Below are 42,963 nucleotides of genomic sequence, written 5' to 3' on the forward strand. Positions count from 1 at the left end.
GACCGAGATCGTGCAGCTGGAGCGCGTGGTGATCGTCGGCAAGCGCGCCGACGTGCCGGTCGTCGCGCAGCTTCCCCGCGTCGTGATCACCGGCCGCAGCACGGCGGCCGCCGATGCGCAGCTGGCCGAGGCCAGCGTGCTGAAAGCGAAGATGGTCTAAGCGCTGGCTTCGCTGCTGTCACCGGGCCCGCCTTGTGCGGGCCCTTTTCATTGCTAGGCCTCGAAGGGATGACCCTCGGCCCGCAGCCGGCGCAGGCCGCTGTCCAGATGGGCGCGCGCGCTTTGCGCATCGCCCTCTCGCATCTGCTCATAGGTGTGTTGCGCGATCGCGTGCGGCACCGGCTTGAGCGCCCGCCCGCTGCTCATGGCCTTGAGTTGGACCTCGGCAGCCCGCTCCAGATAGTAGAGATCGTCCCAGGCCTCGGCGATGCTGGGGCCGCCCACCATCACGCCATGGTTCTTCAGAAACAGGATGTCAGCCGTGCCCATGGCTGCGGCGATGCGGTCGCCCTCGCAGGCGTCGAGCGCCAGGCCGTTGTAGTGCTCGTCCACCGCCGTGCGACCGTAGAACTTCAGCGAGGTCTGGCCTGCCCATAGCAGCGGCGGGCCCTCCAGCATGGCCAGCGCGGTGGCATGGGGCATGTGCGTGTGGAAGGCGGCGCGCAGGCGCGGCTGGGCGCGGTGCAGCCGCGCGTGGATATAGAAGGCCGTGGCCTCGGGCTGGCCCTGGCCGGCGACGACATGACCATCGACATGGCAGACCAGCAGCCGCGAGGCGGTGATCTCGGCGAAGGCGTAGCCGTAGGGGTTGACCAGGAAGAGCTCGTCGTGGCCGGGCAGCAGGGCCGAGAAGTGGTTGCAGATGCCTTCCTCCAGTCCGTGCCGGGCGGCCAGCTGGAAGCAGGCTGCCAGCTCGATGCGGGCCTGGCGAACCGCGTCGGTTTCTTCCAATGCGAGGTGCACGGCGGGCGCGCCGCCGGTTGTGATCGTATGAGCCATGGCTTGATGCCTCCCTCGATCACCAGTCTAGCGAAGCGAACAGCGCTGGCACTTCGTCCAGCCGTGCCAGGGTCGCGTCGGGTGTGTAGTCGGGCAGCAGTCGGCGGCCGGTGCCGCGATCGATCCAGACGCATCGAAAGCCGATATCACGCGCTGCCGCATGGTCCAGGTGCGGGCTGGCGCAGATGTGGACCACCTCGTCCTTGCCGATGCCCAGCGCCTCGTGCGCGTGCTCGAACAGCCGGGGCGCCGGCTTGTAGGCACCGGCCTGCTGGGCCGTGATCACGCGGTCGATATGGCCGCCCAGCTGGGCCACATTGCCGGCAATGATGTCGTCGTCGGTGTTCGAGACGATGCAAAGCCGGTAGCCGGCCAGCTTGAGCCGGGCCAGCGTGTCCACCACCTCGGGAAATGGCGGCATGCGCGAAATGCGCTCGGTCATTACGCGGATGTCGGTGTCATCGACGGGCAGGCCCAGCTCCTGCAGCGCCAGGCGCAACCCCTGGCCGGCCACCTCGCGGAAGCTGCGGTGCGGCGGCGTCTGCTCCAGCGCATGTTCGTGGCGGTCATAGACCTCGATCAAGGTGGCCGGCTCGATATGGCTGGCCTGCTTGTGCGCCAGCAGTTCGCGCACGGCGGCCTGTAGGCCCTCATCCCACTGGATCAGCGTGCCGTAGCAGTCGAAGGTCAGCCAGCGCGGCCGCGACGTGGTGTGAAGAGACATCGGGAGTCCTGGGTCGTTGAAGAATGGAGCGAAGCCTATCGAGCGCTGTCGTTATTTGGAAATTGGATTTGTAGTGGGTGCAAATTTGAATATCTAATGTCTTCATGCTTGATCTGGAATTGCTTCATACCCTGGTCTGCGTCGTCGACGAGCGCAGCTTCACGCGCGCCGGCGAGCGGGTGCACCGTACCCAATCCACCGTCAGCCAGCAGATCCGCAAGCTGGAGGAGCGCCTGGGCCATGCGCTGCTGCTGCGCGACCGCAGCGGCAGCCAGGTGACGCCGACCGAGCAGGGCGAGTTGCTGGCCACCTATGCGCGGCGCCTGCTGGCGCTGGCCCAGGAGGCCGAGGAGGCTCTGGGCAGCCCCGACAGCCCGCTGTTGAGCCTGCGCATCGGCGTGCCCGAGGATTTCGATGCCCGGCGCATGTCCGGCCTGCTGTCGGGCTTTGTCGCGCGGCAGCCGGGCTTGCGGCTGGAAACCATCAGCGGCATGAGCAGCGAGCTACAGCGCCGGCTGGCCGGCGGCGAGTTGGACATCGCGCTGGTCAAACGTGTACCGGGCGAGGGCGGGCCCTGCGTGGCGGCCTGGCCCGAGACTCTGGTCTGGGTCGGTGCCGGCCAGGTCTTGCCGGCCGACGAACCAATCCCGCTGGCGCTGTTTCCGCAGGGCTGTGTCTACCGGCAGCGCGCGCTGGCGGGCCTGGACCAAGCGCGGCGGCGCTGGCGCATCGCATTCGGCAGCCACAGCCTCAGCGGCATCCAGGCGGCGCTTTCCTCGGGTCTGGGCATCTCGGTGCTGCCCACCACGGCGCTGCTGCCCGAGCACCGCATCTGCGAGGGCCTGCCCGCGCTGCCGCCCACCGAGCTGGCCCTGCTCAGCGCGAGCTCCTCGCCCAGCGCGGTGCAGCGCCAGCTGCTGGATACCCTGTGCGAGTCACTTCGATCATGAAGGAATTAGCAATGGTGCGTTGAAGCGGCGCTGGTTTTTCTTTTGGAGCACGAGCTTCACAGTAGAGCCCATGGACACGGCACGCAAACAAGCCGGTCCAAGAACCCAACGAAGCTGAATTGAAAGGACTCCATCATGAACAAGATCGCTGCCATCGCCCTGACTTCCCTGCTGGCCGCCGGTGCCGCCATGGCCGATAGCGCCACCACCCGCGAGTTGCTGCGCCAGAGCCAGACCGCCGCACAGAGCACCACCACCCGCAGCGCCGTGATCGCCGAGTTCCAGCGCGCCCGCGCGGCCGGCGAGCTCAATGCGCTGTACCGCGAAGTCGATCTGCGCACGACCTCGACCGCCTCGACGACCACCCGCGCCGCCGTGCTTGCTGAGCTGCGGGCGGCTCGTGCCTCGGGCGAGCTTGCGGTGCTGAACAGCAACAACCCCAGCTATGCGCAGCTGGCCGCACACCACGGTGGCAAGAGCGCTGGCGGCGAGCTGCTGGCCGGCCAGCCCGCCACGGCCCGCTGACAACCAGGCGCTCGCCTGGCGGGCGCCCACAAAATTCAATACAAGACGACGACCGTTGACCCCGGTCTGCCAAGGGTCAGCTTCGTCTGGTGGTGCGTTGTTGTATCTACCGCCTGCCAGGCTTCGCCCGGTGGCCTGTACAGGCCACCGGGCTTTTTTACGTCCGCAGCGTCAGCGTTTCGTCGCCGGCATTTGCAGTTCGTCCGGTCGGACCGCCGACTCGTCGCCAGGCCGTGGCGGCAGAGGCCACCGAGTCAGACACTGCAATCACTGACACAGCAACACGCACAAGGAACACACCATGAACACCACCACCGCCACCAAGTCCTTCGCACTCTTCGCCATCGCAGCCGTCGCCGTTGTGGGCGCCGCGATGTTGCACAGCCCGGCCAAGCCGGCCGCCAGCGAGATCGTGCAGCTCGAGCGCGTGGTGATCGTGGGCAAGCGTGCCGAGGCACCGGTGATCGCGCAGCTGCCTCGCGTCGTAGTCACCGGTCGCAGCACGGCGGCGAGCCACACCCAGCTGGCGGCTGCCGGCACAACCCCGGCGATCTGATCGAGCGATTCCTACGCGCCTCTTCCGTGTCCAGTACAAGCCCGCAGCATGCGGGCTTTGTCTTTTGAACGCCTAGGTTTGCTCGGTCGGCGCGGCGATGCGCGCCAGCTGCTCGTACAGCTGCTTGCGGCCCGCGCTATTGCTGGCCCGCCAGGCGGCCAGCGCCAGCGCCATGAAGGCCTTCTCCTTGTCGGTCGGCGCGGCATCCAGCCGGGTCTCGTCGAGCCAGCCCGGGGGCTTGCCGCAATGGCTCTCGATCTGACGGGCGAGCTTGTCGCCGATCGGGCGTGCGGACTTGATCTGGCTCCACATGCTGGGTGAGATCTCGACGCTGGCGGCAAAGGCCTGCTCCAGCCCCTTGGGCGAGGCGCCCGCGGACAGTGCCTGCTCGGCATAGAGCTGGAACAGCGACAGCGCATTTTGGCGGCGGATGAGGGTCGGGCTGGTCAGCAAGGCTGTGCGCTTCGTACAACAGGAACAACAGTGATTGTCGCTGCGGCTTGACGTGATAGTAAAGACTATTTACAGTGCGGCCAGCGCTGTGGGAGCCACCGGCCCTCGCAGCACCGACCCAACAATCACCCAGCAAGAAAGGCAGCATCGTGACCACCCGCCACCTCATCGCCAAGCTCAGCGCCCTCGCGGCCCGAGGTGCGATCGTGCGTGGACTTGGTGAGCCGAAGCGCTTTGTCGCTTGCATGCATCCGGGAGACGGCAGCGCCTGAGGCGCGCGCCCTCTTTCCTCTGACCTCAGAGGCCCGGATTCTGCAAAGAGTCCGGGCCTTTTGCTTTGGGTCAGTGGTTTGAACGTCCGACTTCGGCTGTGTCCTTGCACTCCGTCGCTGCATCTTGATGGTGTTGGCAGCGCGGGATGTGCGCGGGACCGATCGCAATGGGCCAGCCCCTCGTGCAGCGAGACACCACGTCCGACGGGACGCTCGCGCTTGGGCACAGCCGAAGTCGGAGGTCGTCAAACCTCATCATCAAGAAGCCCGCGTCGAGCTCACGCTTCGGGGGGCGGAAATCGGCCGCAACGATTGGGCGGCGCCGGAACCCGTGACCGGCACCTATTGATTCACCACGGCCTAGCGAACAGACAGGCTATGTCTGACAGCGCACCCTGGCCCGTGTAACGAGAGCAAGCAAGGAGGATCGCTGCCATGCAAACAGCAGCCCCACATCAGCATGTACTGCAGCTGGACATCCAGGGCACGCCGCAGGCCTGGATCACACTCGAGCAGGCGGCCATCTGTCATGCGATGAATGCGGTGGCCTGGGTCGATGGCGCCGGGCCGCTGCGCAGCCTGCGCGGCGGCTGGAGTGCCTGCACCGGCCGGCAGTCGCTGATCGAGGTGTTCCCTATCGTCGCGCTGCGCGGTGTGTCGCGGGTCAATCTGTTCGACATCGCACCGGCAGTGACACGGCGCAAGCTGTTCCGGCGGGACCGGGGCCTGTGTGCCTACTGTGGCCAATCGGTGGGTGAAGCCGCGCTGCAGGCCGAGCACATCCTGCCGGCGTCGCGCGGCGGCGCATGGAGCTGGATGAATCTGGTGGCGGCCTGCGCCGCCTGCAACGGCCGCAAGGCCGCGCGCACACCGGAGGAAGCGGGCATGCCCTTGCTCTTCACGCCCTATGTGCCGAACCGCTTCGAGGACTTTTTGCTGGCGGGCCGGAATGTGCGGGCCGACGTGCATCAATGACTGGCCGCACGGCTGGCCAAGGGGTCGCGGCTGAGCTGAATTCGGCCTTCATACCGAAATCAGCAACAGTGCATTCGCCTGCGGCCCGTTTTTCTTCGGGGCCTGATTTCCTACATTGGAGTCCATGGACACGGCGACGGTGACGCGAAGCGAAGCGAAGCAGACCGCAGGCGAAGTCCTCCACCAATCCGCAAAGGAAATCATCATGAAGAAGCTGACCGTTATTGCCCTGTTCTCCCTGCTGTCCACCGGCGCCGCCCTCGCCGATGGCCTGAGCCGCGAGCAAGTCGTCACCGAGTTGCAGCGTGCCCGCGCCGCCGGCGAACTGCTTGCCCTGCACGGCGAGAACCCCGATGCCATCGGCCGCACCGTGATCGCCGCCGGCTCCACCACCAGCCGCGCCGCCGTGCTGGCCGAGCTGCAGCGCGCCCGCAATGCCGGCGAGCTGCAAGGCCGCGATGCCGAGTCGTACAGCCTGCCCACCATTGCCGGCTCGAGCAAGAGCCGCGCCGAGGTCATCGCCGAGCTGCAGCAAGCCCGTGCCCGCGGCCAGCTGCAAAGCCAGCAAATCAGCTACGGCGGCTGATCGACCGCGCCGCAAGCACCTCCGAATCTCCTGGGGCACCCGCCCACCGGCTCGGCATTCCCCGCCAGCCGGCTTCAACAGGCCCGATGCGCTGCCCAGCCATCGGGCCTTCTTTTTTGGGGCCGACGGCCTGTCGCGCCTTTTTGCATTTGGTCGTCAGCGTGCGGCGATCCGTCGCGCGGGCCTGGCGACGGCCGCGGCTGCGGACGAAACTGCAATCACTGACACAGCCAACAACCCCACAGGAGCTCACCATGAACAGCAGCTATAGCGTCAAGACCCTCGCTTTCTTAACCGTCACCGTGCTGGCCATGCTGGCGGTGATTGGCGCCGCGCTGCTGGGCAGCGGAGGCCGGCCGCAGGCCACCGAGATCGTCAAGCTGGAGCGAGTGGTGATCGTTGGCAAGCCCAGCGTCGAGGCGCCTGTGCAAATCGCCCAGCTGCCGCGCGTCGTGATCACCGGGCGCAGCACGCCGGCCGCCGCCGAGCCGCAACTGGCCTCGGCCGGCTTTCTGAAGGCCAAGGCGCTCTGAGACCAAAGTTCTTTGCTGATGTCAGCAGCACAGCCCGCCGCGTGCGGGCTTCTTGATTGAAGCGGCGTTCAGGCCGCTAGGCTTTGCTTGAGAAAGTCCACCAGGGCCCGTACCCGGCCGCTCAGATGGATGCGGCTGGGATAGAGCGCGAACAGGCGGCGCGGCTCGACTCGGTAGTCGCCCAGCGCCGCCACCAGCTCGCCGCGGGCCAGTGCCTCGCGCACCATCAGCTCGGGCACCAAACCGATCCCGACCCCGCGCCGCATCGCGGCTATCAGCAGCAGGCTGTTGTCGGCGCGCAAGCTGCCATCCACCTCGATGCTGTGCTGCTCGCCGCCGGGGCCCTCGAAGAGCCAGCGCCCGGCATCCTCGCCGAGCCGGTAGGGCAGGCAGTTGAGCCCGCGCAGATGACTCGGGTGCTCGGGCAGGCCATGGGCGGCCCAGAACGACGGGGCGGCGCACAGGACCCGCGGCAGCTGCATCAGCTGCACGGCGACCAGGCTGGAGTCTTCCAGCCGGGCCTGGCCGCGCAGCGCCAGGTCCACGCCTTCGCGCACCAGATCCACCGGCCGGTCATTCAGTCGCACATCGAGCTCGATCTGCGGATGCAGGCGCTGGAAGGCATGCAAATGCTCGCCCAGAAACGCCAGCGTCAGCGAGACCGGCGCCGAGATCACCACCCGCCCGGACAGGCCGGCGCTGTGCTCGCGCAGCTGGCTCAGGGTCTGCTCGGTGTCGTCCATCACCCGGCGGCAGTAGGCGTAAAAGCGCGTGCCGGCCTCGGTGAGTTGCATGCTGCGTGTGGTGCGCGCCAGCAACCGGCTGCCGGCCCAGTCTTCCAGCTGCTGGACATATTTGCTGACCACGGCGCGCGAGCAATCGAGGTCGCGCGCGGCCGCCGCCAGGCTGCCGGTCTCGACCACCCGGCAAAAACACTGCATGGCCAGATGCCTATCCATCGCTGCGTCCTCCGGGCAGCATCGTAGCCGGCGACCGGGACCTCAGCGGATCGGGATCGCCAGCGGACGCATCGGCGCACCGTCGGCACCGCGCAGCTTTAGCGGCGCGCCGAACCAGGCGAACTGGTAGACGCGGTCGGCGGCCAGCTGTTCGAGGAAGACGTTTTGCATGATGGGAACTCCGCGTTGCGACAGCATCGAGCTGTGCACCGGGATCCAGTTGCGGCTCTCCTGCGAGGGCCAGGCATCGGTGCTGATATTGTCGACACCGATCACAATGGCACCCCGGTCGGCCAGGAAGTTGGCCGACTCGCGCGTCAGGCCCGGGGTGTTGTGCATGTATTTGTCGGCGTCCTTGAAGCGCTGCATGCGGCCGGTACGCACCATGATCACATCGCCGTCCTCGAAGTCCACGCCCTGGGCGCTCGCCGTGCCCTGCAGGTCCGCCACCGTGATGCCATAGGACTCGGGCAGCATCTCAAGGCCCTTGTAGCGCGCCACGTCCAGCAGCAGGCCGCGCGCGATGATGGGCGGAAACTTCTCGATTCCGGCCTTGCGCCAGCCGCGGTCGCCGAGCTGCTCCTCGGTCTTGAAGCCGTTGTAGATCTGGCCGTTCAGGCCGAAATGCGACAACGCATCGATATGGGTGCCGGTGTGGGCATACATCGAGAAAGCCGCGCCCGAGTAGGTCACCAGGCTGTTCTTCTCCTTGCCCAGGCCGTTGGGGTCATCGACGATGGTGCCCTGCGGCGTGTGGACGTTCCAGATCTGGAAGCGCGGCTGGCCCAGGAAGTAGTAACTGGGCATGCCAACATAGAACTCGACGCTGAGGTCATAGGTCTTGCCGCTGGCGATGCGGCGCAGCACCTTGAGCGTCGATTCGGGGGTGATTTTGTTGAGCATGCCGATCTCGTCCTGCGGGCCATAGGGGCTGAAGCCGACGCGCTCGGCGGACTCGGGCGCTGCACCGGCGGCACAGGCCTGGCTGGCCAGCAGGGTGGCGAAGACGGCGGCGGTCAGCGCGGCGGCGACGGGAAAGAGATGGACTTTCATAGGCGCAGGAGGGGTTGTGTTGAACATGGGCCTATGGTCGGCTGCCCGAACCTCGCCGCCAAGGCGCCTGGCGCTGGTTCAGAGTTCACGCCGCGTGAACAATCGGCGGGCCTGTCGGCCTCCCGCAGACTTCGTCGCTGCAATGCGCCAGTCCGTCGCTGCGGCGTTGGCACAGTGCATGGTGAAACTGCTGCATTGGTAGTCCCCCGTCATCACCGATGCAAAGCCTTGGCTCAGCCTGAGTGATCAGCTCGCGCAAGACCGGTATTGGCTCTGACGTAGCCTGTAGATCGTTTGGATTGGTGGTCGTCTTAAAGGCGCTGACATCAGGTTTCACTGTCAGCTTGCCGCCAGTTCTCGGATTTCACTTCGCATCGCTGAGCTTGGCGGTCGATAGCCTCACACGCCTGCTAGCGAACGACGAACTTTGGCGCCGACAGCGCTGGTCAAGGCATTGAAGGTGCTGATGGCTTTGCCAGAGAGGCTTCGATGGGGCAGATGAGGACGTATTGATCCGACTCGCGTCTGGGTGCACCAATTTTCATGTTGATCTGCTCGTTGAATCGGTCCTTAATGGTTCAGTGCTCGTATTGACGAGCGCTTCCTTGCCAATCGGGCCGCAATGGCGCCAAACCTGTTGCTCTGGCGCGCACCGGCTCTCGCAAGGTGCCGCACCATTTGCTTCGGCGCGCGAGCACCGACGACAACTTGGCGCCGCGGGCGCCGCGAGCCATTTCAAAGGTGTGCATGAGCTATTGCGACAGGCCTATTGATGCGACGAGCTTGTTGCACTTGCTCAGCTGGACCTGTCCGCAATGCGCAAAAGCTGAGCCGAACAAGAAGAGAAATCCAGGCAGCGTGGCTGCGCGGGTGTGCGGTGTCGATCATGCGAACTCGAGTTGGATCTCTCCGAGGACTTTGTTGCGTTTGACAGTCCCGACGACGGTGGTGGAGCGGTTTGAAGTCGCACACGCTCCCATGACCTGTAGCGCGCGAGCTGCGACAGCTCGTCTCAGTGTCTGATGCGAGTCTCACCGAGGGAACATAAGCCCTCCGGCTGTGATAATTGGTGCAAGCAGCGCCGGACGCAGACCGATCCGGCAGGCCGCATGACATGGGGAGGACTTGTATGTCCGCATCGGCCATCTTTTTCCACGGCGCTTTCGAACACTTCTTCCGTCCGCTGACTTGGGCAGACCGCGAGGCCTGCGCTGCTGTCCTGCGCGGCTTGCACGAGCGCGTGCATGGCCCGGAAGCCGACTACGCACAGGCGCTGACCAAGGACTTGGTGCTGGAGATCTGCCTCAGTGTGATCGCCCAGCCCGCTTACCGTGCGGGCGCGCTCTCCGCCGCCCAGGCCGTGAATGCCGAGGCTGAACGCGGCTATGCGCTGAACCTGCTGCGCGCGCTCAAGGAGCATGGCTGGCTGGAGGACTACAAGGACCCGATCGACCTGCAGCCGGTGCTCAAGCTGACCCGTGCCGGCAAGGCCTTCGCGGAGACATTCGCCGAGCTAGACAACACCCGCCACAAGACCCGCCAGCGCAATATGCGCTCGGCCCGCAAGGCGCTGCTGGCCTTTCTGGACAACCATGACGAAGACGAGCTGCTTGATGCGCACGACTATGCCAGCCGCGTCGTGCAGGATCTGCAGGACGATATCGAGTACTTCCGGGCGCTCATGCAAAGCCTCACCCGCGAGGCGCTGACGCAGAAGCTGGCCTGGGACGAGTTCAACGATTTCATCGAGCGCCGTTTCGGCAAGGAAATGTCAGTGCGGCTGGTGGCGGACTCGGTGGACCGCCACCGTGGTCAGCTCATCGAGCTGCTGGACCAAGTCCGCGCGTGGCCTGCCGAGCGGCGCGCGCGCATCGACACCGCGCTGCACCAGCGTGCCGACTGGCTGGAGCCGGTGCTCAGCAGCGGGCGCAGCGCAACGCTCTGGCTATGCGAGCGCATAGAAAAGCTGATCGACGCGGCCTGCGAGCTGAAGCTGCCGATGTTGCGCAGCGAGATGCACAACTACGTGCGACGTTTCACCAGTCTGCTGCGCCAGGCGCTTTCACTGGACTACGGCGCCGAATCTCCGATGGGCCTTACGCTGGCCGGCATCAAGGCCGCCGATGCCGACGGCAAAGATGCCTGGCTGGAACTGCTGGGCCGGCGCCTTGCCACGGCCGAGCTACGCCTGCTGCCCGCCGGCAGCCTGCGCTGGACTCAGCGCGAGCGCCAGCAGGTCGAGGGCGACGACCCCGAATGGCGCATCCGCGTGGACAGCCGACTGGAGGCGGCGCTGCGCCGCGCTGAGGCTGAGGCTTTCGTCATTAGCGAGGAGGGTGTGCTGCGGCAACTGGGCCTGAGTGGACCGCTGGGTGCTGTGTCCTTGCGCCTGTCCGACCTTGCGGCGCGGCGGGCGGACGAAGTGTTGACCAGCTTGCATGCCGTCGGCGCAGCGCGTTCGGCGCAGGGGCGCGAACGCTGGCAGGTGCGTAGGCTCGAGGAACGCTTCGAGACCACAAGCTTCATCGCCGATGATTATGAGTTGCGCCGACTCCCGAAGAAATGACCACCGATACCTTTCACGCCCTGCTCGAGACTCGCCTTGCCGAGCGTACCGCTGGCAATGTTTCGCGCCGTCGCTTCGCTGAGATCTGCAATCGCCTACTGGCTGCCGGCATCCTATGGCGCGACTATTCCAAGCCGGAGCAGGCACTCTACGACGACGCCGCACTGGCCGAGGAGCTGCTGCGCGAATGGTTCGACGTGCTGGGTTTCACGCTGGCCCATGACGTCGATGCCAACCTGATGCGGCTCTATCCGCCAGGCGACGACCAGGACGACGAGGACGGCGTCAAAAGACTGCGCGCACGCCTGTCGAAGGACTTGGTCGCCGCGGCACTGGGCCTGCGCTTCCTCTACACCGAGGGGCTGACTGGCAAACGAGAACTGGTGAACCAGGAGTTGGCCATCAGCCTTGAGGAGCTGTCGCAGACGCTGGTCTCGCTGCTGGGCACGACGTTGCCGGCCTCGGCGGCAGAGCGGGGCCAGTTGATGCGCGAGTTGCGCAAGCACCGGCTGGTGCGCTTTCGGGAAGCCGATGCCGGTTTCGGCCAGATGGAGATGCTGCTGGGCGTGCTGCGGCCCATCCTCTCCTTCGTCAGCGACGAGGCGCTGCTTGAAGTGCGCCAGCTGATGCGCACAGAGGTTCAAACTGTGCCTTCGCCCGTGGCCGAGGGGGACGCCTGAGATGCGGCTGCAACGATTGATCACTGTCAACTGGGGCACGCTGGAGACGCGCGATTGGCCGCTGGCCGACGCCACGCTGCTGACCGGCGAATCCGGCTCGGGCAAGTCCACGCTGCTGGATGCAATCCAAGCGGTGCTCACGGCGGCGCGCCAAGGGGTCTTTCACTTCAATGCCGGCCAGAACGAGTCGACCCAGGGGCGTCGCGGCGGCAAGGAGCCGCGTACGCTGCATGCTTACGCGCTGGGCCAGTGCGGCAGCGAAGTTTTCCTGCGCCAGCGCTCGACAAGCTATGTGGGCCTGAGCTTCGAGCCATCGGACCAGGAGAATGAGGCCGTGCCGTTCAGCGCGCTGCTGGGCGTCGAGGCACAGGTGGACGGGGGCCGGGCCGAAGGCGGTAAGCCGCTGTTCTACCTGCTGCGCGGGGCGAGCCTGACGCTGTCGCATCTGTTGTCGGGCGACTCTGTGCCAGGGCGCGTTCGGCCCCTGCCGCTGAAGGAAGCTTACGCCCAGCTTCAGTTGAGGCTTGGCCTCCAGTCGGAGCAGCTGATGCGCTTCGAGGGCAAGGACAGCTACTTGCAGCATCTCTACGGACACTTGTTGGGCCGCAAGTTCGTCCCCGAAGCGGATGCCACGCGCTGCGCCCGCGCGATCGTCAAGGCGATGGCTTACCGCGAGATCGGCAACGTCAACGAGCTGGTGCGTGACGAGATCCTCGATGCTCACGACTTCAGCCAAGAAGTCGGCAAGATGCGCCAGCTGATGCAGGAGATCGCCCGGCTGAAGGCCGACGCCGAGCGCCTGAAGTTGAATGTCGACCGGCTGAAACTGGTGGATGAGGCGGCTGGTGACGTGCTTTCGCAGCTGCGCCGGCATGTGGTGAACCTGAACGCCCATGCGCTGCGCGTACAGCGTGACGCGCAGGCTGATCGGTCACGGGGTGAGCGCCGCCGCGTGCAGCTGCAAGGTCAAGCCACGGAATCACAGCAGCGGTTGAATGCCATCGCCGATGAGCGCAGGGCCGTGGACGAGGAACTGGCTCTGGTGCAGGGTGAGCTGGCGCAGAGCGGCGTCGCGCAGGAGAAGCAGCGATTGACGACGCTGGTGGCGCAGTACGCCGAAACCTTCGGCCGCGAATGGAGCCGTGTGCAGCAGGCTGCCAAAGGCATGGATGAGGTGCTGGTCCGTGTGAATCAGTTGCTGGCGCTGGACCTGACCCTGCTGCCCGGTCTGTCCGCAGCCGTGCAGCAGCTGGGCCCGGCCGCCTTCCGGGCAGGCAAACAGTGGGCACCGGTGCGTGAGGCGCTGCTGGCCGAAGCCCGGCTGGACGACGAGCTGGCCGCCTTCGAACTGGAGCCGCTGGATAAATCTCTGTGTGCGCTCGAAGCCGTGTTGATGGACTTGGTGATGAGCGCGCTGGTGGCGGCGCGCAGCGAGTTGATGCAGCAGCAGGCAACGCTGACGGATGAGCAGACCGCTCTGCGCGCTGAGCAGGCACTGCTGATGCAGGGGCGCTCACCGGCACCGGGCGATGTGCAGCAGGCATTGAGTCTTCTGGAGTCGGAGCTGCCTGCGAGCCGCCCGCGCATGCTGGCCGCGTTGATCGAGCCGCGGCCCAGTAGTGGTTGGCAGGCCGCCATCGAGGGCTATATGGGCCGCGACCGCTTTGCGCTGATCGTGGAGCCTGACTTCGAGGAGGATGCTGTTCGCCTTCTCAGGCGTCACTTCGCCCGCCGCTCGCCCAAGATCGTGCAGGGCGCGAAGGCCGTCGAAGACACGCGTGGCATGGCGGTCGCGCCGCACAGCCTGCTCAGCGAGCTGCTCTGCGAGCACCCGGTGGCCAAAGCGTATCTGCTTGCGCTGTACGGCCGCGTGCGCCAGGTCGCCAGCGAGGCCGAGCTGCGCCGTACGCCGCAGGGTCTGATGCAGCAAGGCCTGGGCAGCCGGGCTTACGGCATGTTCTCCTGCCTGGCCTCGGAACAAGAGCTGGCCTTCGGGCAGGAGAGCCGCAAGCGCCGGCTGGCCTGGATCGGCAAGCGCCTGGACGATTTGGTGCCGGAGCTGCAGGGCCTCAAGAACATGGCTCAGTCCTTGACGATGGTGCAGGGCTGGTTCAGCCAGAGCCGCGTCTCCTCGCTGACCCAGGCCCTCACTGAGGCGCTGGAAACCCGGCTGCGCCATGTGGGCGTGCAACTGCATCTGGCCCAGCTGGACACCTCCAGCATCGTGGCGCTGGAGCGGCGGCGGGATGCCCTTCGCGAAAGCCTGCAGTCCAAGCAGGCGCTGTGGGATGCAGAGCAGCAGGCCGTCGGCGTTCAGAACAAGGAGCTTGCCCAAGTGCTTAAGACGCTGGCGGAGCTGGATGCCCGCCTGCCTGAGCTGGCGCTGGACATCGTGACGGCGCAAGTCTGGATCAGCCGCTTCGCCAACGCCGCAGGCGCGGTGGCCAGCGAAGTGCAACTGCTCGACGACGCCCGAGAACTCGGCGAGGCCGAGCTGCCCAGCGCAGCTACGCTGCTCAATCATGCGAGCCATGCCGCCGAGAACCTGCCGGACCGCCTCAAGACGCTGCGTAATCACATCGCCACCTACCTCGCTGGCGCGAGGACCGATGAAGAGCGTTTCGTCTGGGATGAACCGCCACGCAGCGTCGAGCATATCGAGGCCGTGCTGCGCGCGGTGCTGGCAGTGCAACAGGCCGCGCGCGATCAGATGCGACGGCAGGACGGCATCGGCTTGGCCGAAAACGTCGCTCGGCTGGAGAAGGCCGAGGCGACCTTCAATCATGTGTTTACCAGCGACTTCTGCTTCAAGGTCAGGCGCGACGTGAAGGACGGTTCCAACACGCTGCGCAAGCTCAGCCAGGAGTTGAAGGCGATCCAGTTCGGCGTGGACTCCTACGACGTAGTGCAGGACTGGGTGCCGCGCTACAAGGGCTACTACGACTTCTTCGAGGCGCTGGACGGCGTGGTCGATCAATTGGAGAAAGACCGCACGGCCATCTTCGAGGCCCCCCAGCTCTCGCCCGAGCACCGTGCCACGGCCCAGGAGATCAAGCGCCTGCTGCTGTCGCAGGACCAGATCGCCGCCGAGCGCGCGCTCAAGGAGCTGGCCGACTATCGCAACTACCGCCGCTACGACATCCATCGCATCGCCGGCGGCCACCGAACGCCGATGTCCACTTGGGGCACCGGCTCCGGCGGCGAGCTGGAGACGCCGTTCTATGTGATCCGTGCCGCCGTGCTGGCCCATGCGCTCGGGCACTTCGGCCGCCCGCCGAATGCGCCGGCGCTGCGGCTGATGCTCAGTGACGAAGCCTTCTCGAAGATGGATGAGGCGCGTTCGCGGGCAGTGATGCGCTTTCTCGCGCAGAACATGGGCCTGCAACTGATCGTGGCGATGCCCACTTCGAAGTCCGGAGCGATCAAGCCTGAGTTCGACAAGGAGTACACCTTCTCCAAGCTGGAAGCCGAGGCCGAGGGTCAGGTCGTGCACATCAGCGAGGTGCAGGAGAAAGACTTCAAGCGCGAGGCGTTGGCGGCGCTGTGGGCCGAGCATGCACTTGCGGCAAGGGCACAGGCGACGCTGGCCTTCAAAGAGCAAGAGAAGGGAGAACGGTCGGCATGAGGCCACCGACGCACCCTCTCCAGTTGCGCCTGGCGCATGCGCTGCTGCGCAAGGCCGAGCGCAGCGAGGGGGGGCGGACCGTCTCGCTGGCACTCGACGCGACGGTGCTGCCCGAACTTCACACCGCTGCGTCGCCAGAGGCCTTGGCGCATCTGGAGCTGCTGCTGGAAGGGCTTTGCGCGACAGGCTGGGCACGGCTCAGGACGGACAAGGCGCGGGCTTTTCAGACGCTGGCAGATCGCAGGCCGGCGCTATTGCTGCTGGATGCCGAGGCCTTGACTCAATGGAGCGGCTTCGAGCCTGCCGCGCCACGCTGGAGTCGGGCGCTGGTGCAGGCGCTGCGCGAGCAACCGTCGCTGCTCGCCGTGCCCGATGCGCCGGCGTTGCTGGACTATCTACTGCGCAATCCGCTGCCCGCCCTTGAGGGGCGGGGGCCGGGAGAGTGTGCCGCCGTGCTGAACGCGCTGGCGGCCGAGTTGGCCAGCGGGCACGCCGCGCCGGCTGCGACAAGGTCTTACCTGCGCGAGTTGTCGGCCCGGCATTTCCGCGGGCACAGCAAGGTTCTGGATGCGCGCGAGGAACTGCTGCGCCTGCTTGGCGCGGACGAAGGGCGCTTTCTGGAGGCGCCGATCCAGCTGCTTGTCGACCTGCCCAAAGGCTGGTCTGGCGAAGATGTTCTGTTCATAGAGAACGCCGTGAGCTTCGAGCGCATGGCCGCGCTGCGCCAACCAGCCTGGGCACGCACGGCCTTGTTGTATGCAGCGGGCTTTCGTGCCGGGGCCCGCCGCTTGCGTGAACGCACAGGCTCGTCGCTGTACTGGCGCCACCGCGTGTCCGACGCGGATGCCCAACGCTTCGAGGACTGGCTGTATGGCGAGGTGGGCGAGGTCCCCGTAGGCTTCTACGGCGATCTTGACTTCGCTGGCCTTGCCATCCTCGCGCAACTGCGCGCAAGTTTCCCTGCTTGCGGAGCCTGGCGGCCGGGCTACGAGGCCCTGCTTGCCCGGCTCGACTCAGGCCATGCTCCCGACGAGGCGGGCAAAGAGAGGCAGCTGGATCCTGACGTCACTGGCTGCCAGTTCGCGGACGAGGTGCTACTGCCCGCGTTGCGAAACGAGGGACGGTGCGTGGATCAGGAGTGCTGGCCCGGCGGCGCCGGAAAGTTCGAAGCGAGATGAGGGTCGGTGCTGGCGGATAGCGGGCCTTCGCGCCCCCCACAGATCGCTGTCGCTGCTGAACAGGCATTCGCCGCAGTGCACCTTCCTGGCACTCCTCGCGGCTTGGGCCCACATGCGCTGTGCGTTCGCAGCACACTGCCAGAGACACGCACTGCCCCGGGAAAAGGCAGTCCATCAACTTCGGTAGCCAGACGTTGAACTCTGCGCCTGTCGCAGCTCCTTTGGCGCCCTACGTCGCTCAACCCAAAAACGATTCCTCACCGCCGAATAGTGACGGTTCCTGACCGCCGTTCACAACAGCGTCACCCATAAGATGAGAAGTCGCTCCCCGCGGCACCGGGGAGCATCGCTGCAGCCAGTGCACGCGCATCGCCGACGGCACAAGTCCGGACGCTTAGCTGAACGTACGTTCCAAGCTTGGCCGGTCGATTCGGCTTGCTGCTTCCATATCGCGAAACGGCACCTATTTGAAGGTGCTTCTGTTAAGCCCTGACCAATTCCTCGGGCAGGGGCTGTTCAACTGCGGACGAACGCCAATAGCAGCTGATAGTCGCCCTGGTCCGCGGAGCGCAGGGCCGCCAAGTACCTCGTACGCACATCATTTGCCGCGACCAGATTGCCGCCACTGCCCCAGGAAAACGCCGGTTGGCCCAGGCTGCGAACCAGTGCGTCGGCCATCATGCGGGCATGCCTCCCGTTGCCGTTGGGAAACGAATGAACCCAGACCAGGTCGCGATGAAAGCGCGCGCCGATCTCATCTAGCGGGAATGTGGAGTTGTCGATCCACCATCGGGTGTTATCGAACAGGTTCTTGAGGCGCACCGCCACCTGCGTCCAGTCGCAGCCGATGTTCTTGTCTGACTTGCGAAACGTGCCCGCCCATGCCCAGGTCTCGCCGAACATCTGCTTGTGCAACTCTCGGCAGAACCGCTCGTTGAGCACGTCCGGCGAGCGCGCCCTTTTTAGCCACCGCACGGCACGCAGGATGTTCTCCTGCTCCCAGTCGTTCAGTTCACCTTGCGTGGTCAAGTGTTCGGGGATGAGCCCCGCCTTCTCGTCGGGGTCCAGTGGCGTCTGGCCCTCATGCTCCTCGAGAGCTATCGCCATAGGTTTGACCAGCGGCCGCGAAGTAGTTCTTCAGTCCTGCGCTCCACCTGCTTGCGCAGGCGTTCGGCGCCCGGGCGCTGCTCTTCCAGGCCCATGGTGTGGGCCACCCCCCCGACTTCTTCCATGGCGATGGCGCGGGCGCGTTCCTGGATCATGTCGGTGAGCGGGCGCCGCGGAACCAGGGCGTAGACCAGTTCGCAATCCAGCCCGTCGGCGAGCTTGCGCAACTGCCCGAGCGTGATGCGGTCATCTGCTTCGGACTGTTCGGACTTGTGCAGCGTCGAACCCGTGATGCCCAGTCGCTGAGCCTGCTGACGCTCTGTGCGTCCCAAGGCTTCCCGGATGAGCTTCAACCACCCACGTGGCGGGGGCTGCCGCTTCACCAAGTCCGCATAGCTGGACAAGGTGGCTTGCAGCTGCTCAAGTCGGAGTTGATTCAGTTCAGGTGACATTGCTGGCCTATAGGCTGATTTCAATAACACTATTGATAGCCTATAGTGAATCATAAATCCGCCTTCCGCTTTGTTGCAATGAAGCAAACATTGAATTTTTGCTTCATATATAGGAAGCTTACGGCAGAGTCGTGCTTCTTCTTGGTGAAGCAGGATGTCATTAGCCTGATTCGCGAAACTGCGACCAGTTGAAGGGCGTTCTGCGTGCTGTTAAACCGGCCTGGCTCCTCGGTCTCCGAGCAGCTCCGCCCCCGGCGCTCAAATGCGCTGACTAAGACGGCAATGTCGACTGGTTCGCCGCCGCAGCGACCGCCGTTGCACCGGACACCCTCCTCGTTGATTGGCGAGGAGGTTGTAGGGCGATGTGGTCAAGGTCCGTAGCTGACCTCACAATCGCGCTCGGCAAGCTCGATGAGTAATCGCCATGAGAGATGCAAAGCCCACGGACCCTTGGCAGTCCGATGCCCGCCAACTGGGGCACCAGCACAGTCCGCGCGGCACCAATGACTGCTTGGTGCAAGTCGGCGTGAACTCGCCGGCCGGCAGCGACCGCCCCCTCACGCTGCGAAGCCGAAGTCTTGAACCGGTCGGCCGCTTGAGGCTGATTGCTGAAGTTCACCAGCGACTGCTTTGCGGCACCCCATTGCGGGACAACGAGTCCAGCGGGCTGCGCAACGCGCCACCGCCCATCCGCAACACGTGGGTGTAGATCAGGATCGTCGCCACGTCAGCATGGCCCGGTAGTTCCTGCATGGTGCGAATGTCACTGCCTGCCTGCAGCCCGTGGCGAAGCTGTGCCTCAGGGTGTGGGGCTTGGCCGGCTTGGTGATGCCGGCATCGTGGACGGCCCGCTTGAACGCCCGCAGGAAGGTCTCGTCATAGAGGTGGTGACGGCGGACGATGCCGCTGCACGGGTCAGTGGAGCTGATGTCTTCAACTACATCGAGATGTTCTACAACCCCAAGCGGCGCCACGGCACTGCCGGCGATACTTTGCCGGTCGAGTTCGAACGACGCCATTCCCAACGGCTCACGGGTGTCAAGGGAATCTGGGGCGATTCACGTAGCATGCAATTTCAGTCGACTTGGAGAACCGGATGCTGTTGCGCATTACTGCGTTTGTAGTGACCTCCTTGCTGTGCGGATGTGCTGCTGTCCCAGAGTTGCAGCCGCGCGGAGAGGCGTACAGCTACGCCGGTGAGCTGCGCCGTGCGGCCGAGGTGAAGTCGCCTTCGGGCCCGGGGCAGCTCGTAGCCTCAGTGCGGGCAATGCTGGGAGACTTGGATGGCGCCATCGCGGCTTTCGATGCGAGCCAGCCGGCACACAGACTGCCGGCGCCCGATTTGAGCCAAGACCGCTCTGAGGACGCGCTGGCTGCCATCCTGCGCGAGGCAGCCACGCGCCAGATCGTCATCCTGAACGAGGCACACCATGTGCCTATGCACCGCGCGTTCTCGATGCGGCTAGCGCGCGAGCTGCGCAAGCTCGGATTCGAATACCTCGCCTGTGAGGCCTTCACTCGTGGCCGCGATCCCAATGTCGGGGTCGTCGAGAGATCCAGCGGTGCCTATCTCCAGGACCCGGTGTTCGCTGAGTTCATCCGGGAGGCCCGCCGTGACGGCTGGAAGCTGGTGGCCTATGAGGCCGACGTGGACTCGTCAGTGCAGGGCCTTGAACGAATCCGCCAGCGCGAACAAGGCCAAGCACGCAACCTCGTCGAGCAGGTACTGGCCAGGCAGCCCAGTGCCAGGATCTTTGTCCATGTCGGTTACGGTCATGCCCTTGAAACACCGCAGCCGCTGGGGCAAGGGCGCGGCAGTGTACTGTTGATGGCCGGCGAGTTGAAGCAGATGACAGGCGTAGACCCGCTGAGCATCGACCAGAGCATGACCTACGCCCACTCAGACCCGGCGCGCGAGCTTAGCAGCTACCGGGCCGCGCTGGCCTTGCAGGACGGGCTGGAGCCCTTCGTGCTGCGCAAGTTGGACGGCAGCGCCCGCCTGCTGCAACTGACACCGGATGCGGTGGACCTGCAGGTCATCCACCCGCCTTACACGCTGGTCAGCGGCCGCCCGTCCTGGCTGGTGAGCTGGGCGCAGCGTCGGCCGTTCCCCGTTCCCGACGCGTGGTTGCCAACCCAGGGCCGCCGGCTCATCTACGCTGTGCACCAAGGCCATCCCGCGCAGGCGATCCCCGCAGACATAGTCATCGCCGAAGCCGGCAAGGCTGCGCCAGCGCTAATGTTGCCCGCTGGTCAGTTTCGCTTCGAGTTCGAGCAGTTCTAGCGAGTAGCGCTTCATACCCCCAACCCTGCCGTGCGGCAAAGGGAAGCCGGCGCACCGCAACACGACCTGCTTCGCCTGGTTTGAGATGACAGCTGCTGGGCTTCGTCCGCCACGTTGCTACGCTGCTGAGCTGGTTGTGCACCATGTGCGAAGTACGTACATATGCTGTCCAACTTCTGAGTCGCTTGCAAAGAAGCTGGCTTACCTGGCGTTGCAGCGGACCTGCGCCGGCTACGCTGGCTAGTCCTCTGAATTCAAGCGTTGATCGGCAGCTTTCTGGCGTCGAGTTCGGCGAATCGGATGGCCGCAATCGCTGGCGGATTCAACCGGTCATCGCAACACATTCGCTGAATCGCTCAGCGGGCGTCTGGAAGCCGAGCGACTTGCGCGGCCTCTCGTTCAATTGTCTCGCGATCGAGTTGAGCTGAAGCTGTGAGTAGCCTGAGATGTCGATGCCCTTTGGCAGGTACTGCCTGAGCAGCCCATTGGTGTTCTCGTTGCTACCCCTTTGCCAAGGGCTTTGAGGGTCGCAGAAGTAGACCTGGATGTCAGTGGCCATGGTGAATCGCTTGTGCCCATGCATCTCCGTGCCTCGGTCCCAGGTGAGCGACTTGTAGAGCTCCTGCGGCAGCTTGCGGGCGTTCTTGATGAGCGCGTTTACGACCGTCTGAGAGTCTTTGCTGTTCAGCTTCACCAGCATCACGTATCTCGTCTGGCGCTCGACCAGCGTCGCGATCTGGCTGTTGCCGCTGCCGAAGACCAAGTCGCCTTCCCAATGGCCAGGCACTGCCCGGTCCTCGACTGACGCGGGCCGCTCGCTGATCGACACCGCACCGACGATCTGGCCATGGATCGCAGTCTTCTGCGTGTAGGAACGAGAGCGACGCATGCCCCGCGTGCGCCGGAGATGCTCCAGCAACTCTTTCTTCAAGGCGCCACGCGCTTGAATGAACAGGCTGCGGTAGATCGTCTCGTGTGACACGTGAAGGCTCTGGTCGTTCGGATAAGTATGCTTGAGCCAACCGGCGATTTGCTCTGGCGACCACAGCATCCGAAGCATGTCCGCCACGACGCCAGCCAGCGCCCGGTTCTTGGCCAATTTGCAGAGCTTGGGTCGAAGAGCGCGCTCCCATGCAGCCTGGTCTGCCAGAGTTGCCCGATAACCGTCCTGGCCGCCGTTGCGATCGATCTCCCGGCTGATCGTCGACGGCGCTCTTCCGAGGCGGTCAGCGATTGAACGCATGGATTCACCGAGCGTCAGTCCGAGAGAGATCTCTTCCCGCTCCGCCGAAGTCAGTACACGCCGCGAGCGGCTGCGATCCGCTGGGCGAATTCCGCCGGTCTCAGCAATGATCCTGTGAATCGAGGAGTGACCTCGGTCGAAAAGCTTCCCAATCTCGTGCAGCGTCCAACCTGCCCTCCAACGCTCCCACATCAGCGCCTTCTGGCTATCCGAGTAGTAGATCCGTGGTCGCTGTCTCATGTCCAACACTCCTTCGGCCTGAGTGGCCCCTAGTGTGTTGCGTCGACCGGTTGAATCCGCCCTGCAGAACAGTCATTCGCAGCAGTGCACCTTTCTAGCACCGCTTGCGACTTCGGCCTACATGCGCTGTGCGATCGCAACTTGCTCCCAGAGGTGCGCCCTTCCCCGAGATAGGGCAGTCGCATCAACTTCGGCAGCCAGTCGCAGAACTTTGGCGCCTGTGGCAGTTACTGTGGCGCCCTACGGCCTACAAAAGGCGTCAAACGTCGATGTTGGCCGCACGCAGCGCATTCGTCTCGATGAAATCGCGTCGGGGCTCTACTTCGTCGCCCATCAGCATCGTGAACACCCGGTCTGCTTCGATGGCGTCGTCGATCTGCACGCGCAGCAGGCGGCGGACGTTGGGGTCCATCGTGGTTTCCCAGAGCTGCTCGGGGTTCATCTCGCCCAGGCCCTTGTAGCGCTGGCGGCCGACGCTGTTTTCGGCTTGCTGCATCAGCCAGGCCATCGCGCCGCGGAAGTCGCTGACCTTGCTTTCCTTGGCCTTCTCGCCCTCGCCCTTGCGGACGATGGCTTCCTCGCCGATTAGGCCCTTAAAGGTGCGGCCGGCGTCGGCCAGCACTTCGTAGTCGGCGCCGTGCATGAAATCGGCATTGATGATGCTTGAGCGCACATTGCCGTGCTGGCGGCGGCTGATGCGCAGCAGCAGCTTGTCGGTGCGGGCGTCGTACTCGCTACTAACTTCGGCCTGGTGCAGCGCGGCCTGCATCGCAGCGGCGGCCTCCTCGGCGGCTTCCTTGGTGTCGAGGTTGATGGCCAGCCCGCTGGACAGCACGCGCAGCGCCTCGAAGTCCATCCAGTTGGCCAGGCGGGTGATCACGCTTTCGGACAACACGTACTTGCGCGCCAGCTGCTCCAGCGCTTCGCCGGAGAGCACCGCACCGCCGATGCCGGTGTGCAGATGGGCGTCCTGCAGCGCCACCTTCAACAAGAAGGCGTCGAGCTCCGTGCCATCCTTCAGGTACTGCTCGTGCTTGCCGACCTTGACCTTGTAGAGCGGCGGCTGGGCGATATAGATGTGGCCGCGCTCGCAGAGCTCGGGCATCTGGCGGTAGAAGAAGGTCAAGAGCAGTGTGCGGATGTGGGCGCCGTCCACGTCCGCGTCAGTCATGATGATGATGCGGTGGTAGCGCAGCTTGTCGGGGTTGAAGTCATCGCTGCCGGCGCCGCGGCCGATGCCGGTGCCCAGGGCGGTGATCAGCGTGATGATCTCGTTGGAGGTCAGCAGCTTCTCGTAGCGCGCCTTCTCGACGTTCAGGATCTTGCCGCGCAGCGGCAGGATGGCCTGGAACTTACGGTCGCGACCCTGCTTGGCGGAGCCACCGGCGGAGTCACCCTCGACGATGTAGATCTCGCACAGCGCGGGGTCCTTTTCCTGGCAGTCGGCCAGTTTGCCGGGCAGACCCAGGCCGTCGAGCACGCCCTTGCGTCGCGTCATTTCGCGGGCCTTGCGCGCGGCCTCGCGGGCACGGGCGGCGTCCAGGATCTTGCCGCAGATGATCTTGGCGTCGATCGGGTTCTCAAGCAACCAGTCGGTCAGCAGGCGGCTGACAATGTCCTCGACCGGCGCGCGCACTTCCGAGCTGACCAGCTTGTCCTTGGTCTGCGAGCTGAACTTGGGTTCGGGCACCTTGACACTGACCACGCAGGCCAGGCCTTCGCGCATATCATCGCCAGCCACCTCGACCTTGGCCTTCTTGGCCAGCTCGTTGTCGACGATGTATTTGTTCAGCACGCGGGTCATCGCGGCGCGCAGGCCGGTCAGGTGGGTGCCCCCGTCGCGTTGCGGGATGTTGTTGGTGAAGCACAGGACGTTCTCGTTGAAGCCGTCGTTCCACTGCATCGCCACTTCGACGCCGACATTGGTGCCCTGCTCACTGATCTTGTCGCCCTGGGCGTGGAAGATCTTCGGGTGCAGGGTGTTCTTGCCCTTGTTGATGAACTCGACAAAGCCCTGCACGCCGCCAGCGTAGGCGAAGTTGTCTTCCTTGTTGTTGCGCTCGTCGACCAGACGGATCTTGACGCCGTTGTTCAGAAAGGAGAGCTCGCGCAGCCGCTTGGCCAGGATGTCGTAGTGGAAGTCGTTATTGGTCTGGAAGATCTCGGTGTCGGGCAGGAAGTGGACCTCGGTGCCGCGCTTGTCGGTCTCGCCGACGATGCGCATCGGGCTGGTCTCGACGCCGTCGACGATCTCGATCAGGCGGTCCTGCGGGATGCCTTGCTTGAACTCGAGCTGGTGGATCTTGCCGTCACGGCGCACCGTCAGGCGCAGAGTCTTGGACAGGCCGTTGACGCAGGACACGCCCACGCCGTGCAGACCGCCGGAGACCTTGTAGCTGTTCTGGTTGAATTTACCGCCGGCGTGCAGCTCGGTCAGCGCGATCTCGGCGGCTGAGCGCTTGGGCTCGTGCTTGTCGTCCATCTTGACGCCGGTGGGGATGCCGCGGCCGTTGTCGATGACGGAGATGCTGTTGTCGGTGTGGATGGTGACGATGATGTCGTCGCAATGGCCGGCCAGCGATTCGTCGATGGAGTTGTCCACCACCTCGAACACCAGATGGTGCAGGCCGGTGCCGTCCGAGGTGTCGCCGATATACATGCCGGGGCGCTTGCGCACGGCTTCCAGGCCCTCGAGGATCTGGATCGAATCCGCACCGTAGACCGCGCCCGAAGACGCTTCCGCGGAGACCGCGTCTTTTTGCTTGTCGGTCAGGCCATCGGGGTTCTGTTCGTTGCTCGGCACATCACTCATCGGGGACTCTCTCTCACTGTCGGGCAGCCACTTCGCCGCCCCTTTAAAAGCACTGAAGCGGGCCGAGGCCCGCTGCATCAGTCATGAATGACTGGGCATCAAATCCGCATCGGCATCACGACATACTTGAAGCCGGTCTGCTCGGGGATCGTGATCAGCGCGCTGGCGGCGCTGTCGTTCAGGTCGATGGACACCATGTCCTGGCTCATGTTCTGCAGCGCGTCCATCAGATAGGTGACATTGAAGCCGGTCTCTATCAGGTCGCCGCCGTAGTCGATCTCGATCTCTTCCTTGGCCTCTTCTTGCTCGGCATTGCTGGAGGCAATGCTCAGGAGGCCCGGCTCAAAACTCAGGCGCACGGCCTTGAACTTCTCGCTGGTCAGGATTGCGGCGCGCTGCAGGCTGGCCAACAGCGGCTGGCGGCCCAGGGTCACGTTGAACTTGTGGTTCTTCGGGATCACGCGGTTGTAGTCCGGGAATTTGCCCTCAACCAGTTTGGTGACGAACTCCATGCCGCTGAACGAGAACTTGGCCTGGTTGCCGGCGAAGCGCATCTCGATCGGTTGGTCGTCACTGCCATCCTTGCCGCCGTCCTTCAACAGGCGCATCAGCTCCAGCACGGTCTTGCGAGGCAAGATGACTTCCTGCTTGGGCATATCGGCCTCCAAGGTGGCCTGGGCCAGCGCAAGGCGGTGGCCGTCGGTGGCGACCAGGGTTAGTGTCTTGCCTTCGGCGACGAAGAGGATGCCGTTGAGGTAGTAGCGGATGTCGTGGACCGCCATCGCGAAGTGCACCTGGTTGATCAGGCTCTTGAGCGTCTTCTGCGGCACAGCGAAGGCCGGGCCGAAGTCGGCAGCCTCCTGCACCAGCGGGAAGTCATCGGCCGGCAGGGTCTGCAAGGTGAAACGGCTCTTGCCGCCCTGCAGCGTGAGCTTGCTGGCATTGGCGGTCAAGCTGACGGTCTGGTCGGCGGGCATCGAGCGCAGGATGTCGATCAGTTTGCGCGCGCCCACCGTGGTGCTGAAGTTGCCGGCATCGCCGTCAAGCTCGGCCGTGGTGCGGACCTGGATTTCCAGATCGCTGGTGGTCAGCTCGAGCTGCGGGCCTTGCTTGCGGATCAGCACATTGGCGAGTATCGGCAGGGTGTGGCGCCGCTCGACGATGCCGGCCACGGCCTGCAGGGCACCCAAAACCTTGTCCTGGGTCGCTTTCAACACAATCATGTCAACCTCTCTCCGCTTTATTTGGCCGGCTGGCGCTCATTTCGGCTACAGCGCGCATTTTCACCTACTTATGAGGCAAATCCTGCCCCCGCTGCCCAAGGAATACGCGAGATCCCGAATCACCCCTTCAGCGTCTGCTCCAGCACATGCAACTGCTGGTTTAGCTCGGTGTTCTTCTGCCGCTCCCCGCCGATCTTGCGCACCGCGTGCAGCACCGTCGTGTGATCGCGGCCGCCGAATAGCTCGCCGATCTCGGGTAGGCTCTTTTGCGTCAGTTCCTTGGCCAGGTACATCGCAATCTGGCGCGGCCGGGCGATGCTGGCCGGGCGCTTTTTGCTGTACATGTCGGCAACCTTGATCTTGTAGAAGTCGGCCACCGTCTTCTGGATGTTCTCGACCGAGATCTGCCGGTTCTGGATCGACAGCAGGTCCTTGAGCGCCTCGCGGGCCAGCTGGATATTGATGTCCTTGTGCGAAAAGCGGCTGTAGGCCAAGACCTTGCGCAGCGCGCCTTCGAGCTCGCGCACATTGGCCCTGACGTTCTTCGCGATGAAGAAGGCCACGTCCTCCGGCATGGGCGTCTGCTCGGCCTCGGCCTTCTTGATCAGGATGGCCACCCGCATCTCCAGCTCGGGCGGCTCGATGGCTACCGTCAAGCCGGCGTCGAAGCGGCTGGTCAGGCGCTCGTCGATGTCCACCAGACCCTTGGGGTAGGTGTCCGAGGTCATGATGATGTGAGCGCGCTTGGCCAGCAGGGCCTCGAAGGCGTTGAAGAACTCCTCCTGCGTGCGGTCCTTGCCGGCGAAGAACTGCACATCATCGATCAGCAGCAGGTCCAGCGAATGGTATTTGGCCTTGAGCTCGTCGAAGGTTTTGCGCTGGTAGTTCTTCACCACATCCGAGATGAACTGCTCGGCATGCAGATAGAGAACCCGCGCATCGGGCTTGTCTCGCAGCAAGGCGTTGCCCACCGCGTGGATCAGATGGGTCTTGCCCAGGCCGACGCCGCCATAGATGAATAGTGGGTTGTACATCGCCCCCGGCGCACCTGCCACATGCAGGGCTGCGGTGCGCGCCATCTGGTTGGCGCGGCCGGGCACCAGAGTGTCGAAGGTCAGCGCGGTATTGAGGCGGTGGCGGCTGGCGCTGGGCGGCGGACCCAGCGCCGGGTTGCTGTGCAGGATGGGTTGCTGGGGGTCGCGCGGCGCGGCGGGGGCTGCCGGCACGGGCTCGGGCTGCGGCGGGCTCACAGGGCGCAGGCCGTTGTGCAGCACCTGGCCGACGGCGATCGGCTGGTTGGCGGGCAGGGGCTGAGCCACGCGGCCGACCGGTTCGCGCGCGGCCAGGGCCAGCTCCAGGCGGGCCGGTTTGCCAGCCAGCTCGGTCAGGATGGCTTCGATGCGGCCCGCATATTGGTTGCGAATCCAGTCGAGCTTGAAGCGGTTGGGCACGCGCAGCGAGACGACCACCGCGTCTGCGCCGCTGCCGTCGGCCACATCGGCCGGAGGCAGCGGGCGTATCCAGGTATTGAATTGTTGTTCGGGCAGTTCGGCAGCCAGGCGCTCACAGCCGCGCTGCCAAAGTTCTGCCCCAGACATGTCTGCGCTCATTGTGGAAAACTTGTTCTTGAGCGGCCGGATTGTACGGGTTTGACGCGGCCGAATGGCAGGTTATCCACAGATTTTTGGACGCGGTCAAGCCCCCGATAACCCGGGATGGCGATCCCTCTTGATTGACCGGGGCGCCAAAGTTTGGTGTAATCGCGGGTTTTCCGGACGCCGGATGGTTGCGCACGGGCGGACTTGTTCTTTGCACTAGCATGTGGATTGATGGGTCTTGTCCCATGTCGGCCCCAAGGCAGGGCCGGCGCGGCGCACATCGGTGGCCGTCTGGGCCGTATCGGCCTGCTGACCCTTTATGGGTGCGGCAGACTGGTGCAGCTTTGGCGGCCGGGATGCCCAGCGCATCTCGTAACGATTTGCCCACAACCGCTCTCGCGGGCGAGGATTTCTCGCTGCGTTGTAGCGTCTTTAGACCTCAAGAGGTTTCATCATGAAACGCACCTACCAAGCTTCCAAGACCCGTCGCGCCCGTACCCATGGCTTCCTCGTCCGCATGAAGACCCGCGGCGGTCGCGCCGTCATCGCTGCGCGCCGCGCCAAGGGCCGCAAGCGTCTGGCTGTCTAAGTCGGGACACGACAGCGTGATCGGCCGCATCCTGCGATCGGCCGACTTTGAACGCGTGCTGGGTTCGCCCAGCCGCGCTCGCAGCAGCCATTTCGCTGTGCACCATGTTGCGGCCAGCCCCAGCCTGCCGGGCAAGAAGTTGTCCACAGATGCGGCCGAGTTATCAACAGGCGATGCACCGGACATCCACATACTTGTGGATGAGGGCCGCGCTCAAGCGCTGCCGCAAGGCTGCTGGCTGGGTAGTGTGGTGCCCAAACGCCATGCCCGCCGCGCCGTGACCCGTACCCTGCTGAAGCGCCAGATCCGCGCCGCCTTCGTGGCCCAGGCCACGGCCGAAGAGCCGTTGCTGCCGGGCCTGTGGGTGGTGCGCTTGCGTGCGCCCTTCGATGTCAAGCAGTTCCCCAGCGCCTCGTCCGAGGCGCTGCGCACTGCTGCGCGCGTCGAACTCGCGCAACTGTTCGAGCGCGCGCGTGCGCCGCAGCGCGAGCAACAGCGGCCGACCCGTGCCCGTTCGCAGGCCTGACCGTCATGGACCGCCCGCCCGCCTCCTCGCTACCACAGCGCTTCATGATGGGGCTGGTGCGCGGCTATCAGCTGCTGTTCAGCCACTGGCTGCAGGCCGGTTGCCGCTATGAGCCGAGTTGCTCCGCCTACGCGATGCAGGCGCTGACCAAGCATGGCGCGGCTGCCGGCACGTATCTGGCGGCGGCCCGCATCCTGCGCTGCAATCCTTTTTGCTTGGGCGGGCATGATGCCGTGCCCGACAATCCGCCCGGCCTGTTCACCCGTCTGGGTTGCGGGTCTGGCGTCCGTTCCTCTTCCTCCAATCCTGAAGCGTCCCAATGACTGATATACGCCGCACCGTGCTGTGGGTGGTCTTCACCATGTCGCTTGTCCTGTTGTGGGACGGCTGGCAAAAGCACAACGGTCACCCCTCGATGTTCAGCCCCACGGCGCCGAAGCCGGCGGCCGTTGCTGGTTCGGCACCCGGCACTGCCGCGCTGCCAACCGCCGCCACGCTGCCGGGCGCGACAGCGGCACCGGGCACCGCGCCTACTGCTGCGGCACCGAGCAGCACGGGCGAAACCGTCGTCATCAGCACCGACGTGGTCAAGGCCACACTGGACAGCCTGGGCGGCAGCCTGGTGCGGGTGGAGCTGCTCAAGCACAAGGACGAGACCGACCCGAGCGGCCACATCGTCGTGCTGGACCGCAGCGCGCAGCGCGTTTACCTGGCCCAAACCGGCCTGGTCGGCGTGGCCGGCGCGCCCAGCCACCTGACCCAGATGAGCTTGGTGCCCGGCGAGCGCAGCCTGAAGGACGGCGAGCAAAGTCTTGTCGTGCGCTTCGAGTCGCCCGAGCAAGGCGGCGTCAAGCTGGTCAAGACCTACACCTTCAAGCGCGGCGACTATGCAGTGGACGTCAAGCACGAGGTGCTCAACACGTCGGCCGCGCCGCTGACCCCGCAGCTCTACACCCAGCTGGTGCGCGACGGCAATCCGCTGCCCAATGAGTCGAGCTTTTACTTCACCTTCACTGGCCCGGCGATGTATACCGACAAGTCGAAGTTCCTGAAACTCGACTTCAAGGACATCGAAAAGGGTAAGGCCAGCGTCGAGAAGAATGCCAGCGACGGTTGGGTCGCGATGGTCCAGCACTACTTCGCCAGCGCCTGGCTGCACAAGGGCGACAGCCCCCGCGAGTTCTACGCGAAGAAGGTCGACAACAATCTGTACTCGGTCGGCATGCTGTTTCCGCTGGCCCAGCTGGCGCCCGGCGCCAGCGTCAGCGCCGACCATCAGCTCTTCGTCGGCCCGCAGGAAGAGAACAAGCTGGCTGTGCTGGCTCCGGGCCTGGAACTGGTGAAGGACTATGGCTGGTTCACCATCCTGTCCAAGCCGCTGTTCTGGCTGCTCGACCAGTTGCACAAGCTGCTGGGCAACTGGGGCTGGTCCATCATCGCGCTGGTTGTGCTGCTGAAGATCGCGTTCTACTGGCTCAATGCCAGCGCCTACCGCAGCATGGCCAAGATGAAGGCGGTCAACCCGCGCATCACCGAGATGCGCGAGCGCCTGAAGGACAAGCCGCAGCAGATGCAGCAGGAGATGATGAAAATCTACCGCGAGGAGAAGATCAACCCGATCGGTTCTTGCCTGCCTATCTTCCTGCAGATGCCCTTCTTCATCGCGCTGTACTGGGTGCTGCTGTCCAGCGTCGAGATGCGTCATGCACCGTGGATTCTGTGGATCACCGATCTGTCGGCCAAGGACCCGTTCTTCGTGCTGCCCATCCTGATGACCTTGTCCAGCCTGTTCCAGGTCTGGTTGAACCCGACGCCGCCGGACCCGATGCAGGCTAAGATGATGTGGATCATGCCGCTGGCCTTCAGCTTCATGTTCTTCTTCTTCCCGGCCGGCCTGGTGCTGTACTGGCTGACAAACAACATCTTGTCGATCGCCCAGCAGTGGATGATCAACAGGCAGCTCGGCGTCAACAAGTAGCCGCTGGCGCCAGCTTTTCACGAAGCCCCCGGGTGCCCCCGCACTTGGGGGCTTTTTAATTGGCGCCGCAAGGCCTTTAATCGATCACATGCGGGGCAGAGAGTCACCGGCCTGTCAAATACAACAGTGCCTGGCGACAAGGCCCATCGGCGGGGCTCACGCGAGCGCCCGCTGACAGCCTCCCCCGCGCCATATCCCGGACGCCGACCCCCAAGGTCGGCGTTTTTCTTGAGAGGTGGCCGCCATCGGTGAAAATTCGCCCATGCTGTCCCGCCACCAAGATCCCATCGTCGCCGTCGCCACCGCCCCCGGACGAGGCGCGGTGGGCATCGTCCGCGTCTCGTCGGCGCAAGACCTGACCCCCGTTGTGGAGGCCCTGTGCGGCAAGACCCTGAAGCCGCGCGAGGCCAGCTATCTGCCCTTTCGCGCCGCCGACGGCGAGGCCATCGATCGGGGCCTGGCCCTGCTGTTCCCGGCACCGCATTCCTACACCGGCGAGCATGTGCTGGAGCTGCAGGCCCATGGCGGGCCGGTGGTGCTGCAACTGCTGCTGGCGCGCTGCATGGAGGCCGGCGCCGGCATGCGCATGCGGCTTGCCGAGCCCGGCGAGTTCACCCAGCGCGCCTTTCTTAACGGCAAGCTCGACCTGGCCCAGGCCGAGGCGGTCAGCGATCTGATCGACGCCAGCACCGAGGCGGCCGCGCGCAGCGCCAGCCGCGCACTGGCAGGCGCGCTGTCCGGCGAGGTCGGCGAGCTGCGCGACGCGCTGATCAAGCTGCGTATGCTGGTCGAGGCGACGCTGGACTTCCCCGAGGAAGAGATCGACTTCCTTCAGCAGGCCGACGCGCTGGGTCAGCTGGACCGATTGCACGCACGGCTCGCGGCCGTACTGGACCGCACGCAGCAAGGCGCGCTGCTGCGCGAGGGCATCAAGGTTGTGCTGGCCGGCCAGCCCAATGTCGGCAAGAGCTCGCTGCTGAACGCGCTTGCCGGCGCCGAGCTAGCCATCGTCACGCCTATCCCTGGCACCACGCGCGACAAGGTCAGCCAGACCATTCAGATCGAAGGTGTACCGCTGCACATCAGCGACACCGCCGGCCTGCGCGAGACCGAGGACGAAGTCGAACGCATCGGCGTCGCGCGCAGCTGGGACGCGATCGCCGATGCCGATGTCGTGCTGTTCTTGCACGACCTGAGCCGTATCGGCCAGCCGGACTACGAGGCCGAGGACCGCCTGATCAACGAGCGCCTTCAAGGCGTCGATACCGGCCGCATCCTGCAGGTCTTTAACAAGGCCGACACCGCCCATGGGCAGAGTCTGGTCCCGGGCGCCATCACGCTGTCCGCCAAGACCGGCACGGGCCTGAGCGAGCTGCGCCAACGCCTGCTGCGACTGGTGGGCTGGCACGCCACGCCCGAAGGTCTGTTCATCGCCCGCGAGCGCCATGTCCAGGCGCTCAAGCGCACCCGCGAGCATCTGGAGCTGGCCAAGGCCGTGGCCACCCAGCAGCCGCCGGCCCTGGATTTGCTCGCCGAAGAGCTGCGGCTCTCGCACGATGCACTCGGCGAGATCACCGGCGCGTTCTCGGCCGACGATCTACTAGGTGAGATATTCAGCCGGTTCTGTATCGGGAAATAAAAAGCCTGTTCCAGGACGTCCCAAAGCGTCCCATGCAGATCGCACTTACCCTTTAAATTCAATGACTTAAAGCGAATTTGAGTCCATGTTTTTTTTAGAAGTGCAAGAACATCCAAGGGTCTTTGAGTCCAAGTTTGAGTCCAAGTAGCAACTTGGACACAATTGCTGCATCAACTTGGACTCAGCGAGGTGGTCATGGCCCTCACCGATATCGCCTTGAAGGCCTTGAAGCCCAAGGACAAGGCCTACACGGTCACAGATGATCGGGGCCTGTATGTCGAGGTCTTCCCGACCGGCGGCATCATCTGGCGCTACCGCTATCGCTTCGCTGGCAAGCAGGAGAAGCTGACCCTCGGCAAGTACCCTGCCCTCTCGCTGCGCAATGCCCGCGTGAAGCGGGATGAGGCCGCCCGTACCGTGGCGCTGGGGCACTCACCTGCGGAGCAAAAGCAGCTGGCCAAGGTCCCGGCCCCCGACACCATCACGGTGGCCGAGTTCGGCGAGCGCTTCTTCAGGGAGGTGGTGGCCAAGGACCGGCAGGACGTGTCGAGTCCGCGTCGCTATTTCGAGAAGTCCATCGTGCCCGTGATCGGCGCCAAGCCCGTGCGGGAGGTCACCACGGAGGATGTGCGGACCATCATCTGGCGCAAAAAGGATGAGGGCTTCGATGCCGCCGCTGGCCAGCTGCGCAGTGTGCTGAAGCGGATGTTTGACTATGCGCTGACCTGTGGCCTCGCCCCGATCAATCCGGTGTTGGCGCTGCCCATGCGTCATGTTCACAAGTCCAGGTCCCGTGACCGCGCCCTGTCGCCCGATGAGATCAGGGACTTTCTGCGGGCCGCCTTCGAGTCCAACATCCGCCGGCAGTTCAAGTTGGCACTACACCTGATCCTGCTGACCATGGTGCGCAAGTCTGAGCTGCTGCTGGCGCGCTGGTCAGATGTCGACTTTGAGCAGGCCGAATGGCACATCCCCGCCGAGCACTCCAAGACCGGCAAGCCGCATATCGTGTACCTGTCGCGCCAGGCGGTCGAGCTGTTCCGGGAACTGAAGGTGTTGGCCGATACCAGCGAACTCGTGTTGCCGGGCCGTGGCAGCAGGACCAAGACCTTTGCCCACAACTCGATCAACACCGCGCTGAAAACCGCCCTGCAGGGCCAGACCATCCCTGCCTTCACCATCCACGATCTGCGCCGCACGGCCTCGACCCTGCTGCATGAGAACGGCTGGCCATCGGACGTGGTGGAGAAGGCCCTCAATCACACCATTGGCGGCGTGCGCGGCGTCTACAACCGGGCCGAGTACGCGCCGCAGCGGCGCGAGATGCTGCAGTTTTGGGCGGACTATATCGAGTCCCTGATCACGTCCGGCAAGGTCATCATGGGCCGGTTCAGCCGCCAGGCCTGACGCATCACAGCGCATCACATGCCGCTGACTCGAACACAACGAGCGCATCCAGCCTGAAAGCAAGTCATGACCCCACCGCAGCTGCCCGCCCGTGAGTCCCTGACCGTCGAGTTCAAGAGCGACCGCACACGCCTGCCGGACCGCGACCTGATCGAAGCCATCGTCTGCCTCGCCAACGCCGAGGGCGGCGAGCTGTGGCTGGGTGTGGAGGACGACGGCGCGCCGACGGGGCTGCACATCGAGCATCAACAGCTGATGGGTATGGCCGGCCTGGTGGCCGCGCGCACGTCGCCATCGCTGGCGGTGACGGTCACGCCCGTGCAATTTGGCAATGTCGTGGTGGCCCATATCGCCGTGCCCAAGGCCCCGGGTGAGGTGGCAACCACCGGCGGCGTCTATCTGCGTCGTCGCCTGAAGGCCGATGGTGAGCCCGAGTGCGTGGCCATGCTGCCGCATGACCGCGCCAGCCGCGCGAGAAGCTTCGGCCAGATGGACGCCTCGGCACAGATCGTGGCCGGCGCCACCTTGGCGGACCTGGACCCGCTGGAGCGGGAGCGGCTGCGCCAGAGCGTGCAACAGTATGGCGGCGACCGGGTGCTGCTGGAGCTGGACGATGAGGCGCTGGACGGCGCGCTGGGGCTGACCGGGCGTCTATCCGGCGGTCATCGCGTACCCACGCTGACGGGTCTGCTGTTGATCGGCCGCGAGCCGGCCTTGCGCGAGCTGGTGCCTACCCATGAGTTCGCCTTTCAGGTGCTGGCGCGCGAGTCGGTGCGCTTCAACGAATTCCGGCGTTTCCCGCTGCTCAAGGCGCTGGACTGGCTAGAGACGAATTTTCGACCCTACAACCCGGAGGAAGAGCTTCAGGTGGGGCTGTTCCGGGTGCCTGTGCCCTTGGTGGACCTGGGGGCGTTTCGTGAGGCGGTGGCCAATGCGCTGATCCATCGCGACTATCACCGCCTGGGGGCCGTGCATGTGCGGCTGGAAGACGGCGCCCTGGTCGTCAGCAATCCCGGCGGCCTGGTCGATGGCGTGACACTGAGCAATCTACTGACCATCGAGCCCCATCCGCGCAATCCGCAGCTGGCGGACGCGATGAAGCGCATTGGCGTGGTTGAGCGCTCGGGGCGAGGTGTGGACAAGATTTTTCGGGGTCTGCTGAAGTTCGGCCGACCGGCGCCAGACTACAGCCGTACCTCGCGCGAGGATGTCGTGCTGCGTTTGCCGACAGACCCGGCGGATCTGGAGTTTCGGCGACTGGTGGTGGACGCCGAGCGTGGCGGCAGCAGCGAGTTGCCGATTGACAGCCTGATTGCCCTCAGCGCGCTGCGCACCCAGAAGCGCCTGACGGCCGAAGAGCTGGCCGCCTACATCCAGCGCGACGCGGCCCAGGCGCGGCAGACGCTGGAGGCCTTGACCGAGGCCGGCCTGGTGGAGCCTCACGGCGCCACCCGGGGGCGCAGCTACACGTTGTCGGCTCAGGTGTACCGGTTGGCGGGCGGACAGGCCGCCTACACGCGTCAGGCCGGTTTCTCGGCGATCCAGCATGAACAGATGGTGTTGAGCTACATCCGCCAGCATGGCCTGATCGTCCGGGGCGACGTGATGGAGCTGTGCCGCTTGTCCAGTGACCAGGCGGCCACCTTGCTGCGGCGGCTGAAGGCCAAGGGTGTGTTGAAGCAGCAGGGTGAACGACGCTGGGCCAGCTACACGCTGGCTGGCGAAGCCTGAGCAGCATGGGCGGTTCTATGGGGTTCTATAGGGTTCTATAGGGTTCTATAGGGTTGGGCTGCTTCATGGCCGAGCGGGCATCGCCACGGCGGGTCCCCTGTAGCGGTGCGCTGTTCTAGCTAACGCAGCTGTTTTGCGCTTGTCGGTTCGGCTCTGCTGGGCCGCGCTTGGAGCTGATTTTTAGCAAAAATCAGCGCGCGCCAAGGGCCAAACCCGACGCAAACTTGTGTCATGGGAACCGCCACCTTCGTCCGCCAGCCGCGAGCCAATGCGTCACGCAGTAGCGCGCGTCGCGAGCGGCTGACCATCGACTTCCGTCGTCACGGCCCGGCACTGACCGCCACCGCGCAATCTCGCCGCATGAGCGTGTCTGCGCTGGCCAGAACCGTCCTAGGCGAGTGGCTGGATGCGCAGGCTGTTGACACCTCACCTGTAGGTGCGATGGGCACGGCGCCTGCAGCGTCGATTCCGCTTCACAAAGAAGCCACCTTCGCCACGGTGACCTTGCGCATGCCTGCCGATCGGGCCGCCAAGCTGGCCCGCGCTGCGCGTGCGGCCGAGTTGTCGCAGGGGATGTATGTCGCGCAACTCCTGGACAGGCAATCAGAGGAGGAGACCAATCTCCTCTAAGAAGTACGTCAATGCGGGCCCTAGCTGCCCGTTTTTCGTTCCTGTCTACCAATCGTTCTACCAATCGGTGACCCCATTGAATCCGGTGGGCATTGGCGTCTCGGCCTGGCCCAGCGCTGTTGGCCGCAGGTCGGCGCATTGACGATATTAGGCGACCACCGCTTCGGTCGAGCGATGAAAATTAGCTAAAAATCATCGCTCGCCCAGCCCGAATGTGGGTGCATATTGGTGATCATGGCCAAAGCGATCTGGACCCGCCACGCAGCTCACGCCGCACCGCGCTCGACGCTCCGTCGCGAGCGAGTGACCGTCGATCTGCGCGGGCATGGCGCTGTCCTGAATGCCATCGCGCAGTCCCTGCGGATGCCGGTGGCCACCCTGGTCAGAACGGCCATCGCTGAGTGGTTGGATGCGCGCTCCGTCGCCGGCTGCCAAGCGCAGGCCGCTGACGCTGGTTTGCGAGGGTCGGATGACACCATCACCAAGGTGACCTTGCGCATGTCTGAGCGACATGCCGCAGGCCTGGCCCGTGCGGCGCGTGCGGCTGAGTTGCCCCAAGGGTTCTATGTGGCGCGCCTGCTCGATGGACAGCCTCCGACGCCCGTGCCGCCTGACCAGGCAGAGAACCGGGCCGCACTGCTGCGTTACACCGCCGCGCTGGCGCCCATGTCCAGCGACTTGCAGGCGCTGATGCGCGCTATGCGTCAGGCCTCGTCGCGTGAGCAGGCTGCTTGCAGCGACGCGGTGGCTGACCTGTCCGAGGCGTTGCAGCGGCATCTCGCCGCAACGACGCCATTGATTTCGGCCCTGACGACCTCGCGGCGTTATGTTGCAGGCGATCCTGTGTAGCAATGAAACGGGAGGGCGCAAATGACCTCAAGCTCAACGGTCGATGGCGTGCTGGTCCAGTGGGGCGAGCGCTTGTTCTATCCCGGCAACCGCAGGGTCAAAGCGGTGCCGCAACCCCGCTTGAATACCTTGTTGCGTCGCCAGGCGGCGGTGATCCGTCGGCGCATCGAGGCCACCGTGACCCGCAGAGCGCCGCAGGTCATGGTCAAGATCACGGGTGGCGGGCGCGGCATGGGCGCCATCGCGGCCCACTTCCGCTACATCAGCAAGAACGGACAGCTTGAAATCGAGGACGACCGCGGCGTAGTCCAGCAGGACAAGGAAGCGCTGCACGACCTGGCCGAGCAATGGCGTCTGGGCGGCTCGCTGATCGGCGACACCAGCCATCGACGCGAAGCCTTCAACCTGATGCTGTCGATGCCGCGCGGCACGGACGCGCAGATCGTCCTGAAGGCCGCCCGGGATTTCGCCCAGATCGAGCTGAAGGACCACTTCTATGTGATGGTGCTGCACGAGCACCAGGGGAACCCGCATGTTCACCTGAGCGTGCGGGCCGAGTCCATGAGCGGCCTGCGTTTGAATCCGCGCAAGGCGGATCTGCAGCGCTGGCGCGAGACCTTTGCGGAGCGGCTGCGCGGCTATGGGGTCGAGGCCGAGGCCACGCGCCAGGCCACCCGAGGGGCAGTGCGCCGCTACGACAACCTGTGGCAGCGCAGGGCCCGGGAGGAGGGCCGTCTGCGCAGAGCCTCGGAGCCGACGAAATCGGGCACGGCTTACCAGCGCAGCCGTGTCGGTGCGTTGGAGGCCTGGACGCACATTGTGGCCGCGCTCAGGGCCTCGGATCAGCCGAGTGACCGCGAGCTGGCCCAGCGCATCACTAGTTTCATCGCGGAATCCGCCTTCGCGAAAGAACATGGCCGTCAACGGCAACGCGAGGTACCGGAGCGGTCAGGTCCGTCTCAAGCAGAGCCCATCGATTCCCAGGGCCGACAAGACCGTGAGATTCAAAGGTGAGCGTCATGCAGCGGCCAGGCCTTCACGTCACCAACATCGAAATCGGAGCCGAGATCGCTGCTTGCGAAGGGCGGTCCCGGCAGGCTACGCAGGCTGGTGCTCAGGCATTTGCGCGCCTGCTCAGATTGGCCGAGGAGGGCGACTCGGGTCAGATCGCCCGAGTGGCACGCTTTTTGGTTGCGACCTACAACGGGCAGGTCTTTGCGTTCGACCCCTTCGACCTTCGCGCCGTCGACATCGCTATCAGTGACGACATGCTGTCTTGTCTGGATGCGCTGCGATGGGGTCGGGCCGACCTGCACACGATGGTCCCGGACGGAGATGCGCGCGTTCGAGGGGTGATTGAGCGCTGGGGCCTATGGCGGCCAGACAACTGAATGCCGGGCGGTGGTGGTTAGGGGAAATGGAAGGAATGGCGGTCTCGGTGCATGAAGCGCCTGACCCGTGGCGCCTTAGCAGCGGTTGCGGTCCATCGACTTGCTCAACTCGCCCCGGCGGTCATTCAACGTTGGAATTCACACGAGTTCAGCAACGCGTAAAGCGAAGACCAAGATGGATAAGTCTTGGAATGCGATGATCATGCGTCCACAAGATCAACTGGGGAGGCATAGACCGAGATGCAAGCGAGAGAGACCCAACTGCTAACGTTGCTGGCCGGCCAGCATCAGTTTGTCATCCCCATCTTCCAGCGTGACTACAGTTGGGGCGGCGAAGAGTGCGAGCGTCTTGTCAAAGACGTTCTCGCTGTGGCAGACGGCCCCGACGGTGCAATTCACTTTCTTGGCTCGGTGGTTTGGGTGGGCAGCGAATCTGGAGATGCTGTGCTGCAGCAGCGGCTCGTCATCGACGGCCAGCAGCGGCTGACCACTTGCCTACTGCTGCTGATGGCGCTGCGCGACCACTTAAGACAGTCGAGGGCACAAGTGGCCCCAGCTGACTCGCCTGACGCCCTGCACAACCAATACCTGCTGAACCCATACGTAGACAAACCTGAGCTAAGGTCGAAGCTCCAGTTGCGTCGGGTGGACAACGAATGGCTGCAACATTTGCTGCTTGACGCGCCCGAACCAAAGGACCGACAAAGCCAAGTGCCGCTGAACCTTGCATGCCTACGCAACCTCATCGCCGAGAATGACGCTGGGCGCGTGCTGAAGGGTATCCGCCGGCTCATGATCGTCTCGGTATCGCTGTCGCCGGGCCAGGACAACCCGCAACTCATTTTCGAAAGCCTGAACTCCACCGGAGTGAAGCTGGCGCAGGCCGATCTGGTGCGTAACTACGTGTTGATGGGCCACTCTGAGCAGTTGCAGACCACTTGGTACTTGAACTACTGGCGCCCGTTGGAGGAGGCCTTTGGTACCAGCTACCGGGCGCTTTTCGACAGCTTTCTGCGCGACTTTCTCACCCTGGAGTTGCGGCCAGCCAAGCCATTTAAGTTGGGAAACGTCTATGCAGAGTTTAAGCATTGGTACCCCGCCTATCTGAATCGCAATGAGAACCACGACGAAGCCATCGGAAAGCTAAAGCGCATGGCGCGATTCGGGCGCTACTACTGCCAATTCATCATTGGTCCTGATGACTCTCCGAAGATCGAGGCGCGCCTCGCTCGACTTCGCAAACTGGTCGACGTAGCTGTGTCGACAGTGATGGTGCTGTACGAGCGCATGCACCACGACAAGACGCTGGATTCCGAGGACTTCTGCGAAGCAATTGACACGCTGGAGAGCTATGTGTTCCGGCGCTCAGTAGTCGGCTCCGATACTCGGAGCGGAGGCACGCTTTTCTCGTCGTTGGCATCCAAGATTCGCTTAGATACCCCGTTGGAGAGCCTGAAGGCACGGCTAGTGATGATGGGGCGCGGGAAGGCGTTCCCGAGCGACGAGGAGTTTGAAATCGCTCTGACCACGGGAGACATGTACAACCGTCGAACATCCTTCTACATGCTTGAGCGGTTGACGAATTATGGTAAGGAAAAGAGCGCTCTCGATGGTCTGTCGATAGAACACGTGATGCCGAGGAAGGCAGTACTTCCAGAAGAGTGGAGGGCGATGCTCGGGGAGCAATGGCGTGAGATTCAGCAGGCTTGGTTGCATCGTCTGGGCAACCTCACGCTCACCGGCTTTAACTCAGAGCTTCATGCTTCTCCATTTTTGGAGAAGCGCGACCTCAAGCCCGGTGGCTACGCGGACAGCAGCATCTGGCTGAATCTCGAGCTGGCAAAACTAGATCGTTGGACGCCAGTCGAAATGGAAACGCGCGGAAAAACTATGGCAAAGCGGGCGTTGACGATCTGGTCCGGACTGAAGGTCGATGACGCTGCCATCAAGCAAGCGCATCTGGACGACGCTTTGCACGCAGCTAGTGGCAAGACACGGTCGGACCTGAAGTGCGACGAAGTCGTTCGGCTGTGGCTGGACAAGCTGGCCGACTTCGCCATGGCTCTAGGTGATGATGTCACCGAGGTGGTGCCGATGAAGTCGATCGTGTTTCATCAACCGACTTGGTTTGTCGAGCTTCTGCCCCGCGCGAACGGAATCGATATGCGGTTTGACTGCGAAGCATCGGAGCTGGCAATGGTGGCCGCTGGCGTACAGGTGACGGCTCAATGGGCATGGGTCGCGAACTCGGCCATCGCCGGCACCGATGGTTCGCTGTACTCCGTCAACTCCGACGCAAAGCTCGAAGTGGCGTGCGCGCTGATCCGCCGGGCGTACGAACTAGTCGGCGACGAGGTTTGACTGGGATAGCGAGCAGTTCGTTGGATCACTACCGACATAGTAGTGTCGCAAAGCAGACGTAGGGGAGCTTCTGCTTTCAGCCTTGAGCTGCCGACCAAGTCCGGACTTCGGCTTCGCAGCGTCTCCTGCCCTTCGGTCGCCGCGGCCGAACTCACGCTCACGGCCACCTGCCAGTCACTGACTTGGGTGGCCAATGGCTGGACGAACGTCCGGTCCGAGAGGCGCTGCGGTCGTTCGCGAATTTCTGCCGCGCCTCGAGGGCATCACGCCATCAGAAGACCGCTGCTCCGGCCTGCGGAATTGCGCAATCGACCCGTTGCAGTCAGTCGACACACCGCGTGATGCGACGTTAAAACTCGACCCAAAGGTGCCGAATCTCGCCCGCCCCCGGACTCAAAGTCAGTGGCCCGTCCGTTCGAATTTTTCTGGATTCACCAAACATAGCGCTTGGTGGGAGGCACCTGACGCGCCAGTCACCGAGTCAGACTTCCTTCGTAGACAAGCTGTCCGCCCGTGCTGGCGCGATCAGTCGACGCGAGCGTGAACGACAATATCTGCAGGGGGGGTATTTGCATGAGTGCAGACAAGGAACGACTGCAGACAGCGCAATGGGTGCTTGAACGCAACCTTGCCTGGATTGCCGCAGCGGAGGTGAAGGTTGGTGTGATCGTGGCAATCGACACGGCAATGCTCGGTGGTCTCGGGGCCGCCTTCAGCGCAGTTGATGGCACCGCACGGACGCACTGGGCTTGGCTATTCACGATTGTTGCCGTGGCCTGCCTGGGCAGCGGCCTGTTTTGCGCAGCCATGGCAGTGCTTCCGCGTGTTACCGGTCCTGCGAAGTCGCTGCTGTTCTTCGGCCGTATTGGGCCATGTGTTGACGCCGGCTACATCGAACACTTCAAGAAGGCAACCGACGCGGACCTTCTTGAAGATTGGACGGCCCAGATTCATCGAAACGCGCAAATTGCGTGCGACAAGTTTGCATGGGTAAGGAAGAGCATGTGGTGGTCGTTCCTCTCAGTGCTCCCGTGGTTCCCGGCGATCATTACGCTTCTTGACAAGAAATAGGGAGTGATGATGGGACTGAAAGACGATCTGTCCGCTGAGGTCAAGTCGACCTTTGCGCAGGCGTGGGACGTTCAGAAGACGGAAAGCGTGCCCGCCCCCGAAGACCTTCGGCTAAACGCGAACCACGCGAAGGACTTGGAGAAGGCGACCGTCCTCTACGCTGACCTTGATGGATCTACCAGCATGGTCGACAACTACAAATGGGAGTTCAGCGCCGAGATCTACAAGACGTTCCTTCGCTGTGCATCACAGATCATTCGGAGCGAAGGGGGAGCGATCACCGCATACGACGGCGACCGGGTGATGGCGATCTTCACGGGCGGCACGAAGAACACCGATGCGGTGCGATGCGCCTTGAAGATCAACTACGCTGTTTCGGAGATCATCCAACCGGCGATCAATGCTCAATACACGACTGACTTCAAGCTGAGTCACGTTGTCGGCATCGACACGAGTCAGCTGAGGACATCCAGGATTGGAGTACGCGGCGACAACGACCTTGTTTGGATCGGGCGCGCTGCCAACTACGCAGCGAAACTCACGAATGAATCGGGCAAGCCGACGTGGATTACCAAGACCGTCTATGACAGCATGAAGGACGACGTGAAGTTTCACAACGGTCAAGACATGTGGCAGAAGGCGTACTGGACTTCGATGAACAACATGGAGGTCTACAGTTCCACATACTGGTGGATGATCCCGTAGTTGTGCGAAGTAAATGTTCACCTGCTCGGATATCCGCTTTGCGCCTCGTTCACCGATGCCCGCTTCTGGCCGGCTGCAAACATCCGCCTCGGCTGTGGAATCAGATTGGGATCTGAATAGGATCATGAGCCGAACGACCGCTCGCCGTCGTGGCGGCGTACTGGCGCTGTCGGCCAGGAACGGTCTCCCAATTGCTGCCGCTTTGCGCAGCTCTGGTTGGCTATGAACTGCCGATGGCTCAGTAAGACGACAGCGCCTGCGGAAAGCAGAGCCGATGGCGCGATCGTCTGGACTCCATGGGCCGGCTCGGACCGAAGCGGCTGGCGGCGCGCCGGCACGACGCTCGGCCAAGCCTGCCCAGCACACCTTGCCGTTCAGTGGCTGGCAGCAGCGAGCCGATCGACCATGGCCTTGATGGCCGCCAACTGCACCCCCGACTTCTTCGCATAGTCGGTGCCGTAGAAGCCGACCGTGTCCCAGCAGGCGTTCGGGT

The 42,963-nt window shown here is 64.2% G+C and carries 36 protein-coding genes and 3 pseudogenes (1 of these 39 only partly in view); 26 read left to right on the plus strand and 13 right to left on the minus strand.

From position 1 onward, the window contains the following. On the plus strand, positions 1-160 hold the 3' portion of the coding sequence (locus OOZ63_RS11925; protein WP_266005694.1) for a hypothetical protein. 95 nt of this gene lie to the left of the window's left edge; 160 of the gene's 255 nt are visible here — the last part of the coding sequence; its start codon lies off the left edge, out of view; the stop codon is at positions 158-160. Between the two features lie 53 nt (positions 161-213). On the opposite strand, the gene OOZ63_RS11930 is transcribed toward OOZ63_RS11925, so the two are convergent. Both OOZ63_RS11930 and OOZ63_RS11935 read right to left on the minus strand, forming a co-directional pair. Further along, on the minus strand, positions 214-999 hold the full coding sequence (locus tag OOZ63_RS11930; RefSeq protein WP_266005696.1) for an aldolase: 786 nt from the start codon (positions 997-999) through the stop codon (positions 214-216). Between the two features lie 19 nt (positions 1,000-1,018). Then, a complete protein-coding gene (locus OOZ63_RS11935) occupies positions 1,019-1,723 on the minus strand; it encodes a haloacid dehalogenase type II (protein ID WP_266005697.1) in 705 nt (234 codons plus the stop codon). 104 nt (positions 1,724-1,827) lie between these two features. Between OOZ63_RS11935 and OOZ63_RS11940 the strand changes: the two genes are divergently transcribed. From OOZ63_RS11940 to OOZ63_RS11950, 3 genes are all read left to right on the plus strand, one after another. Further along, entirely contained in the window at positions 1,828-2,673 is an 846-nt protein-coding gene (locus OOZ63_RS11940; RefSeq protein ID WP_266005698.1) for a LysR substrate-binding domain-containing protein, read from the plus strand. A 135-nt stretch (positions 2,674-2,808) separates the two neighbouring features. Further along, positions 2,809-3,198, plus strand: coding sequence for a hypothetical protein (locus OOZ63_RS11945; RefSeq protein ID WP_266005699.1), 390 nt, complete (start codon positions 2,809-2,811; stop codon positions 3,196-3,198). A 301-nt stretch (positions 3,199-3,499) separates the two neighbouring features. Next, complete coding sequence (locus OOZ63_RS11950) at positions 3,500-3,754, plus strand: hypothetical protein (RefSeq protein ID WP_266005700.1); 255 nt, start codon at positions 3,500-3,502, stop codon at positions 3,752-3,754. Positions 3,755-3,826: 72 nt separating this feature from the next. Here OOZ63_RS11950 and OOZ63_RS11955 read toward each other — a convergent pair whose 3' ends face one another. Further along, positions 3,827-4,207, minus strand: coding sequence for a hypothetical protein (locus tag OOZ63_RS11955; RefSeq protein WP_266005701.1), 381 nt, complete (start codon positions 4,205-4,207; stop codon positions 3,827-3,829). Positions 4,208-4,914: 707 nt separating this feature from the next. Here OOZ63_RS11955 and OOZ63_RS11960 point away from each other — a divergent pair. The 3 genes from OOZ63_RS11960 to OOZ63_RS11970 all read left to right on the plus strand — a co-directional run bounded on the left by OOZ63_RS11960 (position 4,915) and on the right by OOZ63_RS11970 (position 6,573). Then, positions 4,915-5,454 (plus strand): HNH endonuclease, encoded by a 540-nt coding sequence (locus OOZ63_RS11960; RefSeq protein ID WP_266005703.1) that lies wholly within the window; start codon positions 4,915-4,917, stop codon positions 5,452-5,454. Positions 5,455-5,659: 205 nt separating this feature from the next. After that, positions 5,660-6,040 (plus strand): hypothetical protein, encoded by a 381-nt coding sequence (locus OOZ63_RS11965; RefSeq protein WP_266005704.1) that lies wholly within the window; start codon positions 5,660-5,662, stop codon positions 6,038-6,040. Positions 6,041-6,294: 254 nt separating this feature from the next. Then, the gene (locus OOZ63_RS11970) at positions 6,295-6,573 is read left to right on the plus strand and encodes a hypothetical protein (protein WP_266005705.1); all 279 of its coding nucleotides are present in this window, start codon (positions 6,295-6,297) and stop codon (positions 6,571-6,573) included. Between the two features lie 68 nt (positions 6,574-6,641). Here the strand turns inward: OOZ63_RS11970 and OOZ63_RS11975 are convergent, their stop codons facing one another. Together OOZ63_RS11975 and OOZ63_RS11980 are read right to left on the minus strand one after the other, a co-directional pair. Beyond that, positions 6,642-7,532: a LysR family transcriptional regulator gene (locus OOZ63_RS11975; RefSeq protein ID WP_266005706.1), complete on the minus strand. Its 891-nt coding sequence runs from the start codon at positions 7,530-7,532 to the stop codon at positions 6,642-6,644. A gap of 42 nt (positions 7,533-7,574) precedes the next feature. After that, a complete protein-coding gene (locus OOZ63_RS11980) occupies positions 7,575-8,585 on the minus strand; it encodes a cyclase family protein (RefSeq protein WP_266005707.1) in 1,011 nt (336 codons plus the stop codon). Positions 8,586-9,714: 1,129 nt separating this feature from the next. Between OOZ63_RS11980 and OOZ63_RS11985 the strand changes: the two genes are divergently transcribed. Genes OOZ63_RS11985 through OOZ63_RS12000 form a run of 4 tightly spaced genes read left to right on the plus strand, consistent with a single transcriptional unit; the run spans position 9,715 to position 16,634 of the window. Beyond that, positions 9,715-11,151, plus strand: a complete 1,437-nt coding sequence (locus tag OOZ63_RS11985) for a Wadjet anti-phage system protein JetA family protein (protein WP_266005708.1) — start codon at positions 9,715-9,717, stop codon at positions 11,149-11,151. Next, positions 11,148-11,831 (plus strand): DUF4194 domain-containing protein, encoded by a 684-nt coding sequence (locus OOZ63_RS11990; protein ID WP_266005709.1) that lies wholly within the window; start codon positions 11,148-11,150, stop codon positions 11,829-11,831. Before OOZ63_RS11985 ends, OOZ63_RS11990 begins: the two co-directional genes overlap by 4 nt. A 1-nt stretch (position 11,832) precedes the next feature. Then, positions 11,833-15,456, plus strand: coding sequence for an ATP-binding protein (locus tag OOZ63_RS11995; RefSeq protein WP_266005710.1), 3,624 nt, complete (start codon positions 11,833-11,835; stop codon positions 15,454-15,456). Then, positions 15,453-16,634, plus strand: a complete 1,182-nt coding sequence (locus OOZ63_RS12000) for a Wadjet anti-phage system protein JetD domain-containing protein (RefSeq protein WP_266005711.1) — start codon at positions 15,453-15,455, stop codon at positions 16,632-16,634. Before OOZ63_RS11995 ends, OOZ63_RS12000 begins: the two co-directional genes overlap by 4 nt. 516 nt (positions 16,635-17,150) lie before the next feature. Here the strand turns inward: OOZ63_RS12000 and OOZ63_RS12005 are convergent. The 3 genes and pseudogenes from OOZ63_RS12005 to OOZ63_RS12015 form a co-directional block, all read right to left on the minus strand. Beyond that, entirely contained in the window at positions 17,151-17,741 is a 591-nt protein-coding gene (locus OOZ63_RS12005; RefSeq protein ID WP_266005712.1) for a mobile mystery protein B, read from the minus strand. Further along, positions 17,732-18,193 (minus strand): mobile mystery protein A, encoded by a 462-nt coding sequence (locus OOZ63_RS12010; protein ID WP_266005713.1) that lies wholly within the window; start codon positions 18,191-18,193, stop codon positions 17,732-17,734. Before OOZ63_RS12010 ends, OOZ63_RS12005 begins: the two co-directional genes overlap by 10 nt. Positions 18,194-18,808: 615 nt before the next feature. Beyond that, positions 18,809-19,116: pseudogene (locus OOZ63_RS12015) on the minus strand (tyrosine-type recombinase/integrase); the annotation flags it as partial. On the opposite strand from OOZ63_RS12015, the pseudogene OOZ63_RS29195 reads away from it, so the two are divergent. Further along, positions 19,117-19,233 (plus strand): annotated as a pseudogene (locus OOZ63_RS29195) (IS3 family transposase); the annotation flags it as partial. 302 nt (positions 19,234-19,535) lie between these two features. Next, positions 19,536-20,477, plus strand: a complete 942-nt coding sequence (locus OOZ63_RS12025) for a hypothetical protein (protein WP_266005714.1) — start codon at positions 19,536-19,538, stop codon at positions 20,475-20,477. A gap of 322 nt (positions 20,478-20,799) precedes the next feature. On the opposite strand, the gene OOZ63_RS12030 is transcribed toward OOZ63_RS12025, so the two are convergent. The 4 genes and pseudogenes from OOZ63_RS12030 to dnaA all read right to left on the minus strand — a co-directional run bounded on the left by OOZ63_RS12030 (position 20,800) and on the right by dnaA (position 27,593). After that, a complete protein-coding gene (locus tag OOZ63_RS12030) occupies positions 20,800-21,960 on the minus strand; it encodes an IS30 family transposase (RefSeq protein ID WP_266005715.1) in 1,161 nt (386 codons plus the stop codon). 259 nt (positions 21,961-22,219) lie between these two features. Further along, positions 22,220-24,679 (minus strand): annotated as a pseudogene (gene gyrB, locus OOZ63_RS12035) (DNA topoisomerase (ATP-hydrolyzing) subunit B); the annotation flags it as partial. 191 nt (positions 24,680-24,870) lie between these two features. Continuing rightward, positions 24,871-25,995, minus strand: coding sequence for a DNA polymerase III subunit beta (gene dnaN / locus OOZ63_RS12040; RefSeq protein WP_266005717.1), 1,125 nt, complete (start codon positions 25,993-25,995; stop codon positions 24,871-24,873). 119 nt (positions 25,996-26,114) lie between these two features. Then, positions 26,115-27,593 (minus strand): chromosomal replication initiator protein DnaA, encoded by a 1,479-nt coding sequence (gene dnaA, locus OOZ63_RS12045; RefSeq protein ID WP_266005719.1) that lies wholly within the window; start codon positions 27,591-27,593, stop codon positions 26,115-26,117. Positions 27,594-28,047: 454 nt separating this feature from the next. Here dnaA and rpmH point away from each other — a divergent pair, with 454 nt between their 5' ends. From rpmH to OOZ63_RS12095, 10 genes are all read left to right on the plus strand, one after another. Further along, on the plus strand, positions 28,048-28,182 hold the full coding sequence (rpmH, locus tag OOZ63_RS12050) for a 50S ribosomal protein L34 (protein WP_054021782.1): 135 nt from the start codon (positions 28,048-28,050) through the stop codon (positions 28,180-28,182). A 16-nt stretch (positions 28,183-28,198) separates the two neighbouring features. Continuing rightward, positions 28,199-28,708: a ribonuclease P protein component gene (locus OOZ63_RS12055; protein WP_266005724.1), complete on the plus strand. Its 510-nt coding sequence runs from the start codon at positions 28,199-28,201 to the stop codon at positions 28,706-28,708. Between the two features lie 5 nt (positions 28,709-28,713). Continuing rightward, the gene (yidD, locus tag OOZ63_RS12060; RefSeq protein ID WP_266005727.1) at positions 28,714-29,031 is read left to right on the plus strand and encodes a membrane protein insertion efficiency factor YidD; all 318 of its coding nucleotides are present in this window, start codon (positions 28,714-28,716) and stop codon (positions 29,029-29,031) included. Beyond that, the gene (gene yidC / locus OOZ63_RS12065; RefSeq protein ID WP_266005729.1) at positions 29,028-30,686 is read left to right on the plus strand and encodes a membrane protein insertase YidC; all 1,659 of its coding nucleotides are present in this window, start codon (positions 29,028-29,030) and stop codon (positions 30,684-30,686) included. The genes yidD and yidC overlap by 4 nt, the downstream gene beginning before the upstream one ends. A 262-nt stretch (positions 30,687-30,948) precedes the next feature. Beyond that, the gene (gene mnmE / locus OOZ63_RS12070) at positions 30,949-32,325 is read left to right on the plus strand and encodes a tRNA uridine-5-carboxymethylaminomethyl(34) synthesis GTPase MnmE (RefSeq protein ID WP_266005731.1); all 1,377 of its coding nucleotides are present in this window, start codon (positions 30,949-30,951) and stop codon (positions 32,323-32,325) included. A 195-nt stretch (positions 32,326-32,520) separates the two neighbouring features. Then, on the plus strand, positions 32,521-33,732 hold the full coding sequence (locus OOZ63_RS12075) for a tyrosine-type recombinase/integrase (protein ID WP_266005733.1): 1,212 nt from the start codon (positions 32,521-32,523) through the stop codon (positions 33,730-33,732). Positions 33,733-33,798: 66 nt separating this feature from the next. Continuing rightward, positions 33,799-35,463 (plus strand): ATP-binding protein, encoded by a 1,665-nt coding sequence (locus OOZ63_RS12080; RefSeq protein ID WP_266005734.1) that lies wholly within the window; start codon positions 33,799-33,801, stop codon positions 35,461-35,463. 231 nt (positions 35,464-35,694) lie between these two features. Then, positions 35,695-36,093: a hypothetical protein gene (locus OOZ63_RS12085; RefSeq protein WP_266005735.1), complete on the plus strand. Its 399-nt coding sequence runs from the start codon at positions 35,695-35,697 to the stop codon at positions 36,091-36,093. A 234-nt stretch (positions 36,094-36,327) separates the two neighbouring features. Then, complete coding sequence (locus OOZ63_RS12090) at positions 36,328-36,942, plus strand: hypothetical protein (RefSeq protein WP_266005736.1); 615 nt, start codon at positions 36,328-36,330, stop codon at positions 36,940-36,942. Between the two features lie 21 nt (positions 36,943-36,963). Then, positions 36,964-37,956 (plus strand): relaxase/mobilization nuclease domain-containing protein, encoded by a 993-nt coding sequence (locus OOZ63_RS12095; protein WP_266005737.1) that lies wholly within the window; start codon positions 36,964-36,966, stop codon positions 37,954-37,956. On the opposite strand, the gene OOZ63_RS12100 is transcribed toward OOZ63_RS12095, so the two are convergent. Then, positions 37,947-38,258 carry a hypothetical protein gene (locus tag OOZ63_RS12100; protein WP_266005738.1) on the minus strand — a complete coding sequence of 104 codons (312 nt, stop codon included), beginning with the start codon at positions 38,256-38,258 and terminating at the stop codon, positions 37,947-37,949. The two genes, OOZ63_RS12095 and OOZ63_RS12100, sit on opposite strands and share 10 nt — an antisense overlap. A gap of 315 nt (positions 38,259-38,573) precedes the next feature. Here OOZ63_RS12100 and OOZ63_RS12105 point away from each other — a divergent pair, with 315 nt between their 5' ends. The 3 genes from OOZ63_RS12105 (at position 38,574) to OOZ63_RS12115 (ending at position 42,470) form a co-directional block, all read left to right on the plus strand. Continuing rightward, positions 38,574-40,694 (plus strand): DUF262 domain-containing protein, encoded by a 2,121-nt coding sequence (locus OOZ63_RS12105; RefSeq protein ID WP_266005740.1) that lies wholly within the window; start codon positions 38,574-38,576, stop codon positions 40,692-40,694. Between the two features lie 573 nt (positions 40,695-41,267). Continuing rightward, a complete protein-coding gene (locus OOZ63_RS12110) occupies positions 41,268-41,765 on the plus strand; it encodes a Pycsar system effector family protein (RefSeq protein ID WP_266005742.1) in 498 nt (165 codons plus the stop codon). Between the two features lie 9 nt (positions 41,766-41,774). Further along, positions 41,775-42,470, plus strand: coding sequence for an adenylate/guanylate cyclase domain-containing protein (locus OOZ63_RS12115; RefSeq protein WP_266005744.1), 696 nt, complete (start codon positions 41,775-41,777; stop codon positions 42,468-42,470). Positions 42,471-42,963: the final 493 nt, after the last annotated feature.

The sequence above is a fragment of the Paucibacter sp. PLA-PC-4 genome (assembly GCF_026241155.1).
In the GTDB taxonomy this organism is placed as follows: domain Bacteria; phylum Pseudomonadota; class Gammaproteobacteria; order Burkholderiales; family Burkholderiaceae_C; genus Roseateles_E.

Coding starts and splice junctions, on each gene's coding strand:
- OOZ63_RS11930 (WP_266005696.1), bottom strand. CDS start 999: ATGGCTCATACGATCACAACCGGCGGCGCGCCCGCCGTGCACCTCGCA.
- OOZ63_RS11935 (WP_266005697.1), bottom strand. CDS start 1,723: ATGTCTCTTCACACCACGTCGCGGCCGCGCTGGCTGACCTTCGACTGC.
- OOZ63_RS11940 (WP_266005698.1), top strand. CDS start 1,828: ATGCTTGATCTGGAATTGCTTCATACCCTGGTCTGCGTCGTCGACGAG.
- OOZ63_RS11945 (WP_266005699.1), top strand. CDS start 2,809: ATGAACAAGATCGCTGCCATCGCCCTGACTTCCCTGCTGGCCGCCGGT.
- OOZ63_RS11950 (WP_266005700.1), top strand. CDS start 3,500: ATGAACACCACCACCGCCACCAAGTCCTTCGCACTCTTCGCCATCGCA.
- OOZ63_RS11960 (WP_266005703.1), top strand. CDS start 4,915: ATGCAAACAGCAGCCCCACATCAGCATGTACTGCAGCTGGACATCCAG.
- OOZ63_RS11965 (WP_266005704.1), top strand. CDS start 5,660: ATGAAGAAGCTGACCGTTATTGCCCTGTTCTCCCTGCTGTCCACCGGC.
- OOZ63_RS11970 (WP_266005705.1), top strand. CDS start 6,295: ATGAACAGCAGCTATAGCGTCAAGACCCTCGCTTTCTTAACCGTCACC.
- OOZ63_RS11975 (WP_266005706.1), bottom strand. CDS start 7,532: ATGGATAGGCATCTGGCCATGCAGTGTTTTTGCCGGGTGGTCGAGACC.
- OOZ63_RS11980 (WP_266005707.1), bottom strand. CDS start 8,585: ATGAAAGTCCATCTCTTTCCCGTCGCCGCCGCGCTGACCGCCGCCGTC.
- OOZ63_RS11985 (WP_266005708.1), top strand. CDS start 9,715: ATGTCCGCATCGGCCATCTTTTTCCACGGCGCTTTCGAACACTTCTTC.
- OOZ63_RS11990 (WP_266005709.1), top strand. CDS start 11,148: ATGACCACCGATACCTTTCACGCCCTGCTCGAGACTCGCCTTGCCGAG.
- OOZ63_RS11995 (WP_266005710.1), top strand. CDS start 11,833: ATGCGGCTGCAACGATTGATCACTGTCAACTGGGGCACGCTGGAGACG.
- OOZ63_RS12000 (WP_266005711.1), top strand. CDS start 15,453: ATGAGGCCACCGACGCACCCTCTCCAGTTGCGCCTGGCGCATGCGCTG.
- OOZ63_RS12005 (WP_266005712.1), bottom strand. CDS start 17,741: ATGGCGATAGCTCTCGAGGAGCATGAGGGCCAGACGCCACTGGACCCC.
- OOZ63_RS12010 (WP_266005713.1), bottom strand. CDS start 18,193: ATGTCACCTGAACTGAATCAACTCCGACTTGAGCAGCTGCAAGCCACC.
- OOZ63_RS12030 (WP_266005715.1), bottom strand. CDS start 21,960: ATGAGACAGCGACCACGGATCTACTACTCGGATAGCCAGAAGGCGCTG.
- dnaN (WP_266005717.1), bottom strand. CDS start 25,995: ATGATTGTGTTGAAAGCGACCCAGGACAAGGTTTTGGGTGCCCTGCAG.
- dnaA (WP_266005719.1), bottom strand. CDS start 27,593: ATGTCTGGGGCAGAACTTTGGCAGCGCGGCTGTGAGCGCCTGGCTGCC.
- rpmH (WP_054021782.1), top strand. CDS start 28,048: ATGAAACGCACCTACCAAGCTTCCAAGACCCGTCGCGCCCGTACCCAT.
- yidD (WP_266005727.1), top strand. CDS start 28,714: ATGGACCGCCCGCCCGCCTCCTCGCTACCACAGCGCTTCATGATGGGG.
- yidC (WP_266005729.1), top strand. CDS start 29,028: ATGACTGATATACGCCGCACCGTGCTGTGGGTGGTCTTCACCATGTCG.
- mnmE (WP_266005731.1), top strand. CDS start 30,949: ATGCTGTCCCGCCACCAAGATCCCATCGTCGCCGTCGCCACCGCCCCC.
- OOZ63_RS12075 (WP_266005733.1), top strand. CDS start 32,521: ATGGCCCTCACCGATATCGCCTTGAAGGCCTTGAAGCCCAAGGACAAG.
- OOZ63_RS12080 (WP_266005734.1), top strand. CDS start 33,799: ATGACCCCACCGCAGCTGCCCGCCCGTGAGTCCCTGACCGTCGAGTTC.
- OOZ63_RS12085 (WP_266005735.1), top strand. CDS start 35,695: ATGGGAACCGCCACCTTCGTCCGCCAGCCGCGAGCCAATGCGTCACGC.
- OOZ63_RS12090 (WP_266005736.1), top strand. CDS start 36,328: ATGGCCAAAGCGATCTGGACCCGCCACGCAGCTCACGCCGCACCGCGC.
- OOZ63_RS12095 (WP_266005737.1), top strand. CDS start 36,964: ATGACCTCAAGCTCAACGGTCGATGGCGTGCTGGTCCAGTGGGGCGAG.
- OOZ63_RS12105 (WP_266005740.1), top strand. CDS start 38,574: ATGCAAGCGAGAGAGACCCAACTGCTAACGTTGCTGGCCGGCCAGCAT.
- OOZ63_RS12110 (WP_266005742.1), top strand. CDS start 41,268: ATGAGTGCAGACAAGGAACGACTGCAGACAGCGCAATGGGTGCTTGAA.
- OOZ63_RS12115 (WP_266005744.1), top strand. CDS start 41,775: ATGGGACTGAAAGACGATCTGTCCGCTGAGGTCAAGTCGACCTTTGCG.